Here is a 57,671-nt window from a genome sequence, read left to right as displayed (position 1 = left end):
CTGGTGCAACTGCTGCAAGCGCTCCTGCAACTCGCCTTCGCTGCGTTCGGCAGCTTGCAGCACCTGGTTGCGACCTTCCTGCAGCTCCAGGCTGACAGGAACCCCGGCCGTGTGTTTCTTGCCCAATTCGTAGCAGAAGCTGGCGAAATGATCGATCCACGCTTCGACGCAATACTGGTGGGGGCCTTGCTCGGTCACGCTGAACGCGCCCTGCCAGGCATTGTTGCCCTGGTCACTCATGGGCACGCTGTGCCAGCTGTCTTCACCCAAGGCCTGCCAACGGATCAAGACGGCCAACTGGTCATGGCCATCGGCAAAGACATTGCTCGCCACCTGGATGCGCTGGCCTTGCACGGCCTTGACCGCAAAGGCCCCGGCGTCGATGACAGGTGTGGTGTCTTCAATGGCGATCCTGGGCAGCAACAGTGCCTGGGACAGTGGTAGTGCGGGTCTTTCAGCAGTCATCGAGCATCTCCCCTTACGCCCCATGGACGCTCTTGTGCTTGATTGTCAGTGCTGCAAGCGGGCTCTCCCTGAGCCGGCCACATAAGGTCCGAGCCCGGGCGCGTTGGAAAAGTTCAGGTGGATGTACCGCCACCGGGCGGGAATCAAACGGCCATGACGGTTGTCCACCGGTTGAGCAAAGCACAAACGAGGCCACCGCGATGAACATCCCCATTCCTGCTGAAACCCCAGACCCGAATATCGACAAACCCACCCTGCCGCCGACCGAACCGGAGCCGATTCCCGAGCAGGAACCTCCGGAAAGCGTGCCACCGGCACAGGAAGAACCGCCGACGACGATGCCGCCGGTTATCGTGTAGGAGCCGCGGCTAAGGCTTGTCCAACAGCTTCACAATCCTTGGCATCACGCTGAACACGGCAAGGGCGAGCACGGTGCTCAGCACCGCCGTGGACTCCTTGCCCAACCCCGCCGCCACCCCGATGGCGGCGGTCATCCACAAGCCGGCCGCAGTGGTCAGCCCCTTGACGTGCTGCCCGGCCTCCTCCTCCTTGCCCTTGAGGATGGTGCCCGCGCCCAAAAAACCGATCCCGGCGATCACCCCCTGTATCACCCGGCTCATGGCATCGGCTTGTGAACCGCCTATCTGCGGGACCAGCACGAACAACGCTGCGCCCATCGCCACCAGCATATGGGTGCGCACCCCCGCGGCCTTGCCCTTTTGTTCACGTTCAAAGCCGAGGATGCCACCGAGGATCGCTGCAATCAGCAGGCGTACGGTGATTTGCGTCATTTGCCGCGCATCGCCGACATCGGCGAATTCGCTTTGCAGGGTTTGCCAGACTTCTTGCCACCAGGCGTCCATGGTCCTGTCCTTTCATGGGGGGGATAGAAGATGGACAGCAACGACCGCCAGTCAGTTGCGCCGAACCATTGGCAAGGGCGCGGCACCTAACTAACAGGACTGTGCAACCAGGAGAACACCATGCCCGTACGTATCGAAAACCAGAGCTGCTATTTCAAGATTGACGACAGCGGCGAGGAGCAGCGTTGCAGCGTGTTGGAGGTAACGGTGATTACCGACAGCGATAAAGCCATGTCGGCGGTGGAGATCGACGGCCAGCGGATTTACATCACCGAGGCGCAAGCCGACGCCTTGACCGTGGCCGGCGCCATCGATGGGCGCAAGCACCTCAAGGCCACTGACGGTGATTCGGTGATTTGATTGATCTGGATCAGCATGCCGTGGGCACTGTTGATCCAGGCACCGGCCCCACGGCTTGCGGGGTGCTGCACATTGTCGCAGGGCGGGCGCCAAAACCCATCTGATCCGCTTTTTATCGATTTACCTGAGTCTGTTATGCAAACAGATCGCGGCCCATAGTTCATCCGCCTGATGGAGGCTGATGAGCGAAAGACCATGAGCGATAGAATCCCCGTCCGATTAGTAGAAAATTTCGAGCCTGCACATCCAAAGAAGATGAAGGCCAAATCCAGCGACAACCTGATCCATACCCGCAGTTTCACCGGCCTGTTCCGCACCTTGCGCATCAGTGGCGCAGGCTTTTTGTTCCTGGCGTTTTTTGGCACCGTGTGGCTGAACTGGGACTCACGCCAGGCAGTGTTGTGGGACCTGGCGGAAAGTAAGTTCCATATTTTTGGCGCGACCTTCTGGCCCCAGGACTTCATCCTGTTGTCGGCGTTGTTGATCATCTGTGCCTTCGGGCTGTTTGCGATCACCGTCTTTGCCGGCCGCATCTGGTGTGGCTATACCTGCCCGCAAAGCTCGTTTACCTGGTTGTTCATGTGGTGCGAGAAAGTCACCGAAGGCGAGCGCAACCAGCGGATCAAGCTGCAGGCTGCGCCCTGGGGCGTGAACAAGCTGGCGCGCCGTGCGGCCAAGCACACGCTGTGGCTGGCGATCAGCGTGCTGACCGGTTTGACCTTTGTCGGCTACTTCACCCCGATCCGGCCGTTGGCCGAAGAACTGCTGACCTGGCAGATGGGCGGCGTCAGCCTGTTCTGGGTGCTGTTCTTTACCGGCGCCACCTACATCAATGCCGGCTGGCTGCGTGAAGCGGTGTGCATGCATATGTGCCCGTATGCACGGTTCCAGAGCGTGATGTTCGACAAGGACACCCTGACCATTTCCTACGACGCCGCCCGTGGCGAAAGCCGTGGCCCGCGCAAACGTGATGTGAACCCGGCCGAGGTTGGCCTGGGCGACTGCATCGACTGCCACTTGTGCGTACAGGTTTGCCCCACCGGCATCGATATCCGCGACGGCCTGCAGATGGAATGCATCGGCTGCGCAGCCTGCATCGACGCCTGTGATTCGATCATGGACAAGATGGGCTATGCGCGGGGCTTGGTGAGCTACACCTCCGAGCATCAGATGCAGGGCGGCAAGACGCACCTGCTGCGACCGCGATTGATCGGCTACAGTGCGGTGCTGCTGGTGATGATCGCTGCGTTGGTGATGGCGCTGGTGCAGCGGCCAATGGTCTCGCTGGACGTGACCAAGGACCGTGGGATGTTCCGGGAAAACAGCCAGGGGCTGATCGAGAACATCTACAGCCTGAAGATCATCAATAAGACCCAACAGCGCCAGGATTACCGCGTGGAGCTGCTGGATGGCGAGGGCTTCGAGCTGCAGGGCAAGACCGAGGTCAGCCTGGCGCCGGGGGAAATCACCGACTTGCCGGTGTCTGTGGCGTTGACCCGTGACAAACCAACCAGTAGCTCGCAAACCATCCGCTTCAAGGTGACGGATAAGGATGAGCCAAGTGTTTATAGTGTCGCCGACAGCCGTTTTGTGGCGCCGCTGAACCGCTGACACACGCAACCTCCCTTGTAGGCGCGGGCTTGCCCGCGATAGCGGTGCGTCAGTCGAAATATCTGCTACTGACACACCGTAATCGCGGGCAAGCCCGCTCCCACACTTTGACCTGTGTAGACCTAGGATCACGATGAAACGCTACGAGAAATTTGCCGACGACATCGCTGAACTGATCCGCTCCGGCGTCCTCGGCCCCGGCCAGCGTGTGCCGTCGGTGCGCTATGCCAGCCAAACGTATGGCGTCAGCCCATCCACGGTGTTCCAGGCCTATTACCTGCTGGAGCGCCGCGGCCTGATCCGTGCGCGCCCGCGCTCCGGGTATTTCGTCAATACCCATGCCCCCAGCCCGTTTTCCGAGCCTGCGGTCAGCGCCCATGTGCACGAGTCCACTGAGGTGGACGTCAGCGAGCTGGTGTTCTCGGTACTCGATTCGATCAAGGACCCGCAGACCGTACCGTTTGGCTCGGCCTTCCCCAGCCCGATGCTGTTCCCCCTGCAACGCCTGGCCCGCTCCCTGGCCAGCGCCAGCCGCGAGATGGACCCGCGCATGGTGGTCACCGACATGTCGCCGGGCAACCCGCAACTGCGCCGGCAAATTGCCCTGCGCTACATGGTCGGCGGCTTGATGCTGCCCATGGAGGAGTTGCTGATCACCAACGGCGCCCTCGAAGCGCTGAACCTGTGCCTGCAGGCGGTGACCGAGCCGGGAGACCTGGTGGCCATCGAGGCCCCGGCGTTTTATGCCTGCCTGCAAGTGCTCGAGCGCTTGAAACTCAAGGCCGTGGAAATCCCCGTGCACCCGCGCGATGGCATTGACCTCCAAGTGCTGGCCCAGACCCTGGAGCGCTACCCGATCAAGGCCTGCTGGTGCATGACCAGTTTCCAGAACCCCATGGGGGCAACCATGCCCGAGGCCAAGAAGCAGGCGTTGGTTGAGTTGTTGCGCGGGCATCAGGTGCCGCTGATCGAGGACGACGTGTACGCCGAGTTGTATTACGGCCAGCAGGCGCCCAAGCCCGCCAAGGCCTTCGACACCGAAGGCCTGGTGATGCACTGCGGTTCCTTCGCCAAGAGCCTGGCCCCTGGCTATCGCGTAGGCTGGGTGGCCGCCGGCCGTTATGCGCAAAAGATCGAACGCCTGAAGCTGATGACCTCGCTTTGTGCCTCGATGCCCGCCCAGGCGGCGATTGCCGATTACCTGCAACACGGCGGCTACGACCGGCACCTGCGTAAATTGCGCTATGCCCTGGAAGAGCAGCAAAGTGCCATGCTCGCCGCCATCGGCCGTTACTTTCCGGCGCAAACCCGGGTCAGCCAACCGGCCGGCGGCTATTTCCTGTGGCTGGAACTGCCAGAACAGACCGACTCGTTGAAACTGTTCCAGATGGCCCTGGCCCAAGGTATCAGCATCGCGCCGGGGCCGATTTTTTCGCCGACCCAGCGTTTTCGCAACTGCATTCGCTTGAACTACGGCAGCCCCTGGGATGAGGCGGCGGAAAAGGCCATGGAAACGTTGGGGCGCATTGTGCGTTCGTTTTAAGGGGCTGCGCTTGAAAGGTAACCAAACACTGAAACGTGCCACGTAGGAGGGTCCATTTTCTCCATTGCTCAGGAAACGTTTGATGCGAGGTGTACTGCCGCCCTTCTTCCATCTTCCGCTGCCGCTCCCACCCAACTACATGCGGGTGGCCGAACAGCGCGAAGTTCGCCAGTTGAACGGGCCAACCGGGCGCCCGACAGGTGACCATCGTTCGGCAGAAAGGATTATCGAACAGAGCCCGGTGCTCAGGGACTTCCTTGCAGGCAATGATCGCTTTCAGCTCCAGCCGGACCTCAAGCGCCACGTGGGGGACTGGACGCCGGCCAACAACGCCCCCCAGGCCCGCGCCACTGCGATCTACAACCTGGATAAAGTGCTGCGCTTCATTGATAACCTGGACGAAGACAAGCTCAAGGGCAGCGTGGAACGTAACGGCAAGATCGACGGGTTTTACGACTTGGGCGTCACCATCCTGCATGACTCGGAGGCAGACCGCCTGGACCAGTTTGCGCGTCGGGGGTATCAGGCTTTAGGCGACTTCTGACACGGGCTCGTGTCGGTGGTGAGAGGCTGCTCCCGCTGGGGGAACCAGCCACCTCGGGGTACCTGGCAGAGCGTGGTGAGGCGATTGGGGCGGCTTCGCCACCCAGCGCGGGCGATGCGGCGTTCCGACAAGCCCGCTCGCCACGAAAAGCCAGGGAGCCCCGCCCCTTTGTGAGGGGGCTCTCAGCACCCAGGCAGAATCAACGCCCGCCGCCAAGATCCAGAAATGTCCCGGTGGTGTAAGAGGCCTTGTCCGATAACAACCAGACAATCGCTTCCGCCACTTCATCAGGGCGCCCGCCACGGGCCATGGGAATGCCCGGCTCAAGCTTGCTGACCCGGTCCGGGTCGCCGCTCAAGGCGTGGAATTCAGTGAAGATATAACCTGGGCGCACCGCGTTGACCCGGATCCCCTCGCCCGCCACTTCCTTGGACAAGCCAATGGTAAAGGTGTCCAGCGCGCCCTTGGACGCCGCGTAGTCCACGTACTCACCGGGCGAGCCCAGGCGTGCAGCCACCGAGGACACATTGACGATGCTACCGCCCTGCCCGCCGTGCTTGGGCGACATGCGCAGCAATGCATGCTTGGCGCACAGGATAGGGCCCAGCACGTTGGTCTTGAGGATTTTCAGGATGCGGAACTCGGACATTTCGTCGACCCGCGACTTGTGGCCGACAGTGCCGGCGTTGTTGACCAGCGCGGTGACGCGACCCAATTCGGTGTCGACACGGTTGAACAGGCTGATCACTTCGTCTTCGATGCTCACGTCAGCGCGCACCGCGATAGCCTGGGCGCCGAGTGCGCGGACCTGCTCCAGCACACGCAGGGCGGCTTCTTCGTCAGACTGGAAATTGATGCAGATGCGATAGCCCTGCCGGGCCGCCAGCAAGGCCGTGGCGGCCCCGATCCCACGACTGCCACCGGTAATGATGACGACTTTGTCCATGTGTACTGACTCCCCATTCAACCAGGCTGTTGGATCCAAGAATACCTGTGCCTGCCAGGTTTTGCATGGATCGGGGTCAATTGATCTCAGGGTTGGGTAAGCGGCGGCCGGGTCAGTTGTTCCTTGGCCACGATGGCGCTCATAAATGTATCCGGCGGCAGCGGGTGGCCTAGGTGATAGCCTTGCAACGAGTCGCAGCCCAAACGCGTGAGGAAATCCTGCTGCATGTCGGTCTCCACCCCTTCGGCGACGATGCGCAGGCCGAGGGCCTGGCCCAGGGCGACAATCGCCGAGACAATGGCGGCATCGTCGCTGTCATGCTCCAGGTCCCGTACAAAACCGCGGTCGATCTTCAGCTCGTTGGCCGGCAGGCGCTTGAGGTACATCAGGCTGGAATAACCAGTGCCAAAGTCGTCGATTGACAGGTCAACGCCCATTTCCGAGAGTTTCTGCAACACCGTCATGCTGGCATCGGCATCGCTCATGGCGGTGGTTTCGGTGATTTCCAGGGTCAGGCTGTTGGCCGGCAACTGGTGACGCTGCAGGGCGTTGGCCACACTGGTGACCAGCCCGGCATGGCAGAACTGCAGGGCCGACAGGTTGACCGCGATACGCCAGTCCCGATACCCCTGGGCAAACCACACTTGCATTTGCCGGCACGCTTCGTTGAGCACCCAGTCGCCGATGGCAATGATCACCCCGGTCTTTTCCGCCAGCTCGATAAACTTGTCCGGCAGCAACAAGCCATGTTGTGGATGCTCCCAGCGCAATAGCGCCTCGGCGCCGACAGCGCGGCCGCTGAGGGCGTCGAACTTGGGTTGGTAGTACAGGCGCAACTGCTGTTGGTCCACCGCATTGCGCAAATCCTGCAACAGTTGCAGTTGCCGGCGCGCGTTGGTGTTCATCGATACATCAAAAAAACTGTAGCCGTTCTTGCCCATGCTCTTGGCGTGATACATCGCCGCATCGGCATTCATCAACAGTTCCTGGGGCGTTGCTCCGTTGCCGGGGAACAGGGCGATACCGACGCTGGCGGAGATGTTCAAGTCATGCTCGGCGACCCGGAACGACTGGTTGATCAGACCCACCTGGCGCTCGGCCAGGCGCAGGGCATCGTCGGGCTGGCTCAATTGCACCAGCAACACGAACTCATCGCCACCGATCCGGGCCAGGGTGTCCTGGCTGCGCAGATCTTCACGCAGGCGCAGGCCCACTTCGCGTAGCAATTGGTCACCCATATGATGGCCAAAGGCATCGTTGACCGGTTTGAAGCCGTCCAGGTCGATAAACATCAGGGCAAAACAGCCGCCCTGCTCCGCCACCAACTGCATAGCCTGCTGAATGCGATCGGCCAACAGCGTACGGTTTGGCAAGCCGGTGAGTGTGTCGTGCAAGGCCAAGTGGGTGAGTTCCTGGTTGGCCAGGGACAGGGAATCGGCCAGCACGGCGGTGCGGGCTTCCAGGCGCGCGTCAAGCAACGAGGTCAACAGCGCAATGGCCAGCACCGCCAGGGTGGTCACCAGTACCAGGTTATCCAGGCCGCTGCCGCTCAGGCCATCCACCGACGCCCCGCAAAAGCTGCCATCGGCAAAACGGGCGGCGGCCATGCCGGTGTAATGCATGCCGACGATGGCCACGCCCATCACCACCGCTGCCCCACCCCGCGCCAGGCGTACATAGGGGGTATTGCGCCGCAGGTTGAAGGCAATCCACAGGGCGGCGGCCGAAGCGCCGACGGCGATCAGCAGTGAGGCAGCGAACAAGATGGGGTCGTAGTCGATGCCGGGGGTCATGCGCATGGCGGCCATGCCGGTGTAGTGCATGCTACTGATACCGGCCCCCATGACCAGGGCACCAAAACCCAGTTGCCAAATAGGCAGGCGCGGTTGGTTGACCAGCCACAGGGCGAACCCGCAGGAGAAAATCGCGATCACCAGCGACAACGTGGTAATGCCGATGTCGTAGCCCAGCGCGATTGGCAAGCGGAAGGCCAACATGCCGATAAAATGCATCGACCACACGCCAATCCCCATGGCCAGGGCCCCGCCGGCCATCCACAGGTACACCGCCCGCCCCCTCGCCGTGGCAATGCGGCCGGTCAAGTCAAGGGCGGTATAGGAAGCAAGGATCGCCACAAACAGGGAGATCAGGACCAGTGCGGGGGAATAGCTGCCGGTAAGCATGGGGCGTCTCTAAGGCTGACAGTGCGAGCGGCATCCATGCCAGGAAAGGCCGGGGATTGTAGCGAGAATAATTCTTGAATAGGTGAAATATTGTCACAAGGCCATCACCTGAAGTCGCCCTTTGACGAACAGCCTTCCCTGTGGCGAGCGGGCTTGTCGGAACGCCGCATCGCCCGCGCTGGGTGGCGAAGCCGCCCCAATGGCCTCACCAACTGCTGTCAGAGATACCGATTACTCTTCGCGTGGCTGCATCTGACCGTCCCATCCGCCGCCCAATGCGGCGATCAGTTGCACACTGGCGACCAGCCGGGTTTGCAGCAAGGTCAGCACGGTGCGTTCGTTGCTCAATGCCGTGGCCTGCACGTTAACCACGTCCAGGTAGGCGATCAGGCCCGCCTTGTACTGGTTCTGGGTCAGGCGCAGGGATTCGCGGGCAGATGCCAGGGCTTCGTTGCTCACACCCGCCTCGTCTTCCAGGACCTTGAGCTGGACCATGTAGTTTTCCACCTCGCGGAAACCGTCGAGCACGGTCTGGCGGTACTTGGCCACGGTTTCGTCGTAGGAGGCTTCGGCGCGGTCAACTTCCGCCGAGCGTTGCCCGCCGTCGAACAGGGTCATCGCCAGTTTCGGCCCCACCGACCAGAAACGGTTGGGCAGGCTGATCCAGTCGGCGTAGGTGCTGCTGGAATATCCACCGGCCAGGCTCAGGGTCAGGTCGGGGTAGTAGGCGGTTTTCGCCACGCCAATATTGGCATTGGCCGCGATCACCGCCCGTTCGGCCGAGGCGATGTCTGGGCGGCGCTCCAGCAATTGTGATGGCAGGTTGGCAGGGATCTGCGGCAAGGCCGGAATATCCTTGCTCACCGCCAGGTTGAAGGTGGCCGGAGCTTCGCCGATCAGTACGGCGATGGCGTTTTCCAGCTGCGCACGCTGCCAGATCAGGTCGATCATGCTGGCCTGGGTGCTTTTGAGCTGGGTCTGCGCCTGGGCCACGGCGTCTTTGCCGGAGACACCGGCGCGATACTGGTTTTCAGTCATTTGCAGCGAGCGCTGGTAGGTCTCGACGGTGCTTTGCAGCAAGCGGGTCTGTTCGTCCATGACCCGCAGTTGCAGGTAGTTCTGCACCAACTCCGACTGCTGGCTCAAGCGCATGGCGGCCAGGTCTGCGGCGCTGGCTTGCTCGCTGGCGTTGCTGGCTTCCAGGCCACGGCGCAACTTGCCCCAGATATCCGCTTCCCAACTGACACCCAACTGGGTGTTGAGGGTGTCGCGGATACCGCTGCTGGAGCTGCTCAGGCTTGCATTGCTGCTACCGGTGCCCTGGCTGGCGCGGGTTTTACCGGCACTCAGGTCGACCGTGGGGAAAAAGGCGCCACGGGAACTGCGCGCAGTGGCCTGGGCCTGCCGGTAGCGGGCTTCGGCCTGGGCCACGGTCTGGTTGGCGTTGTTGAGCTTGTCCACCAGGTTGTTGAGTTGCTGGTCGCCATACAACTCCCACCAGGCGCCACGGGCCAAGGCATCGCTGGGCGCCGCCTGGCGCCAGCCCTGGGCTTCTTTGTACTGCGCCGGCTCAGCCACTTGCGGGCGCTGGTAATCCGGGCCGATGGCGCAAGCGCTGAGCAATACGCCGCAAAACACGGTAGGCGCGAGCTTGCTCGCGAAAAACCTGAGGCCCCGGCGGTGAGTCAGGTGCCCCGCGTCATGGTTGGCGTTTTTCGCTGGCAAGCCAGCGCCTACAGGGAGGTGCGTTGCGGTCATAACGGAGTGTCCAGGGCAGCGTCGGTACGCACCCCGCGCCAACCGTTGAAACGGTGGCGCAGGCGGTCGAGATAGAGGTAAACCACCGGGGTGGTGTAAAGGGTCAGGATCTGGCTGAACACCAGCCCGCCGATAATCGTCAGGCCCAGGGGCTGGCGCATTTCCGCGCCTTCGGCGGTGCTCAGCAGCAACGGCAAGGCACCGAGGATTGCCGCCAGGGTGGTCATCAGGATCGGTCGCAAGCGCAGCAGGCAGGCGCTGCGAATCGATTCCAGGGGCTGCATGCCTTCCTTGCGCTCCAGTTGCAGCGCCAGGTCGATCATCAGGATCGCGTTTTTCTTCACCACGCCGATCAGCAGGAACAGGCCCAGCAACGAGATCAGGCTGAACTCGCCGCCCAGCACGTAGATCGACAACAGCGCACCAACCCCGGCCGACGGCAAGGTCGAAAGGATGGTCAGCGGGTGGATGTAGCTCTCATACAAAATCCCCAGCACCAGATACACCGCTACCAACGCGCCGAGAATCATGAACGGCTGGCTTTTCTGAGTGGCGGCAAAGGCATCGGCGGTGCCCGCCATCTTGGCGATGACGTCTTCGGGCAAGCCGACCTTGGCAATCGCCCGCTCGATAGCGGCCGTGCCCTGCTCCACCGTGACCCCGGGGGCCATGTCGAAGGCAATGTCTTCGGAAGCGAACTGCCCTTCGTGGCTGACACGGTCGTCGGCCAGGCTGTTTTCGTAGTGGGCGATGGTCGACAGCGGGATTCGCGCGCCATCGGCGGTAATCACTTGCACCTGATTGAGGGTGATCGGGTCCTGGGCGTATTTTGGATTGACCTCCATCACCACCCGGTACTGGTTGAGGCTGTCATAGATGGTGGAAATCTGCCGCTGGCTGTAGGCGTTGTTCAGCACCGAGGTGACCATGTTCATGTCGACGCCCAGGCGCTTGGCCTGATCGCGGTCGACAATCAACGTCACCTGTTGCGCGCCACGGCCTTCGCGGGCGTCGATCGCGGTCAGTTCCGGCAGCTCGCGCAGCGCGGCGACCACTTTCGGGTACCACAGGCGCAATGCGGCCAGGTCGCCACTTTGCAGGATGTAGGAGTACTGCGAGGACGTCTGGTCGCGGCCGCCGCCAAATTGCAGGTCCTGGTCGGCCATCAGCATCAAGCGACCACCCGGTACCAGCGGCACTTCTTTACGCAGGCGCTCGATCACCGCCTGGGCCGACAGCTTGCGTTCCTTGATCGGCTTGAGCCGCACCAGCATCACGGCGTTGTTGGTGCCGTTGCTGCCACCGATAAAGCCGGCCACGCTCTCCACTGCGGGGTCTTGCAACACTGCTTTGCGGAAAATCTCCATCTTCGGCTGCATGACGCTAAATGACAGGCCGTCATCGCCGCGCACAAAACCGATCAGTTGCCCGGTGTCCTGTTGCGGCATAAAGGTCTTGGGAACCACCACATACAGCGCGATATTTACGCCAATGGTCACCAGCAGGCTGAGCAGGGTCAGGCGTTTGTGCCGCAGCACCCAGTCCAGGCTGCGGGCATAACCCCCCACCATATGGTCGTTGACCTTCTGGCTCCAGCGCTGCAAGCCGGTCTGCTGCCCTTTGACATGGGGCTTGAGCCAGCGCGCGCAGAGCATCGGCGTCAGGGTCAGGGAGACCACCAGCGAAACGATGATCGCCGCCGCCAGGGTGATGGAGAATTCACGGAACAGGCTGGTGACAATCCCGCCCATAAACAGGATCGACAGGAACACCGCCACCAGCGACACGTTCATCGACAGCAGGGTAAAACCGACCTCCTTGGCCCCAAGATACGCCGCCTTCATCGGCGCGATACCGTCGTCGATATGCCGCGAGATGTTCTCCAGCACCACGATGGCATCGTCCACCACCAGGCCAGTGGCCAGGATCAGGGCCATCAGCGACAGGTTGTTCAGGGAAAACCCGTACAGGTACATGATCGCAAAGGTGCCCACCAGCGACACCGGCACCGCCAGGGTCGGGATCAGCGAGGCGCGGAAGTTGCCGAGGAACAGGTACACCACCAGGATCACCAGGGCCACCGCAATCAGCAGGGTCATTTCCGCCTCATGCAGGGTGGCGGTGATCACCGGCGAGCGGTCCATGGCCAGGTTGAGCTTGACGCTGGACGGCAGCACCGCCTGCAGCGCCGGCAACTGCGCCTTGATCTGCTTGACGGTCTCGATGATGTTGGCGCCCGACTGGCGGTTGATCACCAGCAACACCGCCGAATCATTGTTGAAGAAACCACTGTTGTAGCGGTCCTCGACGCCATCGCTGATCTTCGCCACATCGCTCAGGCGCAACGCCGCGCCGTCCTGGTAGCGGATCAGCAGCGGCTCATAGTCCTTGGCCTTTTCCAACTGGTCGTTGGCCTGGATCTGCCAGTTACGCTCGGCGTCTTCCACCGAGCCCTTGGGCCGGCGCACGTTGGCATTGGCAATGGTGTCGCGCACCTCATCCAGGGACACGCCGTACTGGTCGAGAGCCTTGGGTTCGAGCTCGATGCGCACCGCCGGCAGGGAACTGCCGCCGATCTGCACTTCACCCACACCCGGTACCTGGGACAGGCTTTGGGAGAGGATGGTCGAGGCCAGGTCATACAACTGGCCCTTGGGTAACACGTCCGAGGTCAGCGACAACACCATGATCGGCGCCTGGGACGGGTTGATCTTGCGGTAGGTGGGCATGCTGCGCATGCCGCTGGGCAACAGGTTGCGCGAGGCGTTGATCGCCGCCTGCACTTCCCGCGCCGCGCCGTTGATATCGCGGTCGGAGTCAAAGGCCAGGATTACCCGGGTCGAGCCCTGGCTCGACGAACTGCTCAAGGTGGTGACCCCGGCAATCGCGCCGAAGGAGCGCTCCAGGGGCGTAGCCACGGTAGACGCCATCACTTCCGGGCTGGCGCCAGGCAGGCTGGCGGAGACCACAATCACCGGGAAGTCGATCTGGGGCAGCGGCGACACCGGTAACAGGCTGAAACTGACACCGCCCAGCAACATGATCGCCAGGCTCAGCAGCATGGTGGCTACCGGCCGGCGAATAAAAGGTCCGGACAGGTTCATGGCTCAACCGGCTCCAGCGCTTCGGGGGTCTTGCGCCAGCGACGGCCCAGGCGGTCGAAGTACAGGTAGATCACCGGGGTAGTGAACAGCGTAAGGACCTGGCTCAACAGCAAGCCGCCGACCATCACCAGGCCCAGGGGCTGGCGCAGTTCGGCGCCGGAGCCGGTGGCCAGCATCAGGGGCACCGCACCGAACAGCGCCGCCAGGGTGGTCATCAGGATTGGCCGGAAGCGCAACAGCGCCGCCTGGTAGATCGCGGTCTGCGGGTCAAGGCCCTGGTTGCGTTCGGCGTCGAGGGCAAAGTCGATCATCATGATCGCGTTCTTCTTCACGATGCCGATCAGCAAGATGATGCCGATGATCGCGATCATCCCCAGGTCGTTGCCCGTAAGCAGCAGCGCCAACAGGGCCCCCACCGCTGCCGATGGCAGGGTCGAGAGAATGGTGATCGGGTGGATGTAGCTCTCGTACAACACGCCGAGCACGATGTACATGGTGACCACCGCCGCCAGGATCAGCAGCAAGGTGCTCGACAGCGAGGCCTCGAACGCCTGGGCGGCGCCCTGGAACTGGGTCTGCACGCCGACCGGCATGCCAATGTCCTTCTGCACCTGGTTGATCAGCTCCACACCTTTGCCCAGGGCCACGCCGGGTGCCAGGTTGAACGACATCATCACCGCAGGGAACTGGCCGATATGGGTAATCGCCAACTGGGCCTGGCGCTGCTCGATGCGGGCCAGGCTCGACAGGCGCACCTGGCCGCCGTCGGTGGTTTTCACATGGATCTGGTTCAGCGCATCCGGCCCCAGGGTTTCGCCGGACTGGGCCTGCAGCACCACGCGGTACTGGCTGGCCTGGGTGTAGATCGTGGAGATCTGCCGTTGGCCAAAGGCGTCATACAGGGCGTCGGTGATATTGGCCACCGACACGCCCAGGCGCGAGGCGGCATCGCGGTCGATCACCATGTACACCTGCAAGCCCTTGTCCTGCAGGTCGCTGGCGACATCGGTGAGTTCCGGATACTGGCTCAGGGCCTGTACCAGCTTGCCGCTCCACAGTGCCAACAGGTCGGCGTCCGGGGAGGACATGCTGAACTGGTACTGGGTACGACTGACGCGGTCTTCGATGGTCAGGTCCTGCACCGGCTGCATGAACAGGCGGATGCCCACCAGCTTGTCCAGAGTCGGCTGCAGGCGCGCAATCACCTCGACAGCGCTCAAGTCCCGCTCTTTATGGGGCTTGAGGTTGATCAGCAGGCGGCCACTGTTGAGGGTGGCGTTATCGCCATCTACCCCAATGTAGGACGACAGGCTTTCCACCGCCGGATCTTCGAGGATGATCTTCGCCAGTTCTTGCTGGCGCTGGCTCATGGCAGCAAAGGAAATCGACTGCGGCGCCTCGGAAATGCCCTGGATCACCCCGGTGTCCTGCACCGGGAAGAAGCCCTTGGGCACCACCAGGTACAGCACCACCGTCAGGCCCAGGGTGGCGATGGCCACCAGCAGGGTCAGCGGTTGGTGCTTGAGCACCCATTGCAGCTTGCGCCCGTAGGCAGCCACCAGCCAGTCGATCCAGGCGCCGCTGGCCTTGTAGAAGCGGCCCTGTTCTTCTTCCTTGGGTTCGCGCTTGAGCAGGCGCGCGCACATCATCGGCGTCAGGGTCAGGGACACCACCAGGGAAATCAGGATCGCCACCGCCAGGGTGATGGCAAATTCGCGGAACAGCCGCCCGACCACATCGGCCATGAACAGCAGCGGGATCAATACCGCAATCAGCGACAGGGTCAGGGAAACCAGGGTGAAGCCGATCTGCTTGGCGCCCTTGAGCGCCGCGGCCATCGGTGTCTCGCCTTCCTCGATGTAACGGGAAATGTTCTCCAGCATCACGATGGCATCGTCCACCACGAACCCGGTGGCGATGGTCAGGGCCATCAGGGTCAGGTTGTTGATGGAGAAACCGGCCAGGTACATCACGCCAAAGGTGCCGATCAGGGACAACGGCACGGCAATCGACGGGATGATGGTGGCGCTGAAGCGACGCAGGAACAGGAACGTCACCATTACCACCAGGGCAATGGCGATCAGCAATTCATGCTGCACATCGGTGACCGAGGCGCGAATGGTCTGGGTGCGGTCGGTGAGCACCGTCACGTCGAGGCCCGCGGGCAGGTTGTCGGTGATGCTGGGCAGCAGCGCCTTGATCCGGTCCACCACCTCGATCACGTTGGCGCCCGGCTGGCGCTGGATATTGAGCAGCACCGCCTGGTTTTCATTGGCCCAGGCAGCAAGGCGTTCGTTCTCGGCGCCATCGACGATCTGCGCGACGTCCTTGAGGCGCAGCGGCGCACCGTTGCTATAGGCCAGGATCAGTTCAGCGTACTGCTCGGGCGATACCAACTGGTCGTTGGCGTCGAGCATCGACACCCGGGTCGGGCCGTCGAAGTTACCCTTGGGCTGGTTGACGTTGGAGGCCGCGATCAGGCTGCGCACGTCCGCCAGGTTCAAGCCGTTGGCGGCCAGGGCCTCGGGGTTGACCTTGATCCGCACGGCCTGGCGCTGGCCGCCGGCGATGCTGACCATGCCCACACCGCTGATCTGCGCGATTTTTTGCGCCATGCGCGTATCGACCAGGTCATTGAGCTTGGGCAACAACATGGTCTTGGAAGTAATGGCCAGGGTCAGCACCGGGGTGTCGGCCGGGTTGACCTTGTTGTACACCGGGGGCGCCGGCAGGTCCGAAGGCAGCAGGTTGCTGGCCGCGTTGATCGCCGCCTGCACCTGTTGCTCGGCGACGTCCATATTGACGTCGAGGTTGAAGCGCAGGGTCAGCACCGAGGCCCCACCGGAACTGGTCGAGGCCATCTGCGTCAGGCCGGGCATTTGCCCGAACTGGCGCTCCAGGGGCGCAGTGACCGCGCTGGTCATCACATCCGGGCTGGCGCCGGGGTACAGGGTCATGACGCGGATGGTCGGGTAATCCACCTGGGGCAAGGCTGACACCGGCATCAAGCGATAGGCGATCAGGCCAGCCAGGACAATGGCCAGCATGCTCAGGGTGGTGGCGACGGGCCTGAGGATGAACAGCCGTGACAGGTTCATGCGCCGGCCTTTTGCGCCTTGCCGGCATCCGCCGCCGGGCTGCTTTCGCCTTGTGCCGCGGGCTTGCCCTGCAAATGTTCAGTGGGGGTGGTTGGCACCTGGTTGCTGTCGTTGACCACTTCGACGTCGGTGCCGTCCTTCAAGCGATCGGTGCCTTCGAGTACCACGCGATCGCCGGCAGCCAGGCCTTCCTTGACCACGGTGTTCTGGCCATCGGTATCACCAATGACCAGGGTGCGGATCTTGACCTTCTTGTCAGCGTCCAGGGCATAGACAAAGGTGCCGTTGGTGCCGAACTGGATCGCCGCCGATGGCACCAACACCACGTTTTTCAGGGTGTCGGCCAACAGGCGCACGTTGACGAACTGATTGGGGAACAGCACCTGGTCCTGGTTATCGAAACGGGCCTTGAATTTCAGGGTGCCGGTGGCGACATCGATCTGGTTGTCCAGGCTCTGCAACACGCCGGTGGCCTGTAGCTGCAGATCGCCACGGTCCCAGGCCTGCACCGGCAGCTTGTTGCCGGTACGGTAGCGGGCCAGCACGGTTTGCAGGCTGTTCTCCGGCAAGGTGAAGGCCACGCTGATCGGTTGGGTCTGGGTGATGATTGCCAGGGCGGTGGTGTCGTTGGCCGCCACCAGGTTGCCGACGTCCAGTTGGCGCAGGCCGACACGGCCGGATATCGGCGCGCGGATCTGGGTGAATTCAAGGTTGAGCTTGGCGTCATCCACCGCACCCTGGTTGGTCTTGACCGTACCCTGGTATTGCAGGACCAGCGCGGCGGCGGTGTCCAGGGTCTGCTTGGCGATACTGTCTTGTTCATACAGGCCGCGATAACGCTCAAGGTCAACCTGGGCGTTTTTCAGTTGGGCCTGGTTTTGCAGAAGCATGCCCTGGGCCTGGAGCAAGGCGTTCTGGTAGCTGCGCGGGTCGATTTGCGCCAGCAGGTCGCCGGCCTTGACCATCTGCCCTTCTTCAAAGGCGATCTTCACCAGCTCTCCCCCAACCCGGCTGCGCACATTGATGGTGTTCAGCGCCGTCACAGTGCCAAGCGCCTTGTAGTACACCGGGAAGTCCCCGGTGACCGCAGGTGCAACACGCACGGGCACCGCAGCGCCGGAGCCGCCGAAGCCGGGACGCATCATCCCCGTCTTGCTGGTCCTGGCTGCCGGGGCGTCTTTCTGGGCGGAGCCTGCCGGCCAGAACTTCCAGCACAGGCCGGCAATCACCAACAGGACAAGCAAGCCAAACAGCCAGCGGCGGGAACTACGGGGAGACGATTGCATGGATTGATCAACCATTGGATGCGAGGGCTTCTTCTTTGGGAGGCTGAAAGATAAGCACTGGGGCGCGTTTAGAAAAGCGCCTTTACCGGCTATTTACCTTCGGGCTTACAAACATTTACTTTTCGAGGTGAAACATCAGCAATTTGGGCTAAACCGCTGAAGCACAAATGAAAACGGCCTGGACTAGGCCAGGCCGCAAGCATGCATCATACGTGTTACTGCAAAGCGACAGTAACGGGCTGGAACAATTACTTCAGTACAGCCAGGGCCGCTTCGTAGTTTGGTTCTTCGGCGATCTCGCCAACCAATTCGCTGTGCAGCACTTTGTCGTTTTCATCCAGAACCACCACGGCGCGGGCGGTCAGGCCCTTGAGGGCGCCATCGGCAATGGATACACCGTAGTCAACGGCAAAGTCGGCGCTGCGGAAGTCCGACAGGTTCTTCACGTTTTCCAGGCCTTCGGCACCGCAGAAGCGAGCCTGGGCGAATGGCAGGTCGGTGGAGATGCACAGTACAACGGTGTTGTTCAGGTCGTTGGCCTGGGCGTTGAACTTGCGCACCGAAGTCGCGCAGGTCGGGGTGTCAACGCTTGGGAAGATGTTCAGTACTTTGCGCTTGCCGGCGAAAGTCGCCAGGGTGACGTCCGACAGATCGCCTGCGGTCAGGGAAAAGTCGAGGGCCTGGGTGCCAACTTGCGGCAACTCGCCTTCAACCTGGACCGGGTTGCCTTTGAGGGTGACTTGAGCCATGAACGGAATCCTTATGCTGGGTTAGATGAAACGAATTCGAGAGGCAGAAGTTAACCACAAAGTGCGATTGACACCTATGGCCGAACACAAAATGTCATGACTGCGCCCGGGCCGGGCGGCTGTGGTTTAATTGCGCCGCTTTTGCCCTGCACTTGAAGGAATTCATCGTTGAACAATCAGCCTGCCACCCGCGTCCTGGTCATTGGTTATGTCTGGCCGGAGCCCCGTTCCTCAGCTGCGGGCGGGCATATGATGCAGATCCTCGAGAGTTTTCTTGCTCAAGGCTGGGAAATAACCTTCAGCAGCCCGGCGGCCATCGGCGAGCACAAGGCCGACCTTGCCGCCCTGGGCATCCGTGAATGCGCCATCGAGCTCAATAACAGCAGTTTCGACGAATTTATTCGAGAACTCGCCCCGGATATCGTGCTGTTCGACCGGTTCATGATGGAGGAACAGTTCGGCTGGCGGGTCGAGAAGCACTGCCCGGACGCCTTGCGCGTGCTGGAAACCTCGGATTTGCAGAGCCTGCGCGATGCCCGCCATCAGCGCCTCAAGGACCATCTCAAGAGCCAGCCTGACGCAGATGATTTCAGCCCGCTGTTCGCTCCCGCCCTGGATGAGGAATTCCAGTTGATGGCGCCAACCGACCTGGCCAAGCGCGAGATCGCAGCGATCTACCGCTGTGATATCAGCCTGATGATTTCCGACGTCGAGATCCAACTGCTCACCGAGCACTTCAAGGTGCCCCGCGCCCTGCTCCACTGGTGCCCGTTGATGATCGAGCAGCCCAGCGAAGCATTTGTGCCGTTTGAAGACCGTGCGCACTTCCTGAGTATCGGTAACTTCCGCCACGCCCCCAACTGGGATGCCGTGCTGTGGATGAAGAACAGCCTCTGGCCCCTGATCCGCCAGCAACTGCCGGGTGCCCAGTTGCATATCTACGGCGCCTACACTCCGCCCAAGGCCACCGCGCTGCATAACCCGGCCCAAGGCTTTCATGTGATGAACTGGGCCGAGGACGCACTGCAAGTCATGTCAGCCGCACGCATCTGCCTGGCCCCCTTGCGCTTCGGCGCCGGGATCAAGGGCAAGCTGGCGGACGGCATGCTCTGCGGTACACCCAGTATCACCACCCCCATCGGTGCCGAAGGCATGGCCGACGGGCAGCCTTGGCCCGGAGCAATCGCCCACAGCGCCAGCGCCCTGGCCGCCGCTGCCGTGGCACTGTACACAGACCCGCAAGCCTGGACCGCGGCCCAAGCCGCTGGCCGCGAACTGCTGGCCCGACGCTATGCCCCGCAACTGCACGGCCCGGCGCTGGTCGAGCGCCTGCAACTTTGCCGTGGCGAACTGGCGCAACATCGACGCAACAACTTCACCGGCAGCATGTTGCGCCACCATCTGCATAAAAGTACCCAGTACATGGCGCAGTGGATCGAGGCAAAAAACCGCACGCTCTAAATGCTGGCGAGGTGCTGCGCAACGGGGCATTATCGGTTGCGCAACCACAATAAAAGCGACGCCAGCATGACTCGAGCCGCGCGAATCACCGACCCCTCCTATGAATTGATGGACGACCACAATGGCCTGTCCATCATCTATCGCCAGCATGGTTTCCCCTGCCCGCTGGTGCGCTGGCATTTCCATAAGGAATACGAGCTGCACCTGATTATTGCCAGCTCCGGCAAAGTGTTTATCGGCGACTACATCGGCAATTTCTATCCCGAAAGCCTGTTCCTCACCGGCCCCAACCTGCCCCATAACTGGATCAGCCAGGTGGCCGAGGATGAGGTGGTGCCCAAGCGCGACATGCTGGTGAATTTTACCGACGAGTTGTTTGATAGCGCCGTCCCGGTCTTCAGTGAGCTCAAGGCCCTGGCGCCGTTGCTGGAACGGGCCAAGTACGGCATCGAGTTTCGCTGCAAGCACACCATCGCCCAGGCCATGACGCTGATGCAGCAGATCGAAGAGGCACGCGGCGTGGCGCGGCTCGGGCACTTTTTGATCCTGATGGAGGTGTTGAGTGCCTGCGAGGATTACCAGTTACTGTCCGGGGTGACCACCCCGCAACTGGCCGATGAGCACAGCATCGACCGCACCAACCGCGCGGTGGACTATATCTTTGCCAACTACGGCCGAGAGTTGCCCCTGGAAGAAGTAGCCGACCATCTGGGGATGAAGCCGACGTACTTTTCCAGGGTGTTCAAGCAGGCGACCGGGCGCACCTTCATCGAGTTCGTCAACCGGCTGCGCATCAGTAAATCCTGCGAACTGCTGGCCGATGGTGACAAGGCCGTCACCGATGTGTGCTTTGAATCGGGGTTCAACAATATCTCCAACTTCAACCGGCGCTTTCAGCAACTCAAGGGCATGACACCTTCCCATTATCGGCGCCTGGCGGTCCAGCGGCTCACAGAGCAGAACCTGGCCAAAATACACGCCCCAAAAGATTTCTTACAGATCACGCAGGCATTTCACTCTCCGATACAGGAACGTTCAGCTAAACCTTGACCACGTATCTAAGTACCTCGCTCGCCTAACCGACGGGGTATTTATGAAATAACCTGGTAAGAGGCAGCCTCATGATCAGCATTAATCCGTCATATATTTCCCACCTTCTCCCCACGAACAAACTAAACCCACCTCCCAGCAATACCGATTCAGTGACGCCCCAAACTATCCAAGTCTTTTATAAGGGCAACACGGATGTCCAGGCTTCTCCTGCGCCCTCTAACTGAGTAATAAACCAACGTTGGATAGTGCCGAGAGAGGGACTAATGCTGGCGCAAGTACGGATATGATTAGAGAGAAACTCGACTTCACTGACTGATCAAAACGCCTGCTTCAAACTTTGATTGATTCACCCTTATCATTATTTCCCTTCAATGGTAGTTACTACTCATGAAAGTCGAATCATTGCGTATGCCCGCAACTTCCCCTACTGCAAATACCACCGACTCTGCGTTTGAAAATACCGCTCCTGGGTTAATACGTGTCAAACGTACGAATCAGGCAATAACCCAAGAGAACAAAAAACTTGCCACCGAACTCATCAGGTCTGGCGACGCGACGCTCGCTTACCAATACAATGCTGCATTAATGGAACAAATCCTCGCTAGCCCCACTGACGGGGAGGCAAAGCCAGCTGGCAAATCTGTGCCGAATATTCCACCCTTATCCACATTCGGTATGGCGTGGGGTCAGCTTACCCAAGCCATTCAAAGCGAGCCATTTGCGACTTTCGCCAGGGTACACAAGATCGAGCCAGGCACCCTGCGACTGAACACTCGTGATGGATGGACGCTTGATTGTATTGCAGACGGAAAACCTGCCTCTTTTTCGAAATACACGCCTGGCTGGTGGAAGGCTACCGCAGCAGTGATAGAGGCCGCTCGGGCGCTTACACCGACACTCAAGCTGGACGTTGAATACACCGGCGCAACGAGTGCGCCCGCAGAGGTGATAGGCGATTTCTATGCCGCACGCACCAACGGTACGCAAGCCGATAAGCTTTATCTAATCGGCCTGCAGAACCAGCATGGCTCGTTCGACGCTCTGCGCGAACCGGACTCCACAGCGCCTGCGTTCAACCGTCCCGCACATTTGCCGGTCCGCCAGCAGCAAGAAAAGGCAATAGAGGCGTTATCTGCAAAAATTGCAGCCGATCCACAACGGTTTTCACTCGCCGAACCCAATCCAAAGTCGTCAGTTGAGGACGCCGACTTGGCGTTAGCACGGTTGTACGGGAGAGCCGTACTCAGCCTCAGGCCGGAAATGGGGCGCCTGGTTAATGCACCCCGCGCGACTTTGTCGGTGTCTGAAATACCTGAACACTCAACACTTGGGCAAACCCTGCGTAACTCAACGCAGCCGCGTGGTAAAAACACCCAACTGACACTCGACTGGATCGGTAGGTTCTATGGCGAACCGGCCAGCGATGGCACATTGGAAGGCGCGCTCAAACAGACCTCATCACTCACGCACCACGGCTTTCACGCGTTGAGCAAAGCCGATCCGCCAACTGATAAACGCTCCGTTGCGGTTCGACGACGGCAAGATGCCGCTATCCAGCGGCTCGCCAACCCCGTCTTACCCACTGACAAACCAGCCCCGGCCATCAATACTATGGCCGATCTCGCACGCAGCCAGTTTAGCAGTGAGCCTACGTTGCATTCGGTGACCTCCCGATTGGTCAGCGACAGGATAAAAGCGATCGCTCCTGGACTGGATGTCGACGCCAACCAGATCGCCATTGCCACACCCGACCCGCAACATCCAGGGCAGTTCAAGAAAACGCAACTGATGACACTGGTAATGGACTACCTGGCTGGCGGCACTCCACCCGACTTCACCAATGGCCATCGAGCGTTTGATACCCGCCCGAACGTGCTGGAGCATACAGGCAACGATGCTGGCATCCCGCTGAGCCTGGATTTACCGGCACTCAGCGCGGCACTACGCGCACTGCCAACCCAACTCAACGAGGCGTTAAACGTCGATTCACAAGCCTATTGGAATAAACCGGCCTTCAGTACCCCAACTGCTACCGGCACCGCCTTTCCCGGCAGCCACCGTGACTTGGTTAGCAGCATATTGCGTAGCAACCTGCAGCAAGCTGGCCTGAAGCAACCTGGCCTGGATGATGAACAACGTAAAACCGTGGCCATGGTCACGATGCGTCCGAACGGTTCGACGCGCGCCCTCCCCCTTGACCCCACAACCTCTGACGCCGACGTCTATGCCGCCCCTGGCCCCATACCGAACATACTGATTCATCGCTACTTGTCGCAACCCCACCGCGAGATACTCCTGCTCGTGGAACCCAGCGGAAAAATCACCGCTTATAACGCCTGGGACGACCTACCGTACGCAAGACGAAACCTGACAATTCAAAACGGCAATACCTTCGATGCGCAGGCCGATGTTCTTATCAAACAGCATCAAGGGAACAGCTTGTCCGCCGCCCCACCGCTATATGACGACAAATCTAAAACCAAGCTGCCCGATTGGATGAGTAAAGCCGGCGACGCGCAACGTTTTGTGTTCCATGAACTCAGCCTTGAGTTGGCTAACTTCCTGCTGTTGAACAAGGGACAAATGTACAACAGCGATATCAAGGACATCCGCACCTACGCAGAGGAGAAGTTCGACAGGTTGCCTAAAAAGAACAAGTTAACCCGGTATGCCGCCAATCAACTGGAGGTGGTCTTCAAAGTGCCTTATGGCGCACCGATGACCGCAGGCTTAATCGATCGCCAGTCAATGAGCCTGACCGACATGATGCTGAAGAACTTGTCGGGGCTGCCGAATGGCCAGATAGAAGTATTTGCCAAGACAGGGCTCAAGGAAAATGGAGTCGACATAAAAGTCAGGGTTCCCCAGCTGGAAAAAGAGGGGGTGCTCAAACAAATGATCAACGATCTTGATATCGGCAAAACCTATCCTGCTTTGCTGAAACAAAAGTTGCTCGGCGAGCCCGGCAAAACCGCAGAGCGTCAAGCGCTTTTCGCCCAGCAGGTGCCGATCGAACTGCAGATGAAGGCACTGGAGTTGAGCATAAAGGGAACAGCCGGGGTTACCACTACAGGTTTTCGTTTCATCCAGGAAATACTCAAGCCGGGGCCCGCCCCAAGGATGGTTGACGGCAAGGAAATCGTGATCCGTCCGCTGGCTTTTGATAACACAGCCAATGGGAAAATCGATGTAGTCGAGGGTGCCTACCTGATCGAACCCAAGGACAGTGCCACCGGCCCCCATATCTTATATCGGCCGTTGATTGCCGATGCACCACTTATGCAGTTCCCTTCTCGCCAGGCGTTGCTGGAAGCCATACAAAAGAGAGGCAAACTGCAAACCGACACCCTAGCGTGGCTACCTGACGAAAGCACGCGACAGCTTTACCGCGGCAACGGTTTCACACACCCCAACGTAGTGCTGTTCGGTTACAACCTTGGATCTACGAGCCTGAATGAAACCATTCCCCTCGCGGTGGATGATCGTCTGCAGCAAGCGCTGCACGATGGTAAATTGATTGAATACCTGTACACGGCTAACGCTCAGAACTTGATAACACTGGCTAAACAACAATCGACATCCGATGCAGAAAGCCGCTGGGCTTCCCTGAAAGAGGGCGGGTTTCTATTGCTCAATGCTCTACTGCCAGCGATGCGTGGTCCCGGTGCCACACTGGGTGTGCTGCTACAAGCTGACGGTATCCTCAACGACGTACACGTCCTGAGCGCTGATGACGTGAAAAACAAAGAGGCGGCCCTGACTGATCTGCTGGTCAACCTTGCGTCTTTATTGATTCACTTCAAAGTGCGCTCATCGAGTGAGCGTGCCGTCGGCGGCTCGACTCGAGCGCCACATAGCACAAGCTTGTTAATCGATGAAGTGGCAACTACCGCAGCACCGGCAAAAAACCGCATTGTCTTGGGAGGACCGGTGGATATCAAACCGCTGTCTGGTGATATTCAAGTCTTCGTGGATACTTACAAAGGCGAGCAGCGTCTTAACATCATGGGCCACGCCGAGGAACCCAGTGGGGACGGGGCATCGCGCATTTTAGGAGAAGATAACAAAAGTTACGGAGCTGAAGATATCAACCAGGAATTGCTGGCCCGCGGCATAGACATTCGAAACTACAGCGAGGTACGGCTGTTATCCTGCTATTCCAGCAGTGGCGGTGATCAATCACTTGCCGCGCAGCTTCAGACGCTCACGGGCGTGCGCGTCAAAGGCTTCCGCAGGGAAATTATCGTAGATTACAAAGGTGTTGACGGTGAAGACCCGTTCTTGATCTACGAAGATGCATCGACACGCTATCGCCAACAATATCCAGCCCTCAGTGACAGTGATATTCATCTCTTGGCCGAAAAAGAACTGAACCGCAAGCTTGCGGGGCGTGACCTCGACTTCAACATCAACAAAGATAACGGCACGGAAATTGAAATTAATATAGGCAGCGATGAAAAGCCTGTGTTTTATAGAACCCGGGTCGATTATCAGCCTCGTACCTTTGGAAGTCCGAAAACCAAAACGGCACCGCAGAAACCGATAGAAGTGCTGATGGGCTACTCTCACACCGTTGAAAACTCAACCTCGGTACTATCGACCCGCAGTCTGACAGACTGCTCCGCCCTTGCCGTGCTGACAGATCTAAAAGATGGGGTTTATCAAAAACGCACATTAATGCACCTGACCGGCAGCAACCTGGAGTTTGGCCTGTTCGACGCAAACGCCGCCCAGGCAGTGGATGAGTTGGAGAAGTCATTAGCCAAAGGCGGCAAGGTCATCTTCGTAGGCGGTGTGGACTCTCAATCACCCGTCGGCATGGGGGTCGTATTGGGGCAGGAGGTCCAAGGTAGAAAACCGCTGTTAGATATACTTAAGAAGCCGGGCGTGGAGACCATCATCGCCAGCTCACTGGGTGTGGATATCAATCCCGATGGTACTTACAAGCTGATCGAGGGGACCGGTAAGGGCACTTTCACTCAACCCATGACCAAAAACGTGTTCGACTTCGCCGAGTAATTCGCCTAACACCGCAGCTGCAGCAGGCAACTGTAACGGCTGCTGCATTTCCAAGTCCCCATCAGGTATCTCTATCGCTGCGCGATAGAGTGCAAAAAAGTATCAGTGCAAGTGCGCTCAAGGATTTGTCACCGCGCCTTTAGAAGGCTGTAATCAACGCACACTCTTCCTGCAGCCATGGAAGACACAACAACAATAACTGTCCTTCTGCTGCCCCTGGGCGCAGAAACGGAGTGCGCGATGAACTTCCCTGCAAAAGCACTGCTTGCCTGTACCTGCATGACCCTCAGCGCCGTCAGCCTGGGCGCACAGACCCTGACCATTGCCACCGTCAACAACAGCGACATGATCCGCATGCAAAAGCTGTCGAAAACCTTCGAGGCCGAGCATCCGCAGATCAAGTTGAACTGGGTGGTACTGGAAGAAAACGTCCTGCGTCAACGCCTGACCACCGATATCGCCACCCAGGGCGGGCAGTTCGATGTGCTGACCATCGGCATGTACGAAGCCGCACTCTGGGGCGCCAAGGGCTGGCTGGAACCGATGAAGGATCTGCCGGCGTCCTACGACCTGGACGATGTGTTCCCTTCCGTGCGCGACGGCCTTTCCGTCAAGGGCACGCTGTACGCCCTGCCCTTCTATGCAGAAAGCTCCATTACTTACTACCGCACCGACCTGTTCAAGCAGGCCGGGTTGACCATGCCTGAGCATCCGACCTGGGTGCAGATTGGCGAGTTTGCCGAAAAACTCACCGACAAGAGCAAGGAACAATACGGCCTGTGCCTGCGCGGCAAGGCCGGCTGGGGCGAGAACATGGCGCTGATCGGCACCCTGGCCAACGGTTATGGCGCACGCTGGTTCGATGAAAAGTGGCAACCGCAATTCAACGGGCCCGAATGGAAGGATGCACTGAACTTCTACGTCGACAACATGAAGAAATCCGGCCCGCCGGGTGCGTCCAGCAATGGTTTCAATGAAAACCTCGCGCTGTTCAACAGCGGCAAGTGCGCGATCTGGGTGGATGCCAGCGTCGCCGGCTCGTTTGTTACCGACAAGACCCAGAGCAAGGTCGCCGATCACGTCGGCTTCACCTTTGCCCCTCAGCAGGTCACCGACAAGGGCACCTCGTGGCTGTATTCCTGGTCCCTGGCGATCCCGACCAGCTCCAAGGCCAAGGACGCAGCCAAGGTCTTCAGTGCCTGGGCCACCTCCAAGGAGTACGGCGCGCTGGTGGCCAAGACCGATGGTATCGCCAACGTGCCGCCAGGTACCCGCGCCTCGACCTACAGCGAGGAATATATGCAGGCCGCACCTTTTGCCAAGGTGACGCTGGAGTCGTTGAAGGTTGCGGACCCGACCAAACCGACTCTCAAGCCGGTGCCGTATATCGGTATCCAGTTGGTGACCATTCCTGAGTTCCAGGCGATTGGCACCCAGGTGGGCAAGTTCTTTTCCGGCGCCCTGACCGGCCAGCAGACGGTGGACCAGGCCCTGGCTGCCGCGCAAACCACCACCGAGCGGGAAATGAAGCGCGCCGGCTATCCCAAATAACCCAGCCTCCCCCCCGTAAATGTAGGAGCTGGCTTGCCTGCGATAGCGGTGTATCAGTCACCAAATATGTCGGCTGAACCACCGTTATCGCGAGCAAGCCCGCTCCCACACTGACCGCGCTCCGACTCTCGCTCTGCAAACTGGGTTTGATCCTATGAATGTGCAAACCGCTGCTGCGGATAAACCGCGTAAAAACCGCCTGCTCAACCCCGGCTGGTTCCTCGTCAGCCCCTCGGTGGCCCTGTTGCTGCTGTGGATGATCGTGCCCCTGGGCATGACCCTGTACTTTTCGCTGATCCGCTACAACCTGCTTTACCCCGGCGAAAACCAATTCGTGGGCCTGGAGAACTTCACCTACTTCATCACCGATTCCGGCTTCCTGCCCGGCGCCACCAACACCCTGTTGCTGGTGGGCAGCGTGCTGTTGATCAGCGTGGTGCTGGGCGTGTTGATCAGTGCCTTGCTGGAGGCCAGCGAGTTTTTCGGTCGTGGGTTGGTGCGGGTGTTGTTGATCTCGCCGTTCTTCATCATGCCCACGGTGGGTGCGCTGATCTGGAAGAACCTGATTTTCCACCCGGTGTCCGGCGTGCTGGCGGCGGTGTGGAAGCTGTTTGGCGCGCAGCCGGTGGATTGGCTGGCGCACTACCCGCTGCTGTCGATCATCATCATTGTGTCCTGGCAATGGCTGCCCTTCGCCATCCTGATCCTGATGACCGCCATGCAGTCCCTGGACCAGGAACAGAAAGAAGCCGCGCGCCTGGACGGTGCCGGCCCGATTGCGATCTTCTGGCACCTGACCCTGCCGCACCTGGCCCGGCCTATCGCCGTGGTGGTAATGATCGAGACGATTTTCCTGCTCTCGGTGTTCGCCGAAATCTTCACCACCACCAACGGCGGCCCCGGCTACGCCTCGACCAACCTCGCCTACCTGATCTACAACCAGGCGCTGGTGCAGTTCGACGTGGGCATGGCTTCGGCCGGCGGCTTGATTGCCGTGGTCATTGCCAACATCGCGGCGATCATCCTGGTACGGATGCTCGGCAAAAACCTGACTGACAAGCCTTGAGGGCCGCGCCATGACGCTTCAACAATCCCGCCGCCTGCAAAGCTTGTTGCTCGGCACCCTGGCCTGGGCCATCGCGATCGTGATTTTCTTCCCGATCTTCTGGATGGTGCTCACCAGTTTCAAGACCGAAATCGACGCGTTTGCCACGCCGCCGCAGTTCATTTTCACGCCAACCCTTGAGAACTACCTGCACATCAACGAGCGCAGCAATTACGTAAGCTTCGCCTGGAACTCAGTGGTGATTTCCTTCAGCGCCACCGCCTTGTGCCTGCTGATTGCGGTGCCGGCGGCCTACTCCATGGCGTTCTACGAAACCCAGCGCACCAAGGGCACGCTGCTGTGGATGCTGTCGACCAAGATGCTGCCACCTGTGGGTGTGCTGATGCCCATCTACCTGCTGGCCAAGAGCATGGGCCTGCTGGATACGCGCATCGCGCTGATCATCATCTACACCCTGATCAACCTGCCGATTGTGGTGTGGATGGTTTACACCTACTTCAAGGACATTCCCAAGGACATCCTCGAAGCCGCGCGCCTGGATGGCGCCACCCTGTGGCAGGAAATGGTGCGGGTGCTGCTGCCCATCGCCAAGGGCGGCCTGGCTTCCACGGTGTTGCTGTCGCTGATCCTGTGCTGGAACGAAGCGTTCTGGTCGCTGAACCTGACCTCGTCGAATGCCGCGCCGCTGACCGCGTTGATCGCCTCCTACTCCAGCCCCGAAGGTTTGTTCTGGGCCAAATTGTCCGCCGTCTCGACCCTGGCCTGCGCGCCGATCCTGATCTTCGGTTGGATCAGCCAGAAGCAACTGGTGCGCGGCCTGTCCTTTGGCGCCGTGAAATAACGACCCTTATAAAAAATGGAGGCCCATCATGGCCAACCTGAAAATCAAGAATCTGCAAAAAGGCTTCGAAGGCTTCTCCATCATCAAGGGCATCGACCTGGAAGTGAACGACAAGGAATTCGTGGTCTTTGTCGGGCCTTCGGGCTGTGGCAAGTCCACCCTGCTGCGCCTGATTGCCGGCCTTGAGGAAGTCACCGAAGGCACCATCGAACTCGATGGCCGCGACATCACCGAAGTGACCCCGGCCAAGCGCGACCTGGCCATGGTGTTCCAGACCTATGCCCTGTACCCGCATATGAGCGTGCGCAAGAACATGTCGTTTGCCCTGGACCTGGCGGGCGTAGACAAGAAGATCGTCGACAGCAAAGTCAGTGAGGCTGCACGCATCCTGGAGCTGGGCCCGCTGCTGGAGCGCAAGCCCAAGCAGTTGTCTGGCGGCCAGCGTCAGCGGGTGGCCATCGGCCGGGCGATTGTGCGCAACCCGAAGATTTTCCTGTTCGACGAGCCGCTGTCCAACCTCGACGCTGCCCTGCGCGTGCAAATGCGCCTGGAACTGGCGCGCCTGCACAAAGAACTGCAAGCCACCATGATCTACGTGACCCACGATCAGGTCGAGGCCATGACCCTGGCCGACAAGGTGGTGGTGCTTAACAGTGGGCGCATCGAACAGGTCGGCTCCCCCCTGGAGCTGTATCACCAGCCGGCCAACCTGTTTGTCGCGGGTTTTCTGGGGACGCCGAAAATGGGCTTTCTCAAGGGCCAGGTTACGCGGGTCGAAGGCCAGGGCTGCGATGTGCAACTGGACGCTGGCACCCTGATCAGCCTGCCATTGAGCAGCGCCAGCTTGAGCGTGGGCAGCGCCGTGACCCTGGGCATCCGCCCCGAGCACCTGGAACTGGCCGCGCCGGGCGATACCACCCTCACCGTCACCGCCGACGTGGGCGAGCGCCTGGGCAGCGACACGTTCTGCCATGTGCTCACCGCCAGTGACGAGCCGCTGACCATGCGGATCCGTGGCGATATGGCCAGCCAGTATGGCGAGACGCTGCAATTGCACCTGGACCCGGCGCACTGCCATCTATTCGACGCCGACGGCGTTGCGGTGGCCCGTCCACTGCGCGCTGCCGCCTGATTTCGCGAGAATTTTGATGAAACTCAATCAACACAATCTCACCCAGTTGGCGCCCGAAGTGCGCCTGCCCGCCTATGCCATTGCCGACACACGCCAAGGCATCGCCCATATCGGCGTCGGCGGTTTCCACCGCGCACACCAGGCGTATTACACCGACGCCCTGATGAACACCGGTGTCGGCCTGGACTGGAGCATTTGCGGCATCGGCCTGCGCGCCGAAGACCGCAAGGCGCGGGATGAACTGGCCGGCCAGGACTATCTGTTCACCTTGTATGAGCTGGGCGACACCGACGACACCCAAGTGCGGGTGATCGGCGCCATCAGCGATATGCTCCTGGCGCAGGACGGCGCCGAGGCCCTGATCGATAAGCTGGCCAGCCCTGAAATCCGCATCGTGTCGCTGACCATCACCGAGGGCGGCTACTGCATCGACGACAGCAACGGTGAGTTCATGGCCCACTTGCCGCAGATCCAGCATGATCTGGCCCACCCTACGGCGCCGCAGACCGTATTCGGTTTTATCTGCGCGGCCCTGAGCCAGCGCCGTGCTGCGGGCATTCGGGCCTTTACCGTGATGTCCTGCGATAACCTGCCGCACAACGGCGCCGTGACCCGCAAGGCGTTGCTGGCGTTCGCCGCGTTGCGCGATGCCGAACTGCATGACTGGATCCAGGCCAACGTGAGTTTCCCCAACGCCATGGTCGACCGCATCACGCCCATGACCAGTACCGCCCACCGCCTGCAACTGCATGATGAACACGGCATCGATGATGCCTGGCCGGTGGTGTGCGAACCTTTTGTGCAATGGGTACTGGAAGACAAGTTCGTCAACGGCCGGCCAGCCTGGGAGCAGGTGGGTGTGCAGTTCACCGACGACGTCACGCCCTATGAAGAAATGAAGATCGGCCTGCTCAACGGCAGCCACTTGGCCCTGACCTACCTGGGGTTCCTCAAGGGTTACCGATTTGTCCACGAAACCATGAACGACCCGCTGTTTGTCGCGTATATGCGCGCCTATATGGACCTGGACGTGACCCCCAACCTGGCGCCGGTGCCGGGCATCGATCTGGACCAGTACAAGCAGACCTTGGTGGAGCGCTTCTCCAATCAGGCGATTGCCGATCAACTGGAGCGGGTCTGTTCCGACGGTTCGTCGAAGTTTCCCAAGTTCACGGTACCGACCATCAACCGCCTGATTGCCGAGGGTCGCGACACCGAGCGAGCAGCGCTGGTGGTGGCGGCCTGGGCCTTGTACCTGCGAGGTGTGGACGAGAACGGCGTGCGCTACCGCATCCCCGACCCGCGCGCGGACTTCTGCCGGGCACTGGTGGTGGATGACGCTTGCGTCAGTCAGCGGCTGTTGGGTGTGGAAGAGATTTTTGGCCCGGCGATTCCCAACTCACCTGAGTTTGTGGCAGCGTTTGAGCGGTGTTTTGCCAGTTTGCGTGACGAGGGCGTAAGCAAGACACTGCAACGCCTGCTCGCCAAACCCCACTGACACACCTGGATCAAACAGGTAGGAGCTGGCTTGCCTGCGATGGCGGTGCTACAGACAGCCATGATGTGACTGATAGACCGCCATCGCAGGCAAGCCAGCTCCTACATTGATCGGGTTTTCATCCTAATTTCTGCTGAGTAATCACCATGACCCGGCAATCTCTGTTCCTCGGCATCGACTGCGGTACCCAAGGCACCAAGGCCATCGTCCTCGACGCCGCCAGCGGCAACGTGCTGGGCCTGGGCGCGGCTGCCCACACACTGATCAGCGGCGCCAATGGCCGGCGCGAGCAGCACACTCAGGAGTGGCTGGACGCCTTTACCGAGGCCACCCACCGCGCCCTGCAACAAGCCGGCGTGGATGGCCAGGACATCCTCGGCATCGGGGTTTCCGGCCAGCAACACGGCCTGGTGCTGCTCGACGAGCACGGCCAGGTACTGCGCCCGGCCAAGCTGTGGTGTGACACCGAAACCAGCGCCGAAAACGCCCGTTTACTCGAGCACCTGGGCGGTGAAAGCGGCTCCCTGGAGCGGTTGGGCGTCGCGATTGCCCCGGGCTATACCGTGTCCAAGCTCCTATGGACCCTGGAACAACACCCGGATGTTTTCGCACGCATCGCCCATGTGCTGCTGCCCCACGATTACCTCAACTATTGGCTCACTGGCCGCGCCTGCGCCGAGTATGGCGACGCCTCGGGCACCGGTTATTTCAATGTGCGTACCCGCCAATGGGACCTTGCGTTGCTGCGGCACATCGATGCCAGCGGGCGCCTGGAGGCGGCTTTGCCCGCGTTGATCGAGGCCAACCAGCCCGTGGGCAACATTCTGCCGGCCATCGCCGAACGCCTGGGGATCAACCCCGGGGCCATGGTATCCAGTGGTGGCGGCGACAATATGATGGGGGCGATAGGCACCGGCAATATCGTGCCGGGGGTGTTTACCATGAGCCTTGGTTCGTCGGGCACCGTGTATGCGTTTGCCGATCAACCGACGGTGAGCGCCGAAGCTGCGGTGGCGACGTTCTGTTCTTCCAGCGGTGGCTGGCTGCCGCTGATCTGCACCATGAACCTGACCAATGCCACCGGGGTCATCCGCGAATTGTTCGAGCTGGACCTGGTAGCGTTCAACGCCCTGGTGGCCCAGGCCCCGATTGGCGCCGAGGGCGTCAGCATGCTGCCGTTCCTCAATGGCGAGCGCGTGCCCGCCCTGCCCCACGCCACCGGCAGCCTGCATGGCCTGACCATGACCAACCTGACCCGTGGCAATCTATGCCGCGCAGTGGTCGAAGGCACCACCTTCGGTTTGCGCCAAGGCCTGGACCTGTTGCGCCAGACCGGCCTGCAAAGCCACAGTATCCGCCTGACCGGCGGCGGCTCGAAAAGCCCGGTGTGGCGGCAGATGGTCGCCGATATCATGGACACCGAAGTGGTGTGTACCGAACAAAGCGAAGCGGCGGCCCTGGGCGCGGCGATCCAGGCCGCGTGGTGCCAGTCTGGCGAAAGCCTGCAGGCGCTGTGTGCACGCTGCGTCAGCGTCGACCCGGCCAGCCGCACCCAGCCTGTCGCCGCCAGCGTCAGGGCTTATCAGCAGGCCTATGAACGTTACCAACAGCATGTGGCAACCCTTTAAGAGCGAATAACTATGTATCTGGTGTGTGGCGAAGCGCTGTTTGATTTTTTCAGCCAGGAGGATGCCAGCGCGCAGGCGTCCCAAGTCAATTTCAAGGCAATTGCCGGCGGTTCGCCGTTTAACGTCGCCGTGGGCCTGCGCCGCCTGGGGATCGAAGCCGGGTTGTTCGCCGGGCTGTCCAGCGATTACCTGGGCCAGCGCCTGCGCCAGGTCCTCAAGGATGAAGGCGTGCACGCCGATTACTTGGTGGAGTTTGCCGCGCCGACCACCCTGGCGATGGTAGCCCTGGGGGCCAACGGTTCACCGCAGTACAGCTTTCGCGGCGCAGGCTGTGCCGATCGGCAGTTGCAGATCGAACATCTGCCGGTGCTCGATGGGCGCGTACGCGGTCTGCATTTCGGTTCGTTTTCCCTGGTGGTGCAGCCGGTCGCTGACAGCCTGTTGGCCCTGATTCGCCGGGAAAGCGGCAAGCGCCTGATCAGCCTTGATCCGAATGTGCGCCTGAACCCCGAGCCGGATATCGAACTGTGGCGCCGGCGCGTGGCTGAACTGGTGCACTATGCCGACCTGATCAAGGTCAGCGATGAAGACTTGCGCCTGCTCTACCCCGGCCAGGCGCCGGAAAGCGTGTTGCAGGGTTGGCTACAGCACCGCTGCCAGTTGATTTTCCTGACCCGTGGCGGCGATGGTGCGAGCGTGTTCAGCCGCCAGCACGGCAACTGGTCGGCCCCGGCGGTCAAGGTGGTGATGGCCGATACGGTGGGCGCTGGCGACACCTTCCAGGCGGCCTTGATCGCCTGGCTCACCGAACAGCAGCTGGATTCGGTGGAAGGTGTGCAGGGCCTGGGCCGCGAGCAGATTGACGGCATGCTCAAGTTCGCCATCCGTGCCGCCGCGCTGACCTGTGGCAAGACCGGGCCAGACCTGCCCTATCGCCACCAATTAAACGAATAAACCCCATGCGGTCTCACTTCGCCGTCACTCGCACGCCACGGGCCACCCAGGCGCCGACGATGCCGCCAGCCAGCGGGGCCAGCCAGAACAACCAGAGCTGCATCAGGTAATCGGTGCCGGCAAACAGCGCCGTCCCGGTACTGCGCGCCGGGTTGACCGAGGTGTTGGTGACGGGAATCGATACCAGGTGGATCAGGGTCAGCGTCAGGCCCACGGCAATTGGCGCAAACCCTGGCGCGGCGCCGGGTGTGGTGACCCGCATGACGATAAACACCAGGAAGAACGTTCCCACGCTCTCTACCACTAGTGCGGCCAACAGGCTGTACTGGCCCGGACTCAACGCGCCGTAGCCATTGGCAGCGAACTCACCGAGTTCAAAGCCTGGCCGGCCGCTGGCGATCAGCGCGAGAATCGCCGCCGCGACGGTCGCCCCGGCGACCTGGGCGATGATATAGGGCAACACATCCAGCCCCGGCATTCGTCCTCCCACCCATAGGCCGACTGTAATGGCCGGGTTGAAATGCGCGCCACTGATGCTGCCCACCGCGTAGGACATGGTCAGCACACTCAGGCCAAACGCCAGGGCTACCCCGGCAAAGCCAATGCCCAGGCCGGGAAATGCGGCCGACAGAATGGCGCTGCCACAGCCGCCGAAGGTCAGCCAGAAAGTGCCGAGAAACTCTGCTGCGATTTTTTGTTGCACGCCCTACCTCAGCCACTGGCGACAGATGTGGCCGGACAGTAGCAGCGCAAGCGGGCGGCGCCGTATCGGATTTGTCTGAGGCTTGCTGCACAGCGTACTCTTGGGCCCTTCTGAAACGGCCGAAAGGACTCGCCATGCGCATCAGCTTCCCCCCGCTTGCCACTTTTACCGCCGTACTGTGCCTGGCCCTGGCAATTGCCTGGGGTTTGCGGCCCGACTGGCTGCTGTGGCTGTGGGACGTGGAATTTTCCGAAGCCAGTGGGCTCGTCGCTCGACGCAACGCCATGCTGTTCCTGGCGATCGGCGTCATGTTTTATCGGTTGCGCCACACGCCCCCATCCCCCACGCGCAGCGCACTGGTTTCAGGGTTTATCGTCGGTTGCCTGGGGCTGGCGGTGCTGGGGATCGGCGAATGGCTCAATGGCCATGCCGGCCCAGGGATTTTGCTGGCCGTGGGCACAGAGTTGGCGCTGGGCCTGGGGTTTATCCAGGCCCGCAATCCTGCCGTACGCTGATCAGTACAGCCTGGCCCCCGCTCTGCGCGGAGCCGGGGCATGGGCATGCTTGAGGTCTTCACGCAACTCGGTGATCAAGTTGCAGATCGCTCGGCTGCTGTTGAGTTCGTGGGCCTGGATGCCGGTGAAGGTGACATCCGTACCGTCGTCATCGTAGATTTTGATAGTCAACGACGCATCCTGAGCCTTGATGCATTCACAACGCCTAGGCAGGAAGCTGCCTTCAATAAGGCCGCGTAATTCCAATTCAGAAAGCATGGCTGAACCTCTCCTTTTTTGAGACCGCCAATGAATTTTTATCGATACCGACAGTCTGACCGCCGCGTCAGGACGGTTGACTTCACGCTTGCCAACCCTGGCAGGCGCTTTAACTGCAAAGCCTACTCCTTGTGTCTGTAGGCGTAGGATCCTTTCCTCATAAGCACCAGCAACCCTTATATAAGTTGCTGCTGGTTTGCACGGCCGGACGTTGGCGTGCATCGTGGCAGCCGCTGTTTTATTGCCCCCTAAGATAAGGAAGTCCCATGACCTCTTCTGCTCTCACCCTCCTTTCGGTACTGGCCATGAGCGTGCTGGCCGCCCAGGCCAATGCCGCCAAACTTGAAGATATCGCGCCCTACCCCAAGGCCGACGCCGGGCATGTTCGCCAGGTCATCCACTTGCCGGCAAAGCCCCAGGAACAGGACTTCAAGGTCGAAATCCTCGCCGGCAAAACCTTGCTGGTGGACTGCAACCAGCAGCGCTTGGGCGGTGTGCTGGAAGAGAAAAACCTCGAAGGCTGGGGCTATCCGTTTTACCGCCTGGAGAAGGTCAGCGGCCCCATGAGCACGATGATGGCCTGCCCCGATGGCAAGACCCGCGAGGACTTTGTGCCGGTGGTCGGCGACGGTTTTGTGCTGCGTTACAACAGCAAGTTGCCCATCGTTGTATATGTTCCAAAAGATGTCGAAGTGCGTTACCGCATCTGGTCGGCATCGACCACGGTCGAGAAGGCTAGCGAGCAGTAAGGCCTTCTGTGGCGAGCGGGCTTGCCCCGCGCTGGGCTGCGAAGCAGCCCCAAATACAGCCACCTCGGTGTATCAGACGGAACGTGGTGAGGCTATTGGGGCGGCTTTGCCGCCCAGCGCGGGGCAAGCCCGCTCGCCACAAGGGGGGCGTCAGGCTTGTGCCGCCACCCGCTCTGCCACGTGGCGCAAACTATCGAAGTTGATATTGGCCCCGGAGTTGATCGCCACCAGCGTCTGCCCCTGGGCCCCGGTGCGTTGCACATAGCGGCGGATTCCGGCAACCGCCAGGGCGCCTGAAGGCTCGGTGATGGAGCGGGTATCGTCGTAGATCAACTTGATCGCGCTGCACAGTTCATCGTTGCTGACGGTGATGACTTCATCGACATGCTGGCGGCAGATTTCAAAGCCGTAGGCGCCGATCTGTGCCACGGCGGTGCCGTCGGCAAAGCTGTCCACGCTGGGCAATATCACCCGCTCGCCGGCACGCAAGGCCGCCAGCAGGCAACTGGAGCCTTCGGGCTCCACGCCAATGACCCGCACCTCGGGGCGCAGGTACTTGATGTATGCCGCGATGCCAGCGATCAACCCGCCACCGCCCACCGGTACGAAGATCGCGTCCAGTGCGCCTTGTTGCTGGCGCAGGATTTCCATGGCGACGGTGCCCTGTCCGGCGATGACGTCTGGATCATCAAAGGGCGACACAAAAGTGCCCCCCGACTGTTCGGCCAACTGCAACGCATGGGCCAGGGCGAACGGAAAACTGGCGCCGTGCAGCACCGCGTCGGCGCCCCGTGAGCGCACGCCCAGCACTTTCAATTCCGGCGTGGTACTGGGCATCACAATCGTCGCCTTGATCCCCAGTTCACGCGCCGCCAGGGCCACGCCCTGGGCATGGTTGCCGGCAGAGGCGGTGACTACCCCGCAGCTTTTTTGCCCATCGGTAAGCTGCACCAGTTTGTTGTAGGCGCCGCGGATCTTGAAGGAAAACGTCGGCTGCAGGTCTTCGCGCTTGAGCAGGATCTGATTGCCGAGCAACGCCGATAGCGCCGGGGCCGGCTGCAACGGCGTGCGCACCGCCAGGTCGTAGACCGGCGCGGCGAGGATTTTCTTCACGTAATGCTCAAGCAAGCCATCGTCGAGCGTGGACTGCGGCAGTGGGCTACTCATGGGTGTCTCCTGGCGTTTGACAGAGCCCTGGAGACGGAAAAACAAAACCCGCCTCTAGGGCGGGTTTGGGTACAGCCGAACGCTATCCCGCCATATGAGGAATGGCGGTAATAATGCTTGGCTGGGAACGATAGGTTTGCAATGTCATGCAACGAAACTAACCGGCAGCCTATTACAAGTCAACTGCGGGGTTTACTTGCGATATACGAAACATATACGCTTTGTATATCCACCCTACACAGTGAAGCTCATGGGCATCGTCAAGATTACCGATCATTTGCACGAACAAGTCCGCCTGGCCAGCGCCACCATGGACCGCTCCATCAACGCCCAGGCAGAGTTCTGGATCAAGATCGGCCTGTTGGCCGAGCTCAACCCGCACCTGGCCTACAACGACCTGATCAACAAGCTGTTGCTCGACAAACCCGACCTGATCCGGGGGCGCAGCTGATGATCAAAACCCCTGCACAGATTGCCGTGATGCGCGAAGCCGGGCGCCTGCTGGGCCAGGTATTCAGCATGCTCGACAGCCGAGTCGGCGCCGGCCAGAGCACCCTGGAACTGGATGCGGCGGTCGAGGCGTTTATCCGCAATGACCTGCAAGCACGCCCCGCCAGCCTTGGGCAGTACGACTATCCGTTCAGCATCAACACCTCGATCAACGAAGTGGTGTGCCATGGCATGCCCAGTGCCAAGGATGTGTTGAAGGACGGCGACATCGTCAATATCGACATCACCCTGGAAAAAGGCGGGTTTATCGCCGACTCCAGCAAGATGTACATGATCGGCACCGTCGCACCCAAGGCCCGGCGTCTGGTGGAACAGACCTTCGAGGCGATGTGGGCCGGTATCCGCCAAGTCAGGCCCGGCGCCCGCCTGGGGGATATCGGTCATGCGATCCAGAGCCACGCCCAAGCCAATGGCTACAGCGTGGTGCGCGAGTATTGCGGCCACGGAATCGGCCGGGAGATGCACGAAGAACCGCAAATCCTGCACTTCGGCCGACCGGGCACCGGCTTGACCCTGCGCGAAGGCATGGTGTTCACCATCGAACCGATGCTCAACCAGGGCAGCGCCAAGGTGCGCAGCCTCAAGGATGGCTGGACCGTGGTGACTCGCGACAACAGCCTTTCAGCCCAGTGGGAACACACGGTGGCCGTCACCGCTGATGGTTTTGAAGTGCTGACCCTGCAGGCAAGTACCTAGGCAGCGCACCAGCGGATGGCCGCCTAGGTAATTGCCCGCTACGGGCGGCGGCGGTGCTATGCAGGTAACGCCTCCGGCCTGGCGCTGCCGGTCGCGGCGGCCTTGGCTTCCAACTCGCGCACCAGGGGCAATACGCGCTGGCCGAAATACTCCACCTCCTCCTGGAAGTGCAGGAAGCCCGCCAGCACCAGGTCCACGCCCACGGCCTTGAGCGCGACGATACGCTCGGCAATCTGGCGGGGCGTGCCGATCAGGTTGGTCTTGAAGCCGTCGTTGTACTGCACTAGATCGGCGAAGCTGGACTTGGCCCAGTTGCCCTCGCCTTCGGGCGATGCCTTGCCTGCTTGTTTGGCGGCGTCACCAAAGGCGTTGACCGCTTCCGGGTCGGCCTTGTCGATGATCTCGGCCAATACTGCCTGGGCTTCTTGCTCGGTGTCGCGGGCGATCACAAACGCATTGACCCCGACTTTGACCGAATGGTTATTGGCCGCCGCCTTGGCGCGGATATCGTCGACCTGGGCCTTGATCCCCTCTGGTGTGTTGCCATTGGTGAAATACCAATCCGACACCCGCGCCGCCATATCCCGGGCCGCGCGGGAGCTGCCGCCCTGGAAAATCTCCGGGTGCGGTTGGCCCAGTGGCTTGGGCTTGAGGCTGTAATTGTTGAAGCGGTAGAAATCGCCCTTGAAGGTGAAATCGTCCTGGGTCCAGATGCCTTTCAAGGCGCGGATGAACTCTTCAGAGCGGCGATAGCGCTCGTCGTGCTCCAGCCAGTGCTCGCCAATGGCTTGGAACTCGCCCTTGAACCAGCCGCTGACGATATTCACCGCCACCCGGCCATGGGTCAGTTGGTCGATGGTCGCCAGTTGCTTGGCCGCCAGTGCCGGCTGCCAGGGCCCCGGCAGGATCGCCGCGATGACCTTGAGTTTGCTGGTGGCGGCGAGCAACGCGTGACTGAAGGCTACGGACTCGTGCTGGTACTCGGCACCGTAGCCTGCGGTGAAGCGGATTTGCGTCAAGGCGTACTCAAACCCCGCCTCCTCCGCCAGTTGGGCCAATTTGCGGTTGTAGTCGATGCCCCAGTCGGTGCGTTGCTCGACCTTGCTCACCACCAGGCCACCACTGACATTGGGCACCCAATAGGCGAATTTCACGGCTTGCTGAGTCATCGTTCGTTACCTCGCACACAGGGATGGTGCAGGGTCTGGAGCAGCAACCGTGCCAGCGTGGACAAAGCCCCGTGGCAGGCGCCTGCGACCGCTCCGAACCTGGACCTGCGAATGTTGCCCGGGCGGATGGTTTGTTGAATCACTGTTGCTGACACAACAGTCGCCGTAACAATCGGTTGTAGGTAAGCTAGCGGACTTTCGCGCAGCTCTTTCTGCGCCTCGCCGAAAATAAGTCGCCTCCATGCCTTTTGAACTCAGCGTTGACCTCACCACCCTGGCCATTCTCGCCGTGGTTGCCTTTATCGCCGGTTTTATCGATGCCATTGCCGGCGGCGGCGGTTTGCTCACCACCCCGGCCTTGCTCACTGCCGGCATGCCGCCCCATCTGGTGTTGGGCACCAACAAACTGAGTTCGACCTTCGGCTCGGCCACGGCCAGTTTTACCTTCTACCGGCGCAAGCTGTTCCACCCGCGCCAGTGGGTGCATGCCATCGTCGGCACGCTGGTGGGCGCGCTGGTCGGGGCCGTCGTCGCCCATTACCTGCCCGCCGAATGGCTGAACAAGATGCTGCCGGTGATTGTCTTCGCCTGTGGCATCTATCTGCTGTTTGGCGGCACACCCAAGGCGCCGCTGGACGCAGATGCGCCGATCAAGAAGAAATGGCAGTCGACCCAGGGTTTTGGCCTGGGTTTCTATGATGGCGTGGCCGGCCCGGGCACCGGCGCGTTCTGGACCGTCAGCACCCTGCTGATGTACCCCGTCGACCTGGTCAAGGCCAGCGGCGTGGCGCGCAGCATGAACTTCGTCAGTAACGCTGCGGCGCTGTCGGTGTTTATCTTCAATGGCTCGGTAGACTGGATTGTCGGCCTGAGCATGGGCCTGTCGGTGATGGTGGGCGCGTTCTTTGGCGCCCGCAGTGCCATCAGCGGTGGCGCCAAATTCATTCGCCCGGTGTTTATCACCGTGGTCCTCGGCCTGACTGTGCGCCTAGCCTGGCAGCACTGGTTCAGCGTGGCCTAAGCGGCGCGCCACATACAGGTCGATCAGGTAGCGGGCAATCGAGCGCGACGCCGGCAGCGGTGGCAACTGGTGGATGTTGAACCACTGCGCATCCTCGATCTCGTCGGCCTGGGGCACGATCTCGCCCCCGGCATACTCGGCGTGGAAGCCCAGCATCATGGAGTGGGGAAACGGCCAGCACTGGCTGCCCACGTACTGAATGTTCTGCACCTCGACCTGCACTTCCTCGCGCACTTCGCGGATCAGGCAGTCTTCGGCAGACTCCCCCGGCTCGGCAAACCCGGCCAGGGTGCTGTAGACCCCGGTGACGAAACGCGGTGAACGGGCCAGCAGAATCTCATCGCCACGGGTGATCAGCACAATCATGCTCGGTGAGATGCGCGGGTAACTGCGCAGGTCGCAGGCCTGGCAGAACATCGCGCGCTCCCGGGGCACCTGCACCATCGCCTGGCCACAACTGCCGCAAAACCGATGCTCGCGGGCCCAGGTGCCGATTTGCGCGGCATAGCCCAGGACTTTGTACAAACGGTGATCGCCCTGCAGCATAAAGGCCCGCAAACCTTGCCAGCGGCAACCTGGCACATCGCCAGGGCTGTTCAGTTCCAGCAGATACACAGGCTCACCGTCCAGGTGGCCAATACCATGCTCGGCCAACACCGACAGGTCCTGGCGCTTGAGCCACTCCCTGGGAAACAGCGGCCCGTTGTCATCGAGTAAAAAACCTTCGCGACTACGGGCCACAGCCCAGCCGCCAGGGGCGTCGTTGTCCAGCAGCGTTGTGGTAATCCAGCCTGGGGTCATGTTCAGTCAATCCACGAATTCGGGTTTCTGCTTACTCATATGGGCCGCAATGGCCACGCGCAGGTCGTTGGATTGCAACATAGCAGCGTTCCAGGTGGCAACGTATTCCAGGCCATCGTTGATGCTGTGGTCACGCATGTAGCTGATCATGGCTTTGGTGCCGGTCACGGCAATCGGTGATTTGGCGGCGATTTGCGCAGCCAGCTCCATCACTCCGGCCAGCAGGCTTTGGTGATCGGCAAAGGTGCGGTTGACCAGGCCGATGCTGCGCGCCTCTTCGGCGCCAAAGGTGCGACCGGTGTAGGCCAACTCCCGCAACATGCCGTCGCCGATGATGCGCGGCAGACGTTGCAGGGTGCCGACGTCGGCGGCCATGCCGATGTCGATTTCCTTGATCGAGAACTGCGCGTCGTCAGCGGCGTAGCGCATGTCACAGGCGCTGATCAGGTCGATTGCGCCGCCGATGCAGTAGCCCTGGATCGCCGCCAGCACCGGTTTGCGGCAGTTGTCGACGGCATTGAACGAGGCCTGCAGTTGCAGGATCTTGCGCCGCAGCAAGCGCGCATTGCGCCCCACATCCTTGCCAAACTCATTGGCCACCGAGGCCAGCATCATCAGGTCGATGCCCGAGGAAAAATGTTTGCCGGCACCACTCAACACCACCGCGCGCACGGCGTCGGTGTCGTCGATCCATTGGAAAATCTCGATGATCTCGCTCCAGAACGCCGCATTCATGGCATTGATTTTTTCTGGGCGATTGATCTGCACATGGGCGACGTTGCCGTGGAGTTCGACGACAAAGGCTTGGTATTCGGACATGGCAGTGATCCTTGGCTGACGGCTGATAAGGGCCGAACTATAGCAAGGGTGCGTCAGGGGCGGTAAGGCAGCGCATGTGCCAAAAGCAGGACTGGAGCAAATGGGCGCAGTGGGCATTCGTGGCGAGGGGGCTTGTCCCCCGTTGGGCTGCGCAGCAGCCCCAAAACCAGCCAACTCTATTTGTCTGAAAAAACTCGGCGAGCTTGAGGGACTGGGGCTGCTGCGCAGCCCAACGGGGGACAAGCCCCCTCGCCACAACAAGCGGGCTCAGGTAGGCAGCCACAGCCGTAGGCGCGCGCCGCCCAAGGGCGAGGCTTGTGCGGTGAGTGTGCCGCCCTGCGCCTCGACGGCCCGGCGGCTGATCGCCAGGCCCAGGCCGAAACCTCCGGTGGCGCGGTCGCGGCTTCGGTCCAGGCGGTAGAAAGGCTCGAAGATCCGCGCGCGCTGTTCTTCGGGGATGCCAATGCCATCGTCATCCACCCAGATTTCGCAGCCCTTGGCGCAGACCTTGACGCCAATCTGGATCCGCCGTTCGCAATAACGCATGGCATTGCGCAGCAGGTTTTGCAGCGCACGGGCGGTAAGGCGCGGGTCGAGGGCAAAACGCTCCATGGCGCAGTCCAGCACCACATCAATCACGATCTCGGGGTTCTCCAGTTCCTCGTCGATGCTGCCCAGGATGCTGTCGATAAACTCATCCAACACCACGTCCACCCGCTCGGGCAGTTGCGCCGGGTTTTGCAGGCGGCTGTAGGACAGCAGCTCCAGCACCAGCTCATCCAGTTCGCGGATGTGCGCCACCAGGCCTTGCAGGCGTTCGCGGCTGGCGGCCGGCTGGTCTTCGGACAGTGCCAGGGCCAGGCCGAAGTCCAGCCGGGTCAACGGGGTGCGCAGTTCGTGGGAGACGGCATTGAGCAAGTCGCGCTGCTGATTGAGCAGGTGTTCGATGTCGTTGGCCATGGTGTCGAACACCGCCGCCAGGCTGCCGATGTTGGAGCTGGGGGGGATGTGCGTGCGCTCTTCCAGATGGCCGCGGCCCAGTTGCGCGGCGGTGGTCTTGAGGCGTTCCAGGTCGCGCCAATGCGGGCGCAGCCATATCAACAACCCGCCCAGCAACGCCGCGCCGATCAGCACGTTCATGCTCCAGTACAGCAGGTTCATGTCCAGCGGGTCGGGCGGGATGGTCAGTTTGACCGCCAACTGCTCATTGAGCGGCGAGCTGATTTCTTCCATCCAGCCCCACTCCCCCAGGCGGATCACCGGTTTGCCCTGCTCCAGCAACCGCTCCTCATCTGGTGTATAGCGGGCGTCCTGGCGATGCATCAATTGCACCTTCAATGGCGCGAAGTCCCGCGACAACTGCTCGGTGACCTCGGACCAGCGCTCCACCGGCCGGCTGTGGTACTGGCGCACGATCAGGCTTTGCAAGCCCCGGGACTGCTCGATGTTGTAGTTCATGTAGCGGTTGTGGAAGACCTCGATGATGCCCATGGGGATCAGGTAGATCGCCGCGCTGTAGGTCACGATGGTCAGCAGGTAGAGACGGATCAGGACGCGGAACATGGTGTCAGCATTCCCACTCGGAACGGCTGAACAGGTAGCCCTTGCCCCACACCGTCTTGATCTTGCGGGCCTCGCCGGCATGGTCGTCGAACTTGCGGCGCAGTTTGGAAATGGCCACGTCAACCGAGCGGTCGGTGCCGTTGAACTCGATGCCACGCAGGCGCTGCAGGATCTGGTCGCGGCTGAGTACGTCACCTGCATGCCGGGCCAGCACCACCAGCAGGTTGTATTCACCGCTGGACAGCTCCACCACCTGGTCGCGCCAGGTCACGGAGCGCTCCGACAGGTCGATGCACAGGTTGCCCATCAGGATCTGGTCATTGGCCGCCTGTGGCTCGCTGAGGCTGCTGCGGCGCAGCAAGGTGCGCACCCGGGCCAGCAACACCCGTGGCTCGCACGGTTTAGTCACGTAGTCATCGGCGCCCATTTCCAGGCCCAGCACCTGGTCATGGCTGTCATCGCGGGCGGTCAGCATCAGGATCGGCAGGCCCGCCGAGTCGGCGCGCAGCAGGCGGCAGACTTGCAGGCCATCAAGGCCAGGCAGCATCAGGTCGAGGATGACCAGGTCCGGTGGATTGAGCCTGGCCCGTTCGCGCACATGGTCGCCACGGCTGAGCACATTGACGTGATAGCCATTGCGTTCAAGGTAACTGGCAATCAGCTCGGACAGCGCGGCGTCGTCTTCGACCAGGAGGATGTTGGGCATGGTGTTTCCAATTAATACGGTTTTTTGTCGTACACAAATCCAATGTGGGAGCGGGCTTGCCCGCGATGGCGGTGCATCAGTCGCCGGATGTATCTACTGACACACCGCTATCGCGGGCAAGTCCCTCCCACATTAGATCGTCATTGATCAGAAGAGCTTGTTAGGATCCACAGCCGTGAAGGATATACGCACGTGCCCCGGCGTGCGCCGTACCTTACATTTCTTCACACACCGCCTACATAGCTTCACAGCACCGGGCCGGGGGCGCCCGTAGGATGCGCCAGTCAATATTGGGATAAGAGCATGTCAAAGAATCTGTTTGCGCCGTTTTGCCTGCTGGCACTGACGTTGGCCCTGGGGGCCTGTGGCAACTCTGCGGACGAAGCCCCGCAAATGCCCCTGGCCAAGGTACGGATTGAAACCCTTGAAGCCAAGCCCCTGTCCATCAGCAGTGAACTGAGCGGGCGGATTGCCGCGCCGCGCATTGCCGAGGTGCGCGCACGGGTCGCAGGCGTGGTCTTGCAGCGGGTGTTCAACGAAGGCCATGACGTGAAACAGGGCGACGTGCTGTTCCGTATCGACCCGGCGCCGTTCAAGGCTGACCTCGACAGCGCCCAGGCGAGCCTGCGCAAGGCCGAGGCCAATGCCTTCCAGGCGCGCCTGCAAGAGCAGCGCTATAGCCAGTTGGTCGAAGGCAATGCCATCAGCGCCCAGGACTACGACAACGCCCGCGCCGCTGCCCGGCAGACCGCCGCCGATGTGGCGGCCAACCAGGCCGCGGTGCAGCGCGCCAAGCTCAACCTCGGCTATGCCACGGTGACGGCGCCAATCTCCGGGCGTATCGGCCGCGCGCTGGTGACCGAAGGCGCCCTGGTGGGCCAGAACGAAGCCACGCCCATGGCATTGATCCAGCAATTGGACCCGATCCACGCGGACCTCACCCAGTCCACCCGCGAGCTCAATGACCTGCGCCGGGCCTTTCGCGCCGGGCATTTGAAGCAGGTGGGCCAGGACCAGGCCAAGGCCACGCTGATCCAGGATGACGGGAGCCTGTACCCGCTGCCGGGCAAGTTGCTGTTCGCGGAGATTTCCGTGGACCCCGGTACCGGGCAGATCATCCTGCGCAGCGAGTTCCCCAACCCGGACCTCGACCTGTTGCCCGGCAGCTTTATCCGTGTGCGCCTGGAGCAGGCGGTCGACCAGCAAGGCCTGAGCGTGCCGCAGCGCGCAATCACCCGCGACAGCGCCGGTATCCCCATGGTGTTGCTGGTGGATGGCGAACAGAACGTCAGCCAGCAACCGGTGGAGTTGGGCGCGGCGGTCAACGATCGCTGGGTGGTCAACAGCGGCCTGAAGGCCGGTGACCGCATCATCGTCGAAGGCCTGCAACACGCGCGCCCCGGTGAAAAAGTCGAAGTGGATGCCAGCCCCGAGCCTGTTGCCCAGGCAGCCGGCCAGTAATCAAAGGGATCAGAGACAATGCCGCAGTTCTTTATTGACCGCCCGATCTTCGCCTGGGTGGTCGCCCTGTTTATCCTGCTGGCGGGCGCCCTCGCCATCCCGCAGTTGCCGGTGGCGCAGTACCCCAACGTCGCACCACCGAAGGTGGAAATCTACGCGGTGTACCCGGGCGCTTCGGCCCAGACCCTGGACGAAAGCGTGGTCAGCCTGATCGAGCAGGAGCTCAACGGTGCCGACCACTTATTGTATTTCGAATCCCAGAGCAGCCTCGGCTCGGCCACTATCACCGCGACCTTCCAGCCAGGCACCAACCCGGAAATGGCCCAGGTCGATGTGCAGAACCGCCTCAAGGCCGTGGAGCCGCGCCTGCCGCAAGCCGTGACCCAGCAAGGCCTGCAGGTGGAGAAAGTGTCCGCCGGTTTCCTGCTGCTGGTGACCCTGACCTCCAGCGACGGCAAGCTCGACGACGTGGCGCTCAGCGATTACCTGGCGCGCAACGTGATGAACGAGCTCAAGCGCCTGGACGGCGTGGGCAAGGCCCAGTTGTATGGCGCCGAACGGGCGATGCGGATCTGGATCGACCCGCAGAAACTCATCGGTTTCAACCTGACCCCGGCCGACGTGAATGCCGCGATCACCGCGCAGAACGCCCAGGTTTCGGCGGGCAGCATTGGTGATTTGCCGGGCACCAACACCCAGGAAATCACCGCTTCGATCCTGGTCAAGGGCCAACTCTCCACACCGGCCGAGTTTGCCGACATTGTGCTCAAGGCCAACCCGGACGGCTCCACCGTGCGCATTGGCGATGTGGCGCGCGTCGAAATCGGCAGCCAGGAATACCAGTTCTCCACGCGCTTGAACGGCAAGCCATCTACCGCCGTCAGCGTGCAGCTGTCGCCGGGCGCCAATGCCTTGAGCACGGCGACCCTGGTGCGGGCGAAGATGGATGAGCTGTCGCGCTATTTCCCTGCCAATGTGGAGTACAAGATTCCTTACGACACCTCGCCGTTCGTCAAGGTCTCGATCACCAAAGTGATCTACACCCTGCTCGAGGCAATGGCGCTGGTGTTTGCCGTGATGTTCCTGTTCCTGCAGAACATCCGCTATACCCTGATCCCGACGCTGGTGGTGCCGATTGCCCTGATGGGCACCTTCGCCACCATGCTGTTGCTGGGGTTCTCGATCAACGTGCTGACCATGTTTGGCATGGTGTTGGCCATCGGCATCCTGGTGGACGATGCAATCGTGGTGGTGGAGAACGTCGAGCGGATCATGGTGACTGAGGGCCTGTCGCCCAAGGAAGCCACGCGCAAGGCCATGGGCCAGATCACCGGGGCGATCATCGGGATTACCCTGGTGCTGGTGGCGGTATTCCTGCCGATGGCCTTTATGGCCGGCTCGGTGGGGGTGATCTACCAGCAGTTCTCGTTGTCGATGGCCACTTCTATCCTGTTCTCGGCGTTTCTCGCCCTGTCCTTGACCCCGGCCCTGTGCGCCACGTTGCTCAAGCCGATTGCCAAGGGCGAGCATCACACCAAGGGCGGGTTCTTCGGCTGGTTCAACCGCCGCTTCGAGCAACTGACCGACCGTTACGAAGGCTGGGTGGCCTATGCCCTCAAGCGCAGCGGCCGCTATTTGCTGATCTACCTGGTATTGCTGGTGGGCCTGGGCTATTTGTTCAGCCGCCTGCCCGCCTCGTTCCTGCCGGTGGAAGACCAGGGTTACACCATCACCGATATCCAGCTGCCACCGGGCGCGAGCAAGAACCGCACGGTGCAGGTGGCCGAGCAGATCGAGGCGCATAACGCCACCGAGCCAGGCGTCGGTGATACGACGATGATCATGGGCTTCAGCTTTTCCGGCTCGGGGCAGAACGCGGCGCTGGCGTTTACCACGCTCAAGGATTGGTCCGAGCGCAGCAGCGACGATTCGGCGGCCTCGATTGCCGACCGCGCCAACATGGCCTTCACCGAGCTCAAGGATGCGATGGCCTATGCCGTGCTGCCGCCGCCGGTGGACGGCCTGGGCACCTCCAGCGGCTTTGAGTTCCGTTTGCAGGACCGTGGCGGTGTGGGGCATGCGGCGTTGATGGCGGCGCGTACCGAGTTGCTGGCGGCGGCGGAAAAAAGTCCGATCCTGGCTAACGTGCGTGAAAGCGCCCTGGCAGAAGCACCGCAGGTGCAGCTTGAGGTAGACCGCAAACGCGCGAATGCCTTGGGCGTGTCGTTTGCCGATGTGGGCAATATCCTCTCCTCGGCCATTGGCTCGGCCTATATCAATGACTTCCCCAACCAGGGCCGCATGCAGCGGGTGGTGGTACAGGCCGAAGGTGACCAACGCAGCCAGGTCGAAGACCTGCTGAAGATCCACGTGCGCAACGAGGCCGGGAAGATGGTGCCGTTGTCGGCGTTTGTCGAAGCTCGTTGGGTCCAGGGCCCGGCGCAATTGACCCGTTACAACGGCTACCCGGCCATCGCCATTTCCGGTGAGGCCTCACCGGGCCACAGCACCGGCGAGGCCATGGAAGAAATCCAGCGCCTGGTCAGCCAACTGCCGGCTGGCCTGGGCCAGGAATGGACCGGCTTGTCGCTGCAGGAACGGTTGTCGGGCTCGCAGGCGCCGCTGCTGCTGATGCTGTCGCTGCTGGTGGTGTTCCTGTGCCTGGCGGCGCTGTATGAAAGCTGGTCGATCCCCACCTCGGTGTTGTTGGTGGTGCCGTTGGGGGTATTGGGCGCGGTCATGGCGGTATCGCTGCGCGGCATGCCTAACGATGTGTTCTTCAAGGTCGGCTTGATCACGATTATCGGGCTGTCGGCGAAAAACGCGATTCTGATCATCGAGTTTGCCAAGGACCTGTATGACCAGGGTGAAGACCTGATCGAGGCAACGTTGAAGGCTGCACGCTTGCGTCTGCGGCCGATCATCATGACCTCGCTGGCGTTTATCCTCGGCGTGGTGCCGTTGGCCATTGCCACCGGTGCCAGTTCGGCGAGCCAGCAGGCGATCGGTACCGGGGTGATCGGCGGGATGATCACCGCGACATTGGCGGTCGTGTTTGTGCCGGTGTTCTTCGTGGTGGTGATGAAACTGGTGCGCAAACGCAAAGATTGATAGCGCCACCCTGTAGGAGCCGGCTTGCCGGCGAAAAACCAGAGAGCGCTCCGGGGCATCAGGATAACCGCGTTATCTTTGATGATTTTCGCCGGCAAGCCGGCTCCTACAGGAATAGGCTATGGTTGCTCACCAAACCTGCATTTGTGAGCACCATGCCCTTTCTCGCCCGAACCCACCCTCGCCTGTCCGCCGCCGCCGTCCTGGGCCTGGCAATCGGCATCCTCGCGCCCTTCGATTCGATCCTCACCAAAATCCTGATCGGCTGGAACGCCGGGGTCTGGACCTACCTGATACTGATGCTGCGCCTGACCATCAAGGCCAAGGCCGAAGACGTCAAGCGTATCGCTGAAATCGAGGACGAGAACGCCGGCCTGGTGCTGTTCATGGTGTGTATTGCCGCGATTGCCAGCCTGGCGACGATCGCCTTTGGCCTGGCCGGCAGTAAAGACCTGGGCACTGCCGAACGCCTGCTGCACTACGGCTTTACCGGGGTGACGGTGATTGGCTCGTGGTTGCTGATCGGGGTGATTTTCAGCGTGCATTACGCCCGCCTCTATTACACCTGGGAGGGCAAGGAGCCAGCGCTGCGTTTTGCCGAGGGGCCGCTGACACCCAACTACTGGGACTTCCTGTACTTTTCTTTCACCATCGGCGTCGCCGTCCAGACCTCGGACGTGGGCGTCGCCACCCGCGACATGCGCAAGGTGGTACTGGGGCAATCATTGATCGGGTTCCTGTTCAACACGGCGATCCTGGGTTTCTCGATCAATATTGCCGCCGGACTGTTCGGCTAACCCCTAACAACGTCCACAAAAAAAGGAAGCCGAAGCTTCCTTTTTTTGTGGGTGGGGGTCTTAGAAGTCGTAACGAATACCGAAGTTGACACCCCAAGGCTGGTCGATCTTCTTGCCTGTGCTGGTTTCAAAGTCCGCGTGCACCTTGACGTTCTGCGACACCGACATGGCAACACCGGCGGCCAATTCAACCCGCGAACCCGACAGGTCATTGTTGAAGCTTTGATCGTTGATAAACACCTTGTTGCTCTGATCAAACTCATGGGCCACAGCAGTACGCAGGTAAGGCTGCAGCACACCGCCACTTTCCAGCTGGATGTTCTTGCCCGCAGTCACACCCACTTTGCCGACCACGCTGCTGGAGCGATCACCTTTGGCCTTCAGGCCATTGGACAGCTCATAGCTCTGCGCCTGGGTGATCGTGGCCGACAACTGACCATACGGCTCAACGAAGAAATCGTTATCCAGCTTGATGTGGCGACCGAACTCGGCCGACGCGCCCACGGCGTTTTGCGTGTAGTTGCCCTTGGCTTTTTTACCATCACTCATGGTCACGTCGTTCTCAGTGTGCAAGCGGTTAAGCTTGGCCACACCATCGAAGTACAGACCACTTTCAGCGTCCAGCCAGGTGGCGTAACCACCCACGTAGTAGCTCTTGACCTCGCCACTGCTGCCTCGGGTCAGGCTCAGGTCCGAGGTACTGTGGCCGCCCATCACGCCGGCAATCCACTGACCATCACCACCGGACAACGGCGCGTCGGCACCGATGGTAAAGCCCTTCTGGACCTGCTTGTAGCCCGCGCCGTTCTTGTTGCTCGCCACGTCGAATTTATTGCCGTAGCTGCGCATCCACAGGCCGTTGCCAGCGCCTTCGCTGAAGCGTAATTCGCCCATGCGCGTACGCAGGATGCTCATCTCCCCGTACAACACGGTCGGCGCGCTGTTGAACAGGGCGAGTACCGAGTGGGCGCTGGTGCTGGTGCCGCGACGGGTCGGGTCGAGCAACCAGTCCGTGCCCTCCTGCTTCAAGCCATAGGCATAGGCGCCGACGTCCACGGTGTCACCCACCAGGGAAAAGTGCGCATCGCCGCCTTCGGTGTGCACAACCTTGATCGGCTCGCCACGGGCCATCTCCGAGCCGGTAGCGGCCAGCATCAGGCTGTGCTGCCCCTCAGCCTTGCCCTCGACGTTGAGGAAGTCGGTCTGGTGGGTGGCAAAGTCGGTGTGCATGATGAACGTGCCCTCGCCTTCCAGGCTCTTGACGTTCAATTGGTAGAACTCATCTTCCCCGCCGAAGTGCACGGCGCCGCCGCCCATCTTCAAGGCGTCGACCTGGCTGTCGCCCACCAGGACCCAGTGGGAGGCATCGTTCACGCTCAACTCGGCGACATTTTTCAACTGGCCGGTCAGCCAGGAGCCGTTGTTGAGCTGCACCTTGGCGCTGCTGCCATCCTCGACAACCACGTCGCCCACCAGGGCGCTGCGGTCAACGTTCATGTTGGCGGTGGAGCCACCGGTGACTTCCAGGATGTTGCCGTTGCCGCCAGTCAGGGACGAACCGTTCAGCACCTGAATATCAGCGTTGGTACCCGCTCTTGTCAGGATGGCAGCACCGTTCGTACCTACCACGCTGGAACCGTCCAGCAGCAACGCACTGTCCATGATTCCGGACGATCCGTCGACGGCCATTTGCACGCCGTTGGCGCCACCTACAATTCGGCTATCGGTCGCAAACGCTGTCCCGCTCATCAGCGACAGGCCCATGCCATTGTCGTTCGTCGCCTCGATATGGGAACCGCTGAAGTCCAGCACACTATAGGCACTGGCGCTGGCCCCACGGTTAGTGCCGGTAATCGTGCTGTTGATGACCTTGACGCTGGAACCATCAGTGCCGCCCAGTGAGCGGCCGGCAATCAGGCCGGTTCCATTGTTGTGGATGAGATTGCTGTTGCTGACCAGTACATTACTGCCTGTGGCGCGAATAGCGGCATCTGCCGTGCTGCGAGCAATGACATCCGAACCGTCTACACGGATCTGGGAATCAAAAGCGACGATGTCCTTGGTCAAGCTGCCTGGCGTGACCACCAGGGTTGCGGATTGGGCACGGATTTCCAGGGTTTCGGTACCTTGGACGGTCAGGCCAGAACCTGTGCGCAGCTCAAAGCGATCCGGCGCCGGACCTGGGCGCACATACTCGTCGGGCCCCGTGACGACACGGGCTTCGGCTGCATGGCCGAGAAGCATAAGAAAAGTGACAGTGTTGGCCTTCAATGCGAGGCTCAACGGTGATGGTTTGAAATTGAATACGGATGGCATTTAGCGGACCTCTGGGTTGGCGTTCCAATTCGCAAGAAACTGGCCGGTTCCAAACTGTGTGGGACCCTGCCAAGCGAGCGGTGCTAACGGTATCCAGAGTACTTACCGCTTTATGTAGGATTATCCTTAAGTGTGCTTGCGGTCGTGGCTCAAGGCCTTTAATCGTCGCCAGCTGATTCCTGGCGTCCGCCGATCATCCACATCAAAATGCCAAAGGGGAGCAATGCTCCCCTTTGGCAACAGCTCAAAAGATCAAGACGCCGGCGCGACCGTTCCATCGCAAAAAAACGTAGTTGCACCGCCGATCTGATGCCCACGCACTCGCGGTGTAGCGTCAGAGGAGTTGACCGTGCCCGAGGGCAGAACAATGCTGTAGTGAATCCTGGCTGAACCGGCAAGCCGGTCATCCATGGTCGGCTGAATCGGCTTGAAGAGAGTGAAGTAGTCCTCCAACTCGATCTCGAACCCAAGGTTGATCATCGCCTGCGTCAGGGGCACCGAAGCTTTGCTGCCTGCGACGGCGGGAACTTCAATGGTGCCCGCATCATCCCGGTAACCCCGCCAATGCACGGTAACGATCATATTCAGCGAGAAATGCTCCGAGGGCGGAACAAACACTACGATGTTGCCGGGGGGCGGCCCGACTGGCCTGAAGGTGCTGCAGTTGATAGTCCCCATGCCGCCGCCGACAAGGTTTCGAACGATCGGAGGCGCCAGGAATATGATGTTGGCTGTAACCTCCACCTGTGTGATGGGGGCCTGTTGTCGATTCGAACTGCCTGCGGCACCGATGGTGTAATGCACCCGCTTGGTACCGTTGTTATGGTTAGAAATGACGTTCCAGGGAATCTGCAACTGGACGACCTGATTGGCGATACCGTTTGCGACAAACAGCGAATCCACCAGTTCGCCTTCGTAGTAGAGGTAGATGGTAAATGCGCCGGCATCCGGAGTCGGCGGTTCGTCCCAGAGTGTGATATAGGCATTGGCTGGCCGGTTTGCGTGTTCGGGTAGCAACTCATTGGGCGATCCCTCGACGCCCGTTGCATCCTCACCCCTGACCACTACCGGGTTCAGATCTGGGTTGACCGGATCCGGCTCGTTAGGGTTTGCTGGCCCAACTACGAAAAGGTCAAGGTCAGTTGTTGCGGTCAGCGTCGAAGGGTAGCTGACCGAACGACGCATTACCGCGTAGGACGCCGTCATCGACAGTAACCCTTCAGTGGCGCCATAAAGCAGAGCCAGCGTAGGGAATGCAACATGTACCTGCAGCGGGAAGGTGTTACTGCCCAACGGCACGTCGGGCAGGGTCACCGTACCCAGGGATGTGGTCAGGGTCACACTGATCATGTCCCCTTCGTCGCCGCGCAGAAAATTACTATAGGCAGGTATGCGGATGATGGCGCCGTTGAGCTGTGCGACATCACTGCGATCAATCAGCAGGTCACCGGGAACCGCCAGATCAATGGTTGGAGCGATGAAATTACTGGGCGCAGGAAACAACCCTACGTCAAATACAAATTGGGATGACAACCTCGCAGGGTTGCCTGCCGCGTCGTACAACTCATAGCGCAAGCTACGTAGCCCGTCCGGGCTACCCTGGACGACCGACAAGGGCAAGGGGAAGCTCAAATCGGCAGGCAGAACCCATTTCGGATCAGTACTGGCTGCCGTAGGCAGATAAGGCGTATCCGAATTGTTGTAATACGCTAATAAATAGTCTCCAGGTGCGCGCCCGTTTGCCACATAGTCAGGAACGCGAAACATAGCCGCTTGATTGGGTAAACCCTGGAAGTAAGCCAATGATGCGGGGGTCGGCAGGCCTGCTGGAGGTAGGGGAGCGGGAATCGGCCCCACGTGGCTGTAATAGGGAGGCGCGAGGTCCACGATCAGCAATTGCGAATCTGACTGGGTAGAATTTCCGATATTGTCGACGAACAGTTCATACCTGATAAGGTGCGCGCCAGGTGGACGCCGAGCCAATGCAATGTTGACCGGCACCCCGCCCGCTGCAGGTGAAGATACGGTAAATGTCGTAAAGGGTTCGGACGGCTGAGGGTCATCCAATGGCCACATCCAGACTCTGACGGTGTCTGGAAAATTTGGATCGGTGCTGAAATCATCCCAACGAGGAATTAAAAACTCCATTGTCTCTTTAAGTGCGGTGTTGCGATCAATCAACCCGGGAAACCCCGGAACCTGACCTTCATAGGTCCCCGCGGGCAAGCTAAGAAGTGTGTTATTTGTCGCGCAACGAGTTTGGAATCTTTGGATGGTTTCTAACGTTTTCCTGTCCATTTTCTTCTCCAACGCTGATTGAGTATTACAGCTTTTTCAGGGTGTACAGCAGCACCCAATGCAAGTTGCAAACGGGCTAGCCTCTTGGGCACTGGAGTAACTGCATACTTTAAAAACAACGACAATAGTGCGATCAAGCCAACATCAAGACTTAGTTGCTCTTGTTTCCGATAATGGTTGCCACGCCGTCGTTTGAACACACAATGACATCGCCTAACTTACAATACTGACCTGAGCCAGCGGACAGCAGATCAACACGAATCCTTCTAGGCAGCGACTCACCTATGAGGGCCCCGCCACGCCTCACCTGATACCAGGCCCGAGCCGAGCCGTAATTACGCATCGGCACGACTTTTTCCTCATAGGGTGCGACCCGGAAGTGCAATCCATTCATCAAATCTGCGTCAGTACTGAATGTTTTGCTATCGTCATACCTTGATTCTTCAATAACCGGCGGTTCCCAATTGTTAACCAGGAACCCTTCCCAAAAAAAAGTCACCACATCATTAAGTTCAAAGCGATCATCCGGCGCCAATGACCACTCTACTCCCAGGAATATTTCGGGTTTTGAACAACACCCCAAGTAGCCAGCGGGCCCCACTAAAGTATGGTTTAGAAGTGGAGCCGGAAAAGAAATCAATGCACCCGTATTTACGTTTACCAGCGCATTGTCCGATTGCTGATCATTCACGCCATTACTGGTGGTGTAATACACCGGCAATGCTGGGTGAATAAAACCCGCCATCACCGCCCAGGGAATAACCGTGGAAAACACCAATTGCCCTGCTACATCTCCCAACTGCACGGTGTAACTGGCAACCGGCCCGGTGCCATTCCAATAAAACCGCAGAATCTCTCCAGGCAGCGGGTTTTCATAAAGCAAGACGCGGGCACGGGCTCCGGCGGGATTGTCATTGTGGTTGACGACGTTCTGGGTGTTGGAAACAAGCCCCCAGACTTGCGGCACGGGCAAATCCGGATTGAACAGTGCCGGTGCATTCGCGTGGTCCTGTCCGGCGACCGTGAGGTTCACATTCACCAGAATATTGAACGAAGGAAATGGCGGCAGGCCACCTCGAATAATCTCATAGCGTACCGGTACCGCTTCGGGCACCAACGGATCGGTCAGCGGGCCACGCATAACAGCCCATGGAACCTCGACATCGGTGGGAAAACCGTTGACCGGATGCCTGACAGTAGGACGGCCTTTCCAATACACAATGACTTCATCCCCCGCAGCCCAGTCGGTGTAGGAACCTATGCGGACAAATACGCTGGCCCTGGCGTCTTCGCGATTGATCAGTAAATCGTCATAACGAGGAGGCACGATTTGCGCAAGGGGCAACTGCCCCGGCATTGCAGTCAGCGCCAGCTGAAATGGCAGGCCGGCACTGCGGTCGCTGAAGTTGCCCGCTTTGTCAAAAACCCTGAAAAAGACGTAAGCGTCACCATTGCTAAGCGTACGAAAAGCGGCTGCATCCAGGGTGGCAATCAACGGATCAGCGCTGGACACCAGTTCATAAACACCATCTTCACCCGCAACCGGTGGGTTGGCTAAATTGGACAGGTAGAAATGAATCGTGTCCCCGTCATTGCGCCCGCTATAGGGCGGAACGTGCAGCGCCACCTGTGGATGACTGGCCAAGTACGCCTCATCAACTGCGGGTGCAGGAGGCACAACAAACGTCAGTTGGTCGGCGGGGTTTAATAATTGCGGCGCATCCATGTCGACCGTCAGTGTTCTTTTAGGGTTGAGTTCGCTGCGCCCACCAAACGAATCGGTGACTGAATAATACAGTTCGACGGGCCCGGACTGTGCCCGTAGCACCAGCAAAGGAATGAACAGGGTGTACATGTCAGGTACCGGTGGCGGCGGCGACTGAACAATGATCGAGTCGCTGTAAACCACAGTGCCTGCGCGCTCCCAATAAATCATGAGGATATGGGGGGTATCCAGCGGCTCAGGGGGCGGTGTCCACATGGGAACTTGCACTTGGAGCGCTTTGAGCATCAATGCTGCGGGGATCAGCCCATTTGGGTCCAGAGGGTCCACACCAGGAATGGTCATCGGAAAAAGATTCAACACACCTTGCTCTGGTTGAGTGACCACAGCTTGAGTGGTTGGCTTGGAGGTGCCGGACATGACGATTACCTCAACGATGAAACATGAAGGTGCCAGTGACTTAAGGATCGACTGCTGGAGAAATTAAACGCCTGATTTGCATTGTCCGTAACTGTCAAAACTAACAGGTGCCGCATTCCGTTCGTCGGATTCAAGTGTTTTCAAAGCCATGTGCC

Annotated in this window: 42 protein-coding genes and 1 pseudogene (1 of these 43 running past the window's edge); 23 read left to right on the top strand and 20 right to left on the bottom strand. The window is 60.5% G+C overall.

Annotated elements, in window-relative coordinates; all coding sequences use genetic code 11:
* Window positions 1-465, bottom strand: the start of a protein-coding gene (locus HKK57_RS23040; protein ID WP_154905963.1) for an alpha-1,4-glucan--maltose-1-phosphate maltosyltransferase. Its footprint begins 1,509 nt before the window's first position; 465 of the gene's 1,974 nt are visible here — the first part of the coding sequence; it begins with the start codon at window positions 463-465; its stop codon lies beyond the left edge, outside the window.
* Window positions 466-665: 200 nt separating this feature from the next.
* Between HKK57_RS23040 and HKK57_RS23035 the strand changes: the two genes are divergently transcribed.
* The gene (locus HKK57_RS23035; RefSeq protein WP_167362635.1) at window positions 666-824 is read left to right on the top strand and encodes a hypothetical protein; all 159 of its coding nucleotides are present in this window, start codon (window positions 666-668) and stop codon (window positions 822-824) included.
* Between the two features lie 9 nt (window positions 825-833).
* Here the strand turns inward: HKK57_RS23035 and HKK57_RS23030 are convergent, their stop codons facing one another.
* The gene (locus HKK57_RS23030) at window positions 834-1,328 is read right to left on the bottom strand and encodes an MgtC/SapB family protein (RefSeq protein WP_169390834.1); all 495 of its coding nucleotides are present in this window, start codon (window positions 1,326-1,328) and stop codon (window positions 834-836) included.
* 120 nt (window positions 1,329-1,448) lie between these two features.
* Between HKK57_RS23030 and HKK57_RS23025 the strand changes: the two genes are divergently transcribed.
* The 4 genes from HKK57_RS23025 (at window position 1,449) to HKK57_RS23010 (ending at window position 5,386) form a co-directional block, all read left to right on the top strand.
* Entirely contained in the window at window positions 1,449-1,688 is a 240-nt protein-coding gene (locus HKK57_RS23025; protein WP_070994825.1) for a DUF3203 family protein, read from the top strand.
* A 195-nt stretch (window positions 1,689-1,883) separates the two neighbouring features.
* Window positions 1,884-3,299: a cytochrome c oxidase accessory protein CcoG gene (gene ccoG, locus HKK57_RS23020; RefSeq protein WP_154905964.1), complete on the top strand. Its 1,416-nt coding sequence runs from the start codon at window positions 1,884-1,886 to the stop codon at window positions 3,297-3,299.
* 133 nt (window positions 3,300-3,432) lie between these two features.
* Entirely contained in the window at window positions 3,433-4,842 is a 1,410-nt protein-coding gene (mapR, locus tag HKK57_RS23015; RefSeq protein ID WP_029291598.1) for a GntR family transcriptional regulator MpaR, read from the top strand.
* A gap of 82 nt (window positions 4,843-4,924) precedes the next feature.
* Window positions 4,925-5,386: a hypothetical protein gene (locus HKK57_RS23010; protein ID WP_237150434.1), complete on the top strand. Its 462-nt coding sequence runs from the start codon at window positions 4,925-4,927 to the stop codon at window positions 5,384-5,386.
* 199 nt (window positions 5,387-5,585) lie between these two features.
* Here HKK57_RS23010 and HKK57_RS23005 read toward each other — a convergent pair whose 3' ends face one another.
* The 7 genes from HKK57_RS23005 to tpx all read right to left on the bottom strand — a co-directional run bounded on the left by HKK57_RS23005 (window position 5,586) and on the right by tpx (window position 18,510).
* Window positions 5,586-6,332, bottom strand: coding sequence for an SDR family oxidoreductase (locus HKK57_RS23005; RefSeq protein ID WP_029291594.1), 747 nt, complete (start codon window positions 6,330-6,332; stop codon window positions 5,586-5,588).
* 86 nt (window positions 6,333-6,418) lie between these two features.
* Window positions 6,419-8,515, bottom strand: a complete 2,097-nt coding sequence (locus HKK57_RS23000) for a putative bifunctional diguanylate cyclase/phosphodiesterase (RefSeq protein ID WP_169390833.1) — start codon at window positions 8,513-8,515, stop codon at window positions 6,419-6,421.
* A 231-nt stretch (window positions 8,516-8,746) separates the two neighbouring features.
* The gene (locus HKK57_RS22995; protein WP_237150435.1) at window positions 8,747-10,273 is read right to left on the bottom strand and encodes an efflux transporter outer membrane subunit; all 1,527 of its coding nucleotides are present in this window, start codon (window positions 10,271-10,273) and stop codon (window positions 8,747-8,749) included.
* Entirely contained in the window at window positions 10,270-13,377 is a 3,108-nt protein-coding gene (locus HKK57_RS22990) for an efflux RND transporter permease subunit (protein WP_169390832.1), read from the bottom strand. The genes HKK57_RS22995 and HKK57_RS22990 overlap by 4 nt, the downstream gene beginning before the upstream one ends.
* Window positions 13,374-16,475, bottom strand: a complete 3,102-nt coding sequence (locus HKK57_RS22985; RefSeq protein ID WP_029291585.1) for an MdtB/MuxB family multidrug efflux RND transporter permease subunit — start codon at window positions 16,473-16,475, stop codon at window positions 13,374-13,376. The genes HKK57_RS22990 and HKK57_RS22985 overlap by 4 nt, the downstream gene beginning before the upstream one ends.
* Window positions 16,472-17,776, bottom strand: coding sequence for an MdtA/MuxA family multidrug efflux RND transporter periplasmic adaptor subunit (locus HKK57_RS22980; RefSeq protein WP_169390831.1), 1,305 nt, complete (start codon window positions 17,774-17,776; stop codon window positions 16,472-16,474). Before HKK57_RS22980 ends, HKK57_RS22985 begins: the two co-directional genes overlap by 4 nt.
* 233 nt (window positions 17,777-18,009) lie before the next feature.
* On the bottom strand, window positions 18,010-18,510 hold the full coding sequence (gene tpx, locus HKK57_RS22975) for a thiol peroxidase (protein WP_029291581.1): 501 nt from the start codon (window positions 18,508-18,510) through the stop codon (window positions 18,010-18,012).
* Between the two features lie 168 nt (window positions 18,511-18,678).
* Here tpx and HKK57_RS22970 point away from each other — a divergent pair, with 168 nt between their 5' ends.
* The 10 genes and pseudogenes from HKK57_RS22970 (at window position 18,679) to HKK57_RS22925 (ending at window position 34,713) form a co-directional block, all read left to right on the top strand.
* On the top strand, window positions 18,679-19,971 hold the full coding sequence (locus tag HKK57_RS22970) for a glycosyltransferase (RefSeq protein WP_169390830.1): 1,293 nt from the start codon (window positions 18,679-18,681) through the stop codon (window positions 19,969-19,971).
* A gap of 66 nt (window positions 19,972-20,037) precedes the next feature.
* A pseudogene (locus HKK57_RS22965) lies at window positions 20,038-20,940 on the top strand (AraC family transcriptional regulator); the annotation flags it as partial.
* Window positions 20,941-21,411: 471 nt separating this feature from the next.
* Window positions 21,412-26,043: a dermonecrotic toxin domain-containing protein gene (locus HKK57_RS22960; protein ID WP_169390829.1), complete on the top strand. Its 4,632-nt coding sequence runs from the start codon at window positions 21,412-21,414 to the stop codon at window positions 26,041-26,043.
* 240 nt (window positions 26,044-26,283) lie between these two features.
* Window positions 26,284-27,594, top strand: coding sequence for an ABC transporter substrate-binding protein (locus HKK57_RS22955; protein WP_029291573.1), 1,311 nt, complete (start codon window positions 26,284-26,286; stop codon window positions 27,592-27,594).
* Between the two features lie 154 nt (window positions 27,595-27,748).
* Window positions 27,749-28,660, top strand: coding sequence for a carbohydrate ABC transporter permease (locus HKK57_RS22950; RefSeq protein ID WP_029291571.1), 912 nt, complete (start codon window positions 27,749-27,751; stop codon window positions 28,658-28,660).
* Window positions 28,661-28,670: 10 nt separating this feature from the next.
* Entirely contained in the window at window positions 28,671-29,501 is an 831-nt protein-coding gene (locus HKK57_RS22945) for a carbohydrate ABC transporter permease (RefSeq protein WP_029291568.1), read from the top strand.
* Between the two features lie 28 nt (window positions 29,502-29,529).
* The gene (locus HKK57_RS22940) at window positions 29,530-30,633 is read left to right on the top strand and encodes an ABC transporter ATP-binding protein (RefSeq protein ID WP_169390828.1); all 1,104 of its coding nucleotides are present in this window, start codon (window positions 29,530-29,532) and stop codon (window positions 30,631-30,633) included.
* Between the two features lie 16 nt (window positions 30,634-30,649).
* The gene (locus tag HKK57_RS22935) at window positions 30,650-32,131 is read left to right on the top strand and encodes a mannitol dehydrogenase family protein (RefSeq protein WP_169390827.1); all 1,482 of its coding nucleotides are present in this window, start codon (window positions 30,650-30,652) and stop codon (window positions 32,129-32,131) included.
* Between the two features lie 146 nt (window positions 32,132-32,277).
* Window positions 32,278-33,759: a xylulokinase gene (xylB, locus tag HKK57_RS22930; RefSeq protein ID WP_169390826.1), complete on the top strand. Its 1,482-nt coding sequence runs from the start codon at window positions 32,278-32,280 to the stop codon at window positions 33,757-33,759.
* A 12-nt stretch (window positions 33,760-33,771) separates the two neighbouring features.
* Window positions 33,772-34,713 carry a carbohydrate kinase family protein gene (locus tag HKK57_RS22925; RefSeq protein WP_169390825.1) on the top strand — a complete coding sequence of 314 codons (942 nt, stop codon included), beginning with the start codon at window positions 33,772-33,774 and terminating at the stop codon, window positions 34,711-34,713.
* 13 nt (window positions 34,714-34,726) lie between these two features.
* Here the strand turns inward: HKK57_RS22925 and aqpZ are convergent, their stop codons facing one another.
* Window positions 34,727-35,416, bottom strand: a complete 690-nt coding sequence (gene aqpZ / locus HKK57_RS22920) for an aquaporin Z (protein WP_029291556.1) — start codon at window positions 35,414-35,416, stop codon at window positions 34,727-34,729.
* Window positions 35,417-35,550: 134 nt separating this feature from the next.
* Here aqpZ and HKK57_RS22915 point away from each other — a divergent pair, with 134 nt between their 5' ends.
* The gene (locus HKK57_RS22915; protein ID WP_029291554.1) at window positions 35,551-35,931 is read left to right on the top strand and encodes a hypothetical protein; all 381 of its coding nucleotides are present in this window, start codon (window positions 35,551-35,553) and stop codon (window positions 35,929-35,931) included.
* Here the strand turns inward: HKK57_RS22915 and HKK57_RS22910 are convergent, their stop codons facing one another.
* The gene (locus tag HKK57_RS22910) at window positions 35,932-36,189 is read right to left on the bottom strand and encodes a DUF1652 domain-containing protein (protein ID WP_029291551.1); all 258 of its coding nucleotides are present in this window, start codon (window positions 36,187-36,189) and stop codon (window positions 35,932-35,934) included.
* A 266-nt stretch (window positions 36,190-36,455) separates the two neighbouring features.
* Between HKK57_RS22910 and eco the strand changes: the two genes are divergently transcribed.
* Window positions 36,456-36,938: a serine protease inhibitor ecotin gene (gene eco / locus HKK57_RS22905; protein ID WP_029291548.1), complete on the top strand. Its 483-nt coding sequence runs from the start codon at window positions 36,456-36,458 to the stop codon at window positions 36,936-36,938.
* 150 nt (window positions 36,939-37,088) lie between these two features.
* Here eco and ilvA read toward each other — a convergent pair whose 3' ends face one another.
* Window positions 37,089-38,105, bottom strand: coding sequence for a threonine ammonia-lyase, biosynthetic (gene ilvA / locus HKK57_RS22900; RefSeq protein WP_154905974.1), 1,017 nt, complete (start codon window positions 38,103-38,105; stop codon window positions 37,089-37,091).
* 250 nt (window positions 38,106-38,355) lie between these two features.
* Between ilvA and HKK57_RS22895 the strand changes: the two genes are divergently transcribed.
* Both HKK57_RS22895 and map read left to right on the top strand, forming a co-directional pair.
* Window positions 38,356-38,556, top strand: coding sequence for a ParD-like family protein (locus tag HKK57_RS22895; protein WP_029291544.1), 201 nt, complete (start codon window positions 38,356-38,358; stop codon window positions 38,554-38,556).
* Window positions 38,556-39,311, top strand: coding sequence for a type I methionyl aminopeptidase (gene map / locus HKK57_RS22890; protein ID WP_070995284.1), 756 nt, complete (start codon window positions 38,556-38,558; stop codon window positions 39,309-39,311). The genes HKK57_RS22895 and map overlap by 1 nt, the downstream gene beginning before the upstream one ends.
* Window positions 39,312-39,367: 56 nt before the next feature.
* Here map and sfnG read toward each other — a convergent pair whose 3' ends face one another.
* The gene (sfnG, locus tag HKK57_RS22885) at window positions 39,368-40,480 is read right to left on the bottom strand and encodes a dimethylsulfone monooxygenase SfnG (protein WP_169390824.1); all 1,113 of its coding nucleotides are present in this window, start codon (window positions 40,478-40,480) and stop codon (window positions 39,368-39,370) included.
* Window positions 40,481-40,721: 241 nt separating this feature from the next.
* Between sfnG and HKK57_RS22880 the strand changes: the two genes are divergently transcribed.
* On the top strand, window positions 40,722-41,501 hold the full coding sequence (locus HKK57_RS22880) for a TSUP family transporter (protein WP_029291538.1): 780 nt from the start codon (window positions 40,722-40,724) through the stop codon (window positions 41,499-41,501).
* Here the strand turns inward: HKK57_RS22880 and nudC are convergent.
* The 4 genes from nudC to HKK57_RS22860 form a co-directional block, all read right to left on the bottom strand.
* A complete protein-coding gene (gene nudC / locus HKK57_RS22875) occupies window positions 41,469-42,302 on the bottom strand; it encodes an NAD(+) diphosphatase (protein WP_104912427.1) in 834 nt (277 codons plus the stop codon). The two genes, HKK57_RS22880 and nudC, sit on opposite strands and share 33 nt — an antisense overlap.
* A gap of 6 nt (window positions 42,303-42,308) precedes the next feature.
* The gene (locus tag HKK57_RS22870) at window positions 42,309-43,121 is read right to left on the bottom strand and encodes a crotonase/enoyl-CoA hydratase family protein (RefSeq protein ID WP_029291534.1); all 813 of its coding nucleotides are present in this window, start codon (window positions 43,119-43,121) and stop codon (window positions 42,309-42,311) included.
* A gap of 267 nt (window positions 43,122-43,388) precedes the next feature.
* On the bottom strand, window positions 43,389-44,684 hold the full coding sequence (locus tag HKK57_RS22865; protein ID WP_029291532.1) for an ATP-binding protein: 1,296 nt from the start codon (window positions 44,682-44,684) through the stop codon (window positions 43,389-43,391).
* Between the two features lie 4 nt (window positions 44,685-44,688).
* Window positions 44,689-45,390 (bottom strand): response regulator transcription factor, encoded by a 702-nt coding sequence (locus HKK57_RS22860; RefSeq protein WP_169390823.1) that lies wholly within the window; start codon window positions 45,388-45,390, stop codon window positions 44,689-44,691.
* A gap of 303 nt (window positions 45,391-45,693) precedes the next feature.
* Here HKK57_RS22860 and HKK57_RS22855 point away from each other — a divergent pair, with 303 nt between their 5' ends.
* From HKK57_RS22855 to HKK57_RS22845, 3 genes are all read left to right on the top strand, one after another.
* Window positions 45,694-46,851: an efflux RND transporter periplasmic adaptor subunit gene (locus HKK57_RS22855; protein ID WP_154905976.1), complete on the top strand. Its 1,158-nt coding sequence runs from the start codon at window positions 45,694-45,696 to the stop codon at window positions 46,849-46,851.
* An 18-nt stretch (window positions 46,852-46,869) separates the two neighbouring features.
* Window positions 46,870-49,962: an efflux RND transporter permease subunit gene (locus tag HKK57_RS22850; protein ID WP_169390822.1), complete on the top strand. Its 3,093-nt coding sequence runs from the start codon at window positions 46,870-46,872 to the stop codon at window positions 49,960-49,962.
* 155 nt (window positions 49,963-50,117) lie between these two features.
* The gene (locus HKK57_RS22845) at window positions 50,118-50,759 is read left to right on the top strand and encodes a DUF1345 domain-containing protein (RefSeq protein WP_029291526.1); all 642 of its coding nucleotides are present in this window, start codon (window positions 50,118-50,120) and stop codon (window positions 50,757-50,759) included.
* 60 nt (window positions 50,760-50,819) lie between these two features.
* Here HKK57_RS22845 and HKK57_RS22840 read toward each other — a convergent pair whose 3' ends face one another.
* The 3 genes from HKK57_RS22840 to HKK57_RS22830 form a co-directional block, all read right to left on the bottom strand.
* A complete protein-coding gene (locus HKK57_RS22840) occupies window positions 50,820-53,075 on the bottom strand; it encodes an autotransporter outer membrane beta-barrel domain-containing protein (protein WP_169390821.1) in 2,256 nt (751 codons plus the stop codon).
* Between the two features lie 252 nt (window positions 53,076-53,327).
* Window positions 53,328-55,373, bottom strand: coding sequence for a hypothetical protein (locus HKK57_RS22835; protein ID WP_237150436.1), 2,046 nt, complete (start codon window positions 55,371-55,373; stop codon window positions 53,328-53,330).
* A gap of 151 nt (window positions 55,374-55,524) precedes the next feature.
* The gene (locus HKK57_RS22830; protein ID WP_169390820.1) at window positions 55,525-57,516 is read right to left on the bottom strand and encodes a hypothetical protein; all 1,992 of its coding nucleotides are present in this window, start codon (window positions 57,514-57,516) and stop codon (window positions 55,525-55,527) included.
* Window positions 57,517-57,671: the final 155 nt, after the last annotated feature.

The sequence above is a fragment of the Pseudomonas sp. ADAK21 genome (assembly GCF_012935735.1).
In the GTDB taxonomy this organism is placed as follows: Bacteria; Pseudomonadota; Gammaproteobacteria; order Pseudomonadales; family Pseudomonadaceae; genus Aquipseudomonas; species Aquipseudomonas proteolytica.
This window is presented reverse-complemented; position numbering and strand designations above follow the sequence as displayed.

Excerpts from the sequence above, each read along its gene's own strand:
- ccoG (WP_154905964.1), top strand. The coding sequence starts at position 1,884 with ATGAGCGATAGAATCCCCGTCCGATTAGTAGAAAATTTCGAGCCTGCA.
- HKK57_RS22925 (WP_169390825.1), top strand. The coding sequence starts at position 33,772 with ATGTATCTGGTGTGTGGCGAAGCGCTGTTTGATTTTTTCAGCCAGGAG.
- HKK57_RS22950 (WP_029291571.1), top strand. The coding sequence starts at position 27,749 with ATGAATGTGCAAACCGCTGCTGCGGATAAACCGCGTAAAAACCGCCTG.
- HKK57_RS22940 (WP_169390828.1), top strand. The coding sequence starts at position 29,530 with ATGGCCAACCTGAAAATCAAGAATCTGCAAAAAGGCTTCGAAGGCTTC.
- HKK57_RS22960 (WP_169390829.1), top strand. The coding sequence starts at position 21,412 with ATGAAAGTCGAATCATTGCGTATGCCCGCAACTTCCCCTACTGCAAAT.
- HKK57_RS22945 (WP_029291568.1), top strand. The coding sequence starts at position 28,671 with ATGACGCTTCAACAATCCCGCCGCCTGCAAAGCTTGTTGCTCGGCACC.
- HKK57_RS22985 (WP_029291585.1), bottom strand. The coding sequence starts at position 16,475 with ATGAACCTGTCACGGCTGTTCATCCTCAGGCCCGTCGCCACCACCCTG.
- mapR (WP_029291598.1), top strand. The coding sequence starts at position 3,433 with ATGAAACGCTACGAGAAATTTGCCGACGACATCGCTGAACTGATCCGC.
- HKK57_RS23035 (WP_167362635.1), top strand. The coding sequence starts at position 666 with ATGAACATCCCCATTCCTGCTGAAACCCCAGACCCGAATATCGACAAA.
- map (WP_070995284.1), top strand. The coding sequence starts at position 38,556 with ATGATCAAAACCCCTGCACAGATTGCCGTGATGCGCGAAGCCGGGCGC.
- HKK57_RS22880 (WP_029291538.1), top strand. The coding sequence starts at position 40,722 with ATGCCTTTTGAACTCAGCGTTGACCTCACCACCCTGGCCATTCTCGCC.
- HKK57_RS22895 (WP_029291544.1), top strand. The coding sequence starts at position 38,356 with ATGGGCATCGTCAAGATTACCGATCATTTGCACGAACAAGTCCGCCTG.
- HKK57_RS22850 (WP_169390822.1), top strand. The coding sequence starts at position 46,870 with ATGCCGCAGTTCTTTATTGACCGCCCGATCTTCGCCTGGGTGGTCGCC.
- ilvA (WP_154905974.1), bottom strand. The coding sequence starts at position 38,105 with ATGAGTAGCCCACTGCCGCAGTCCACGCTCGACGATGGCTTGCTTGAG.
- HKK57_RS22955 (WP_029291573.1), top strand. The coding sequence starts at position 26,284 with ATGAACTTCCCTGCAAAAGCACTGCTTGCCTGTACCTGCATGACCCTC.
- HKK57_RS23000 (WP_169390833.1), bottom strand. The coding sequence starts at position 8,515 with ATGCTTACCGGCAGCTATTCCCCCGCACTGGTCCTGATCTCCCTGTTT.
- HKK57_RS22995 (WP_237150435.1), bottom strand. The coding sequence starts at position 10,273 with ATGACCGCAACGCACCTCCCTGTAGGCGCTGGCTTGCCAGCGAAAAAC.
- nudC (WP_104912427.1), bottom strand. The coding sequence starts at position 42,302 with ATGACCCCAGGCTGGATTACCACAACGCTGCTGGACAACGACGCCCCT.
- HKK57_RS22865 (WP_029291532.1), bottom strand. The coding sequence starts at position 44,684 with ATGTTCCGCGTCCTGATCCGTCTCTACCTGCTGACCATCGTGACCTAC.
- HKK57_RS22845 (WP_029291526.1), top strand. The coding sequence starts at position 50,118 with ATGCCCTTTCTCGCCCGAACCCACCCTCGCCTGTCCGCCGCCGCCGTC.
- tpx (WP_029291581.1), bottom strand. The coding sequence starts at position 18,510 with ATGGCTCAAGTCACCCTCAAAGGCAACCCGGTCCAGGTTGAAGGCGAG.
- HKK57_RS23005 (WP_029291594.1), bottom strand. The coding sequence starts at position 6,332 with ATGGACAAAGTCGTCATCATTACCGGTGGCAGTCGTGGGATCGGGGCC.
- HKK57_RS23010 (WP_237150434.1), top strand. The coding sequence starts at position 4,925 with ATGCGAGGTGTACTGCCGCCCTTCTTCCATCTTCCGCTGCCGCTCCCA.
- HKK57_RS23025 (WP_070994825.1), top strand. The coding sequence starts at position 1,449 with ATGCCCGTACGTATCGAAAACCAGAGCTGCTATTTCAAGATTGACGAC.
- HKK57_RS22980 (WP_169390831.1), bottom strand. The coding sequence starts at position 17,776 with ATGGTTGATCAATCCATGCAATCGTCTCCCCGTAGTTCCCGCCGCTGG.
- HKK57_RS22910 (WP_029291551.1), bottom strand. The coding sequence starts at position 36,189 with ATGCTTTCTGAATTGGAATTACGCGGCCTTATTGAAGGCAGCTTCCTG.
- HKK57_RS22915 (WP_029291554.1), top strand. The coding sequence starts at position 35,551 with ATGCGCATCAGCTTCCCCCCGCTTGCCACTTTTACCGCCGTACTGTGC.
- HKK57_RS22990 (WP_169390832.1), bottom strand. The coding sequence starts at position 13,377 with ATGAACCTGTCCGGACCTTTTATTCGCCGGCCGGTAGCCACCATGCTG.
- xylB (WP_169390826.1), top strand. The coding sequence starts at position 32,278 with ATGACCCGGCAATCTCTGTTCCTCGGCATCGACTGCGGTACCCAAGGC.
- HKK57_RS22840 (WP_169390821.1), bottom strand. The coding sequence starts at position 53,075 with ATGCCATCCGTATTCAATTTCAAACCATCACCGTTGAGCCTCGCATTG.
- HKK57_RS22860 (WP_169390823.1), bottom strand. The coding sequence starts at position 45,390 with ATGCCCAACATCCTCCTGGTCGAAGACGACGCCGCGCTGTCCGAGCTG.
- HKK57_RS22870 (WP_029291534.1), bottom strand. The coding sequence starts at position 43,121 with ATGTCCGAATACCAAGCCTTTGTCGTCGAACTCCACGGCAACGTCGCC.
- HKK57_RS22830 (WP_169390820.1), bottom strand. The coding sequence starts at position 57,516 with ATGTCCGGCACCTCCAAGCCAACCACTCAAGCTGTGGTCACTCAACCA.
- eco (WP_029291548.1), top strand. The coding sequence starts at position 36,456 with ATGACCTCTTCTGCTCTCACCCTCCTTTCGGTACTGGCCATGAGCGTG.
- HKK57_RS23030 (WP_169390834.1), bottom strand. The coding sequence starts at position 1,328 with ATGGACGCCTGGTGGCAAGAAGTCTGGCAAACCCTGCAAAGCGAATTC.
- HKK57_RS22935 (WP_169390827.1), top strand. The coding sequence starts at position 30,650 with ATGAAACTCAATCAACACAATCTCACCCAGTTGGCGCCCGAAGTGCGC.
- HKK57_RS22835 (WP_237150436.1), bottom strand. The coding sequence starts at position 55,373 with ATGGACAGGAAAACGTTAGAAACCATCCAAAGATTCCAAACTCGTTGC.
- sfnG (WP_169390824.1), bottom strand. The coding sequence starts at position 40,480 with ATGACTCAGCAAGCCGTGAAATTCGCCTATTGGGTGCCCAATGTCAGT.
- HKK57_RS22855 (WP_154905976.1), top strand. The coding sequence starts at position 45,694 with ATGTCAAAGAATCTGTTTGCGCCGTTTTGCCTGCTGGCACTGACGTTG.